We start from the raw sequence: 57671 nt of genomic DNA on the forward strand, positions 1-57671 counted from the left end.
CGCCCCTTGCGAGGACCCGCTTGTTGCCCCGCCGGCTCGCCATGCTGGCGATGACCCTGCTGACGTTCGCCGCCACGGCCGCGACCGCGGCCGAAGCGACCCCGGTGATCGCCGCCCGCGCCGAACTGCGCGACTGGAGCACTCCGCTCGAGGCGCTGGGGACCCTGCGTGCCGACGAGAGCGTGACGCTTTCGGCCACCCTCACCGAGGTCGTCGACGAGATCGATTTCAGCGACGGTCAGCGCGTCGAGGCCGGCCAGCTGCTGGTGCGCCTCGACGACAGCGAGGTCAGCGCCGATCTGCGCGCCGCCCAGGCCCAGCGCGCCGAGCGCAATAACGTGCTGCAGCGCTCGACTCAGCTGCAATCGCGCAATCTCGCCCCGCGCGCCGACGTCGAGGACAACCGCGCCCGGCTGCGCCAGATCGAGGCCCAGATCGAGGCGATCGAGGCACGCCTGGCCGATCACCGCATCCGCGCACCGTTCGCCGGCGTCGTCGGCTTTCGCAATATCAGCCCCGGCACGCTGGTCACGCCGGGCATGGCGCTGGTCACGCTCGACAAGCTCGACGTGGTCAAGCTCGACTTCGACGTGCCCGCGGTGCACCTCGCCGGACTGCGCCGGGGGCTCACGTTGCGTGCGCGCACCGAAAGCTACCCGGACAGCGTCTTCGATGGCGAGATCGACAGCATCGGCACGCGCATCGACCCGGTCAGCCGCAGCATCCCGGTGCGTGCCGTGCTGGCCAACCCCGACGGTCGCCTGCGCCCCGGCATGCTCATGGAAGTCGTCATCGACCGACGTCCGCGCCGGACCCTGACGATCCCCGAGGAGGCGCTGATCCCCCAGGGCGACAAGCAGTTCGTGATGCGCATCGACGACGACAACCGCGTCGAGCGTCACCCGGTCGGGCTCGGCGAACGCCGTGCCGGCGAAGTGGAGGTCCTCGAAGGCCTCAAGGCCGGCGATCTGGTAGTCAGTCACGGCACCCAGCGCGTGCGCGAAGGCGACACGGTCAGCCTGCTGGGCATCGACGACGGCGACACCGACATCGCCGAGCTGCTCGAGCGTAGCCGCACCGCCGCATCCGGGGATGCCGGCTGATGCGCCTGTCGGATATCTCGATCCAGCGCCCGGTGCTGGCCAGCGTGCTGGCGCTGCTGCTGATCGCCTTCGGCCTGCTGGCGCTGCAGCGTCTGCCGCTGCAGGAATATCCGGCCATCGACCCGCCGATCGTCAGCATCGACACGCGCTACCCCGGTGCCTCGGCCAGCGTGGTCGAAACCCGCGTCACCCAGGTGCTCGAGGACAGCATCGCCGGGATCGAGGGCATCCAGGTGATCGAGTCCTCCAGCGAGGACGGCGAGTCGGAGATCAACATCGAATTCGCCCTGTCGCGGGACATCGAGGCCGCCGCCAACGACGTCCGCGACCGCATCTCCGGCTCCGCCGACAACCTCCCCGACGAAGCCGACCCGCCCGAGGTCGAGAAGGCCGACTCGAGCGAGGAAGTGGTGCTGTGGCTGAGCCTGTCCGGCGAGCGCTATTCGATTGCCGAGCTCACCGACTACGCCAACCGCTACCTGGTCGACCGCTTCTCGGTGCAGCCCGGCGTGTCCCGGGTCCGGGTCAGCGGCGACCAGCAATACGCCATGCGCATCTGGCTCGACCGCAACGCCCTGGCGGCGCGCGACCTGACCGCGGGCGACGTCGAGGACGCGCTGCGCGCCGAGAACGTCGAGCTGCCGGCCGGCTCCATCGAATCCCAGGAGCGCCAGTTCATCGTTCGCCTGCCGCGCAACTTCGCCACCCCCGAGGATTTCCGCTCGCTGGTGCTCGTCCAGGGAGACGGCGGCTACCTGGTGCGGCTCGACGACGTCGCCCGGGTCGAGATCGGCGCCGTCGAGACGCGCACCCTCTACCGCGGCAACGGCACGCCGATGGTCGGGCTGGGCATGATGCGCCAGTCCACCGCCAACCTGCTGACGGTCTCGGAGGGCGTCACCGCCGAGCTCGAGCGCCTGCAGCCGACGCTGCCCGAAGGCATGACGCTGGCACTCAATGTCGACTCCTCGGTCTTCGTTGCCGATGCCATCGACCAGGTGGTCACGACGCTGTTCATCGCCATGACGCTGGTGGTCGCGGTGATCTTCCTGTTCCTCGGCAATATCCGCAGCACCCTGGTACCGGCTGTGACCGTGCCGGTCTCGGTGATCGCCACCTTCATCGCCCTGGCGCTGTTCGGCTTCACCCTCAATCTGCTGACCCTACTGGCGCTGGTGCTGGCGATCGGGCTGATCGTCGACGACGCCATCGTGGTGCTCGAGAACATCCACCGCCGCATGCGCGTGCATGGCGAGACGCCGCTGGTCGCCGCCTATCGTGGCACCCGCCAGATCGGCTTCGCGGTGATCGCCACCACACTGGTGCTGATCGCGGTGTTCGTGCCGCTGAGCTTCCTGCAGGGCGACATCGGCCGGCTGTTCTCGGAATTCGCCCTGACGCTGGCCGCCGCGGTGGCCTTTTCCAGCCTGCTGGCACTGTCGCTGGCGCCGATGCTGGCTTCCAAGATCCTCTCCAACGGGATGCACGAGAGCCGCCTGGCGCATGCCGTGCACGCCCTGCTCGATTTCAGCCAGCGGCTGTATCGCGCCTCGTTGCTGCGCGTTTTGAAACTGCGGCTGCTGATGGTCGCCCTGTTCGCCGCGCTGATCGGCGCCAGCGTGTGGCTGGCCGGACAGCTGCCCAACGAGTACACCCCCCGCGAGGATCGCGGCAATTTCTACATCCTGGTCAACGGCCCCGAGGGCGCCAGCTTCGACTACATGCTCGACTACATGAACGAGATCGAGGCGCGCCTGCTGCCGATGCGCGAGGCCGGCGAGATCGAGCGCGTGGTGGTACGCGCGCCGCGCGGCTACGGCAACCTCGAGACCTTCAACAGCGGCTTCGCGATCGTCAACCTGAGCGACTGGAGCCAGCGACGTGCCGCCTGGCCGATCATGGCCGAGGTCCGCGAGCGCCTGGCCGGACTGCCGGGCGTGAGCGCCACGCCGGTGATGCGCCAGGGCTTCGGCGGCGGCATCGAGAAGCCCGTGCAGTTCGTGCTCGGCGGCGGCACCTATGAGGAGCTCGCCGAGTGGCGCGACACCCTGTTCGCGCATATCCGCGACGACAACCCGGGACTGCGCGATCTCGACAGCGACTACGAGGAGACCCAGCCGCAGTTGCGCGTCACCATCGACTACGATCGCGCCGCCAGTCTCGGCGTGACCGTCAGCGAGATCGGCCGAACCCTGGAGACGCTGCTCGGCGGTCGCAACGTGACCCGCTACGTCGACGACGGCGAGGAGTACGAGGTGATCCTCGAGGGCCAGCGCGAGGCCCAGCGCAGCCCGCGCTCGCTGGACAACATCCAGGTGCGCTCGGCACGCAGCGGCGAGCTGATTCCGCTGGCCAGCCTGGTGCGCTTCAGCGACTTCGCCGGCGCGGGCACCCTGAATCGCTTCAACCGGATTCGCGCCATCACCCTCGAGGCCGACCTGGCCGACGGCTACCCGATGGGCGAGGCACTGGCCTACCTGGAACGCAGCGCCGACGACCTGCTGCCCGCCGAGGCCCAGACCGACGTCAAGGGACCCTCCCGCGACTATCGCGAATCCAGCGGCGCCACGACCTTCCTGCTGGTGCTGGGCACGCTGGTGGTGTTCCTGGTGCTGGCCGCCCAGTTCGAGAGCTTCATCCACCCGCTGGTGATCATGCTCAGCGTACCGCTGGCGATGTGCGGCGCGCTGCTCGGCCTGTGGCTGACCGGCCAGTCGCTGAACATCTACAGCCAGGTGGGGCTGGTGATGCTGGTCGGCCTGGCCGCCAAGAACGGCATCCTGATCGTCGAGTTCGCCAACCAGCTGCGCGACGAGGGGCTGGCGTTCCACGATGCGCTGGTCGAGGCCTCGGTGACCCGCCTGCGGCCGATCCTGATGACCGCGGTGACCACCATGGCCGGTGCGATACCGCTGATCGTATCGACCGGCGCGGGCGCCGAGACCCGCGCCGTGCTGGGCACGGTGATTCTCTGCGGGGTCGCCGCGGCGACGCTGTTCACGCTGTTCGTCGTCCCCGTGGCCTACGACCTGCTGGCCCGCCATACCGGCTCGCCGAAGGATGTGCAACGACGCCTGGAGCGCGAACTGCCCCAGACGCCGTGACCGGGACACGCGCCGGGAGTGCTACGCTGGGTATGTCCGTTCTCCGCGAGGAAACCGCCATGCTCGAACTGATTACCGCCCCGGCTGCGCACGTCGTCGCCCTGCGTGTCGGCGGCCGGCTCGACGCCCGCGAACTGCAAACCGCGATCGACGCCATCGAGGCCGCCAAGCGGGCCCACCCACGGGTCAGCCTGTACGCAGAACTCGATGCGCTGCGCTGGATGAGCGCCTCGGCGCTGCTGCGCGACCTGGGCTACGGGCTGACCCAGCTCGGGCAGCTGAGCCACTTCCATCGCGCCGCGGCGGTCTCCGACCACCGCTGGCTGCACCCGGTCGTCGCGGCCGAGAACCGGCTGTTCAGGCCGCTCGAGGTCCGGCTGTTCGCCAACGCCAGGAAGGCCGAGGCGATGGCGTGGGCGTGCGAACTGCCCGCGACCGACACCGGCGGCATGGGCGACCGGCGTCAGGCGGGTTAAGCGGCGCTCCGGATGGCCTCGATGAGTTCGGCCTTGGTCATCTGGCTGCGCCCGGGGATCCCCATCTCCTGGGCGCGCCGATAGAGCGCCTGACGCGACAGCTCGCTCAGCTGCGCCCCGTCAGGCTTACGCCCACGGCGCTTGGCGCTCGTCTGGCGACGCTCGCCCGCAGCGGCGCTTTTACGGCCAGCGCCTGGCTTGCCGGCCGGGGGCTGGGTCTTGTTCCCGCGCTTGGCCGTGGCGCGCTTGCTTGCTGCCTTCTTGTCATCCGCCCCCTTGTCTGAGCCCTTCTTGGCTGAACCCTCGTGCTGGCTCTGCTTGCGCGACCCGCCCTGGCGCCCCTTTGTGGTGTCGGACTGCTGCCGACTGGGGCCGCCCGTGGCGGGCGAGCGTCCTTCGGACAGGCTCTGCTTGAGGACCTGCATCAGGTCGATGACCTCGCCGCCCTCTTCGTCGTCGGCGTTCATCTCCGTATCGTCTGGCCAGATGACGTCCTCATCGCGTTCGAGCTTGTCGTCGACACGCTCGAGGATGCGCTGGGCATCGGCGTTTTCCAGCCAGCTGCGCTCGAACCGGTCGCTGGCACAGCGGTCGATCGACTCGACGATCCGGCGACGGGTGGCTTGCGCGGCGGGCTTGCGTTCGGGCAGGCCGATCGACTCGGGCGAGCGCAACTCGTCGTGATAACGCAGTGTCTCGGCCCGCAGGATGCCCCGTTCGGCGATGATCGCCACCAGGTACTGCTTGCCACGCATCACGAAGGTGGCGATCCCCGCCCGCGAAGCCGATTCCATGCTGTCCGCGAGCAATCGATAGGCACGGGTGGCGCCCTCCTCGGGCGTGAGGAAATAGGCCCGTTCGAAATAGATCGGGGCGATCTCGTCCAGTCCCACGAAGCGTTCTAGATCGATATCCTGCGATTTCTCGGGGGCCAGCGCCTCGAGTTCGTCATCCTCGACCAGCACATAGTCGTCACGCTCGACTTCATAGCCGCGTATCAACTCGCTGCCGGCGAGGATCCTGGTCTCCTTCTCGCAGTAATAGCGGCGCGCCAGCGGCGTGCCCTGGTCATCGACCATGCGCAGGCGCACCGACTTGCCGTGCTGCGCCGGATACAGCCCCACCGGCAGGTTGACCAGGCCGAAACTGATCGTTCCCGACCAGAACGGCCGAGGGCCGCGCACCGCCGATCCAGCCTTGTGCTGCTTGTCGGCATCGGTCTTCCTGGACCGCCGACGCGAATCAGCCATGGCCGACCTCCTTGAGGCTGGCTTCCAGCGCCCGGGTCAGGTCCCTGGACGGCTCGGGCCGGCGCAGCGGCGTGACCTTGACGTGCTTGCCGCGGCGCTTGTCGTCGATCATCTCCAGCACCCGCTGGCGATAGTCGTCGTGATACTCGCCCGGCTCGAAGGGCGCCTCGAGCGTATCGATCAGTTGCTGCGCCATGTGCAGCTCCTTGTCCTCGAGGGCATCTCCGGAAGGTGCCTGGAGGCTATCGGCCGGCACCACCTCGTCGGCGTGGCGCAGCGCGATCAGCATCGGATAGCCGCCATGCAGGCGCAGCGCGCCGTGATAGGTCTTGCGGCGCATGACCCAGCGCGCCAGGCCCTCGCGCTGGCTCTCCTCGAGCGCTTCGATCAAGGCGAAGTAGGCGTCCTCGTCACCATCGGGGCCCAGATAGTAGGGTCGGCTGTACCAGCGATGATCGATGCTGCGAGCCGGCAGAAAATGCTCGACGGCGATCTCCCGCGAGGATTCGGGCTCGAGTTCGGCGAGCTCGTCGCGATCGAGGACCACCAGACCGCCCTGCTCGGTCGGGTAGGCGCGCCGGCTCTCGGCGTAGGGCACCACCCGTTCGGCCACGGGGTCGACCATCACCTGGCGGACCGGAGCGCGATCCTTGCGGTGCAGCAGCCGAAAGTGCACGCTGCGATCGGCCACCGCGGCGTAGAGCCTGACCGGCACGCGCGCCTCGCCGAAGCGGAGCACGCCGCGCCACATGGCCCGGGCACCCATCGTCACCCCTCCTCCAGGCAATCGGAACAGACGATCTCCCGACTTGCGCGCAATTCGACCACGCACAGCGGACAGATCGGCTGGTCGCAACGCACGCAGTAATAGCCCGCCTCGACGTGAAAACGACGCAGGCAGGCCGGACACTCTTCGTCGCCTGCCTGCAGCCACCAGGGAGAGGCCGGGGTCGTGGAATCCTGGGTCACCGAGATGCCTCCGTAGCGCTTGTCGGATGTCTGCCGTCATTCACAAGGCTAGACGAGCCCGCACACCGTGCAACCCTCGGCGGAACCGGCAACCGGCAACCGGCGCTGGCGACGGGCAAGCCAGTCACGCACCACGCCGGCCATCGGCGGAGCCGAGCTTGCATTCGCTTACAAGCTGCTTTTGACTGGGCGGCGCATTCGACACTGGAGATATCGCCTCATGCCCGGCCCCTCGCTGCTGAGCCGCCTGCCTTTGCGCTACGCCCTTTATGTGGCAAGCATCGTCGGGCTCATCGCGTCCTTGCTGGCGAGCCTGCTGTCACCCGACTGGGGTTGGGCCGCGCTGGCATTCGCGCTGCTCGTTGCGCTGGGCAGCTACGATCTGCTGCAACGCCGCCACACGGTGAGCCGTCTCTATCCGATCCTGGCGCATCTTCGCTACGCCCTCGAGGCGGTCGGCCCGGAGATCCGCCAGTATCTCATCGAGGCCGATACCGACGAACGTCCCTACTCCCGCGAGCAGCGCTCGCTTGTCTATCAGCGCGCCAAGAACGTGGTCGACAAGAAAGCCTTCGGCTCGGTGCAGGATCTCTACGCCGAGGGCTACGAGTGGATCAGCCCTTCCCTGCAGCCGCACCACATCGCGTCACACGATTTCCGCGTGACCATCGGAGCGGTGCGCGCCAAGCCCTACTCGGCGAGCGTGTTCAACATCTCGGCGATGAGCTTCGGTTCGCTGTCGGCCAACGCCATCAGTGCGCTGAACGGCGGTGCCCGGCTCGGCGGCTTCTATCACGATACCGGCGAGGGGGCGATCTCCCCCTATCATCGTCGCGGGGGCGACCTGGTGTGGGAGATCGGCTCGGGCTACTTCGGTTGCCGCCATGAGGATGGCCGCTTCAGCGAACGGCGCTTCGTCGAGAACGCCACCCTCGAAGCGGTCAAGATGATCGAGATCAAGCTCTCGCAGGGCGCCAAGCCCGGGCACGGCGGTATATTGCCGGCCGCCAAGGTGACTCCGGAAATCGCCGCCACCCGCGGCGTGCCGATGCACCGGGACGTGATTTCGCCGGCTGGCCACAGCGCCTTCACCACACCGCGTGAGATGCTGGCCTTCATCGAACGGCTGCGCGAGCTGTCGGGCGACAAGCCGGTGGGCATCAAGCTGGCCATCGGCCACCCGTGGGAATGGTTCGGCCTGGTCAAGGCCATGCGTGAAAGCGGCACGCACCCCGACTTCATCGTCGTCGACGGCGGCGAAGGCGGCACCGGGGCCGCCCCGCTCGAGTTCATCAACCGTCTGGGCATGCCGCTGACCGAGGCCCTGCTGCTAGTCCACAACACCCTGGTCGGCGCCAACCTGCGCGAGCATATCCGTGTCGGCGCGGCCGGCAAGATCGTCAGCGCCTTCGATATCGCGCGCACCATCGCGCTGGGTGCCGACTGGTGCAATGCCGCGCGCGGCTACATGTTCGCGCTGGGCTGCATCCAGTCGATGTCCTGCCATACCGACCGCTGCCCCAGTGGCGTGGCGACCCAGGACCCGCGCCGCAGCAGCAAGCTCGATGTCGCCGACAAGACCCGACGCGTCCACCGGTTTCATGACAACACCCTCGCCGCACTGGCGGAGATGCTCGGTGCCGCGGGGCTCACCAGTACCGAAGAACTGGGTCCGGAACACGTGCTGCGCCGGGTCTCGCGCACCGAGATCCAGTCGTTGTCGATGCTCTATCCCTACCTGGAACCCGGCGAGCTGCTCGACGGTACGCCCGAGCACAGCGTCTTCCGGCGCTTCTGGCACGATGCCAGTCCCGACAGCTTCCATCCGCCGGCCGAGATCGCCGAACTGCGCCTGACCAAGCTGCGCTGAACGACGCCAGCGGGCCGGGGCTCGCTAGGCAAGGGCGCGTTCGAGCAGCCGTTGCGCGCGCGGCGACAGCGTGATCGTCAGCGCCAGCTCGTGACCGCGCGGCGACATCTTGTGCCAGGTCTTGCGCAGGATGCGAATCAGCTTGTCATCGTCGTGGCGGCTGGCGAAGTCCTCGAACTCGTGTTCGAGGAATACCAGGCAGGCGCTGTCCTCGAGCGCCTGGGCATCGGGGTCGCTGCGCAGCCGCTCCTTGCGGATCATCTGCGCGACGTGCTCGCAGCTCGCCTGGTCGTAGCCGCTCTCGCGCAGCACCGCAGCGGCGGTCTCGGCCTGGCGACGGCCCAGCTCGCGCCGCCAGGCGAGATAGCCCGGGCGGTCGCGGGGATAGTCGTCGCGCGGGATCTGCCAGCGCTGCAGATGCTGGGCGCGCACCGCCAGTTGCAGCGCCTCGGAGGCCTCGGGCGCGACGCGCGCCAGCCATTCGCTCATGCAGCGCGCATAGAAGAGCTCGTAGGGCAGCGATTCACCGGCCACCTCGATGCGTTTCGGGTCCTCGCCATGCAGCGAGTCCAGCCGGGCGGTGGCCCGGGCGAAGCGATCTCGGGATTCGGTCATGGTTTTCCCCTGGTTGGATTCGCCGATCCGCTGAGCGAAAAACGGCCCTTCGGCTACCATACGTCACCCCGGCACGGGGGTGCCATGCGCCACGACGTCGTGACGCTCAGCCGTAGACGCCCTGGCTGCGCAGGTAGTCCTCGTAGCTGCCGGTGAAGTCGGTGACGCCCTCGCCGCTCATGTCGAGGATGCGGGTGGCCAGCGACGAGACGAATTCACGGTCGTGGCTGACGAAAATCAGCGTGCCCGGATAATGCTCGAGAGCCAGGTTGAGCGCCTCGATCGATTCCATGTCGAGATGATTGGTGGGCTCGTCCATGACCAGCACGTTGGGTTTCTCGAGCGCCAGCTTGCCGAACAGCATGCGGCCCTGTTCACCGCCGGAGATCACCTTGACCGACTTGCCGATGTCGTCGTTGGAGAACAGCATGCGGCCCAGCGCCCCGCGGATCGCCTGCTCGCCGCCGTCGGTCCACTGCGCCATCCAGTCGTAGAGCGTGGCATCGAAGGCGAAGGCGTCGGCGTGGTCCTGGGCGAAGTAGCCCACCTCGGCGGCATCGGTCCACTTCACCGTGCCGCGCGTCGGCGCCAGCGAACCGGTCAGACAGCGCAGCAGCGTGGTCTTGCCGACGCCGTTGGGGCCGATGATTGCCACCCGTTCACCGGCCTCGACCTGCAGGCTCAGGCGCTCGAACAAGGGCGCCGCTGCATCGTAGGCCTTGGTCAGGTTCTCGACGCTCACCGCGCCGCGGTGGATCTTGCGATTCTGCTCGAAGCGTATGAACGGACTGACCCGGCTCGAAGGCTTGATCTCGTCGAGCTTGATCTTGTCGATCTTGCGCTGACGCGAGGTGGCCTGCTTGGCCTTGGACGCATTGGCGGAGAAACGGCTGACGAACTGCTGGAGCTCGGCAATCTCCGCCTTCTTCTTGGCGTTGTCGGCATGCAGGCGCTCGCGGGCCTGGGTCGCCGCGGTCATGTACTCGTCGTAATTGCCGGGAAACAGCTGGATCTCGCCGTAATCGAGATCCGCCATGTGGGTGCAGACGCTGTTGAGGAAGTGGCGGTCGTGGGAAATGATCACCATGGTGCTGCTGCGCGCAGTCAGCACGCCTTCCAGCCAGCGAATGGTATTGATGTCCAGGTGGTTGGTCGGCTCGTCGAGCAGCAGCACGTCGGGATCGGAGAACAGCGCCTGGGCCAGCAGCACGCGCAGCTTCCAGCCCGGCGACACGGCGCTCATCGGACCGAAATGCTGAATCTCGGGGATGCCCAGTCCGAGCAGCAGCTCGCCGGCACGCGCCTCGGCGGTGTAGCCGTCGAGTTCGGCGAACTGGGTTTCCAGGTCGGCGACGCGCATGCCGTCGGCCTCGCTCATCTCGGCCTGGGCGTAGATCGCCTCGCGTTCGGCGGCGACCTGCCAGAGTTCGGCGTTGCCCATGATCACCGTGTCGATCACCCGGTACTCTTCGTAGCCGAACTGGTCCTGACGCAACTTGCCCAGGCGGGTGCCGGGCTCGAGCATGACCTGGCCGCCCGAGGGCTCCAGCTCGCCGCCGAGGATCTTCATGAAGGTCGACTTGCCGCTACCGTTGGCGCCGATCAGGCCGTAGCGGTTGCCGTTGTTGAACTTGACCGAAACGTTTTCGAACAGGGGCTTGGCCCCGAACTGCATGGTGATGTTGGCTGTGGAGATCACTAAGGGGTCCAATCGAAGAGGGGCCGGAATAGAGAGGCCGACGCGGCAAAAGTGCGCGATTGTACCGATTTGCCACGATTTCTTCACCCGTAGCCAGTCGGCCTGGCACAAAAAAGGCACCCCGTCGGGTGCCCTTGAAGCGGCCATACAGCCTGCCACGGCCTACTCGACCGGCGTCAGCGGCCGCCAGTCCTTGCGATTGGCCAGGAACTCGGGGCGCGGACGATTGCCGCAGTACGGGTCGTGCAGGGTGTTCTCGACGCTGTTGTAGACGAAGAACAGATTGCTGCGCGGCCAGCACGACATGTTGATGTTCGAGCCGTGCAGGGTGTTGCATTCGAACATCACCAGCGAACCGGCGGGCCCCTTGGGCGCTTCGATATCGCCCTTGACCATCAGGTCGCGCAGGCTGGCATCATCCGGCACACCAATGTCCTGACTCTTCAGCGACTCCTTGTAGTTGTCCTCCGGGGTACGCCCGACACACGGCACGAAATATCTGTGCGAGCCGGGGACCAGCATCAACGGACCGTTGAACTCACCGTTGTCGGTAAGGATGATCGAACAGCTCACCGAGCGCATGCGCGGCATGCCGTCCTCGCTGTGCCAGGTCTCGAAGTCGGAATGCCAGTCGAAGCCCTTGCCCTTGAAGCCGGGCTTGTAATTGATGCGCGACTGGTGGATGTAGGCATCGCCGCCCAGGATCTGCTGGACCATGCTCAGCAGTCGCGGATCGCGGGTCATCCGACTGAAACGTTCGGATACTTCGTGAATGCCGAAGATCGAGCGAATCTCCTCCTTGCCGGGCTCGAGAACGGTGCCTTCCGACAGCTTGAGATCCTCGTCGCTCTCGTAATCGCGCAGTTCCTGCAGGAACGCGGCCATCTCGTCCTCGCCGAAGAAGCCTTCGAAGGACAGAAAGCCCTTGCGGTCGAACTCGTCGAGCTGCTCTTCGCTGAGCGGTCCCTTGCGTTGCTCGCCTTCGCTATGGACCACCGGGTCGATACGCTCGAACATCCCCAATTTGCGTTCCAGGCGGGTCGGGAACAGGTCTTGAGTCTCTTTCATCGCAAACTCCTCCATTAGTCTGCTGTGATGCGGCGCACTGCCGTCCGTCCTGTAAACGTAGTTGGGGAGGCAGGCCCCAGCAACGCCGCGTTGTTACTGCCTGTCGCCTTCCTGGCGACCCCAACGAGGTTACGCCTCCCTCGGGCGTGTGTATTTATCGTGGGTTAAATGAACGGGCAGTCGCCGCGTCTCACCGGTCTGGCGCCTCGGCCGCTTCGCTGCGCGGATCCCTGGGATAGAAGCGCGCCGGCAGTCGCTCGATATGCGTGAAGACCTTGGTGTCCTTGTAGGGCATCTTCATGTAACCCGACACCCCCAGCCCATTGATCTGCGGCACCGCCGCCAACATGGCATCGAGGCAGGCGCGGAACTCGGCCTCGCGCGCAGGATCGAGCAGCCGGTAATAGCTGTGGATCTTGAGGTGGGTGGGCAGCGCCTCGAAGATGATCAGCCCGGTGTGGTGGATGGCATTGAGCGCCTCGAGCTGGGCCATGATCGCCGCCGGCAGCTGCAGGAACTCCTCGGGGTCGGGGCCATCCTCGAAGTACGAGTGCACCCGGGTATGATCCTCGAGATCGGGCGCCGCGCTGACCTCGCAGGGCAGCGTCATTCCCGGCGCCGGCTCGAACGGCGCCTCGGGCGAATCACGGTCGATGTGCAGGGTGTCGCGGGCGTTGAACAGGCAGCTCTTGAACACTCCGCGGCGGTAGATCGCCCGCGCCAGCGAGACCATGTTGTTGACCGCCGCGACGAACGCCGTCTTGAGTTCGAGGTCGTGCAGGTTGAGCACGCTGTCGATGTACACGCCGTCGCTCTCCCAGCGCACCGCCAGTCCACCGACCACCGGGTAGCGACCGAGCCGGCTGACCGCGGCGAGAAACGCCTTCTCGGTCTCGCCCATGCCCTGCATGAAGTTCTTGTAGTAGCGGTCGAGCTGCACGTCGTTGACCGCGTTCAGGGTGTCGCTGGCGGCCTCCTCGCGCAGGAACGACTTGCGCGAGCTGTAGACCACGGTGTCGATCCCGCGGTTGCTGGGCCTGACCCACACCGGCACGTGCGCGGTCTCCGGCGGCTCGGCCAGGTCGAGCATCACCAGCCGCGAAAGGCGCGGCATCTCGCTGATGAAATGGTCGCCGGCGCGACGACGCCGTGCCGGGTCGGGGTCGAGCAGCGCCTCGAGCATCCGCGCGAACTCGACGGGCAGGCCCAGCGCGGTGGGCGGAATCGCCCGGTGGCCGAAGCGGCACGACTGCGCCGAGGCCAGCGCGTACAGCGTGGCCGCCGCGCCCTGCTCATCGAAGCGCGGCGACGACAGGCCGCCGTTCAACTGCTCGTCGCCGATGAAATAGACGTCGCCGAGCCGTGCATTGGTGTGCTGCAGGTCGGCGGACATCAGTTCCATGACGTTGGCGGTCACGAACTGATGGCCGGCGTCCAGCTGGGCGAATACCGACGAGCCCCAGTCGATCAGCGCGATGCGCTCGGTGGCCGGGTCGAAGACCAGGTTCGAGGGCTTGATGTCGCCATGCACGATCGGTCGCTCGTGCGGCCCGTTCTCGCGACGCAGATGCCGCAGGATGTCGGCCAGCTGGGCGGCGATGCGCACCACCAGCCGCGGCGACAGCCGACCGTGGCGGAGCGAATACTCCTCGAGGTTGACCCCCGGGGCGCGCTCCATGACCAGGATCGACTGGCGGTTGAGGCGCTGGTAAGCGATCAGCCGGGGCACGCGTGGATGATCGACCTGCTCGAGCATGAACGCCTCCTCCTCGAGGCGGTCCTGCAGGTGCTGCGGCAGGGTGATCCGCGAGAACTTGAAGACGTGCGCGGCGTCGTGACCAGCAGCCTGCGGCAGCACCCCGGCGAACACGAAACCGTAGGCGCCCTTGCCCACCAGTTCGATGGCGCGGTAGCCGAGCTGTTCGAGCTGACCGCGGCACAGCGCCACCCAGTCCTTGAGCTTGCGGGCATCGTCGTGGCTGAGCAGGTAGATCGACTGCTCTTCGGGAATGTAGAACTGCTCCAGGGTTTCCTTGGCCATGACGACGCTCCCGACGGCTCAGTGCATCTCGAGCAGCATCGATTGCGGATCCTCGAGATAGCCCTTCCACTGGTTGCAGAAGCGCGCGATGGTGCCGCCGTCGATGATCCGGTGATCGCCCGACCAGGTGACGGTCATGATCGCCCGCGAGACCACCTGCCCGGTCGCGTCGAAGCGCGGCAGCCACTGCGTGCGGCCCAGCGCGACGATCGCCACCTCCGGCAGGTTGATGATCGGCGCGGCGTAGGTGCCGCCCAGCGCGCCGATGTTGGAGATGCTGATCGTGCCGTCGGCGAGATCCGCCTGGCTGACCCGGCCCTCGCGGGCGGCCTCGGTCAGCCGCACCACCTCGCGGGCGGTCTCGATCAGGCTCAACTGCTCGACACGCTTGACGTTGGGTACCAGCAGGCCCGCCCGGCTGTCCACCGCCATGCCGATGTTGCAGTGCGGCTGATAGTGGATTTCGCTGACGGCGTCGTCGACCCGGCTGTTGAGCAGCGGGTGGCTCTGCAGCGCCAGGGCCAGCGCCTTCATGATCAGCGGCATCAGCGTGAGCCGCGTGCCGGCCGCCTCGGCCTGCGCCTTGAGCCGCTCGCGCAGCGCCAGCAGCTCGGTGACGTCGATCTCGTCGCCATAGCTGAAATGCGGAACCGTCGTCGCCGACTCGGTCATGCGCCTGGCCATCACCGCGCGCACGCCGCGGATCGGCTCGACCCGCGCCGCGCCCGGACCTGCCTCGGAGGCCTGCTCGGCCGAACCCTCGCCGTCGCCGTGCTTTTCGAAGGCCAGCACGTCCTCCTTGAGCACCCGGCCATGCTTGCCGGAGCCGGGGATCGCCGACAACGATACGCCGAGCTCGCGCACCAGCCGACGCACCGCGGGGCTCGCCGGGATGCGCCCATGCGGGCCGCCGGCGGACTGATTCGCCGCCGCGCCCCGCGGCGTTTCGCCGTCGGCTTCGTTCGGCCGCGCCGGTGTTTGGCGCTCGGCGGGTATCTCAACCGCCGGGGGCTGGCCGCTGTCATGCGCCGTTTCGTGCTCGGCATCACCTGCCGCGTCGTCATCGGCGCGCTCCAACGGCGTGTAGGCGAACAGCGGCGAATGCACCCGGGCATTTTCCTGCTGCCGGTAGTAGAGCCGCGTCACCCGCCCCGCTTCGGGGGCGGTGATCTCGACCAGCGCCTTGTCGGTCATCACCTCGACCACCGGCTGGTCCTCGGCGATGGTGTCGCCCTCGCCGACCAGCCACTTGACCAGCTCGCACTCGACGATGCCTTCGCCGATGTCCGGCAGTATGAAATCACTCATGGTTGTCTCCTGAAATCGCCCGGGTTGCCGGTCGATCCATCATGTCTAGAATTCGATGGCCTGCTTGATCGCTTCGAAGATCTTCAGGTGATCGGGCAGATACTCCTTCTCCAGCGTCAGCGGGAACGGCGTATCCAGGCCGGTCACCCGGGCGATCGGCGACTCCAGGTAGAGGAAGCAGCGGCTCTGCACGGTGGCGGCGATCTCGGCGGCGAAACCGCCGGTCAGCGGCGCCTCGTGGGTGATCACCAGCCGGCCGGTCTTGAGCACCGATTCGACCACCGTCTCGGCGTCCCACGGCAGGATGCTGCGCAGGTCGATGACCTCGCAGGAGATTCCCTCCTTGGCGGCGAGTTCGGCGGCCTTGCCGGCCACCTCCATCTGCGCCCCCCAGGCCAGCAGGGTGATGTCGTCGCCCTGCCGGGTGATTTCCGCCTTGCCCAGCGGCAGCTGGTAATCCTCCTCGGGAACCTCGCCGGTGGAGGCCCGGTAAAGCCGCTTGGGCTCGAAGAACAGCACCGGATCCGGGTCGCGGATCGCCGCCAGCAGCAGACCCTTGGCCTGGTGCGGATTGCGCGGCACGACGATCTTGAGCCCGGGCGTGTGGGCGAAGTAGGCCTCGGGCGACTGCGAATGGTAGAGCCCGCCGGAGATACCGCCGCCGTAGGGCGTGCGCAGAGTCAGGCCGCCGACGTTGAACAGATTGCCCGAGCGATAGCGAAACTTGGCGGTCTCGTTGACCAGTTGATCGAAGGCCGGAAAGATGTAGTCGGCGAACTGGATCTCGGCGACCGGCACCGAGCCCTGCGCGGCCAGGCCGTTGGCGAAACCGACGATGCCCTGCTCGACCAGCGGCGTATTGAAGCACCGGTCGCGGCCGTACTTGTCCTGCAGGTGACTGGTGGCGCGGAACACCCCGCCGAACACGCCCACGTCCTCGCCGAAGCAGATCACCCTGTCGTCGTCGGCCATCGCCATGTCCAGCGCCTGGTTGATGGCCTGCAGCATGTTCATGTCAGGCATCGCGAGTGCCTCCCTGCTCGGCTTCGAGGCTGGGCGCGCTCTTGGGGTAGGCCTCGGGATACTTGCGGATATGCGTCTTGAGCGCCTCGAGCTGGTCGGCGAGCGCCGGCGTCACCTGGTGGTAAACGTCGCTGACCAGGCTGTCCAGCGGCGGCGGCGGACGCTTCTCGGCGCGTTTCATGGCCTCGAGCACCTCGCGCCGACGGGTTTCCTGCTCCTGCTTCTCTTCGCCCTCGCTCCACCAGTCCTGGCCCTCGAGCCACAGCTTCATGCGCAGCACCGGATCCTTGTCGCGCCAGGCTTCCTCCTCCTTGCGGCTGCGATAGCCCGAGGGGTCGTCCGACGACGAGTGCGCGGCGAGGCGGTAGGTCATCGCCTCGATCAGCACCGGCTGGTTGTGCTCCACCGCCAGCTTGCGCGCCTCCCGGGTGGCCTGGTAGACGGCGAGAATGTCGTTGCCGTCGACCCGGATCACCTTCATGCGGTAGCCGAAGGCACGCGGTGCGATACCGTCGGCGGAGAACTGCTCGATCGCCGGCGTGGAGATCGCGTAGCCGTTGTTGCGGCACAGGAAGATCACCGGCACGCGATGCACCGAGGCCATGTTGAGCGCGGCGTGGAAGTCGCCCTCGGAAGCGGCACCCTCGCCGAACACGGTGATCGTGCAGTGGCCTTCGCCAGCCAGCTTCTGGCCGTAGGCGTAGCCGGTAGCCTGGGGAATCTGGGTCGCCAGCGGCGACGAGATGGTCAGGTAGTTGAGCTTTTTCGAGCCATAGTGCACCGGCATCTGCCGGCCGCGGCCGTAGTCGCGGTCGTTGCCGAACAGCTGGTTCATGAACTCGTCGACGCCAAAGCCGCGATAGGCCAGCGCGCCCTGCTCGCGGTACTGGGCCATGATCATGTCGCCATCGTCGAGCGCCGCGGTACTGCCGATCACCGTGGCTTCCTCGCCGGTGGACTGCATGTAGAAGCTCAGCCGACCCTGGCGCTGGGCGGCGAGCATGCGCTCGTCGAGCACACGGGTGAACAGCATGGCGCGGTAGATGCGCAGTGCCTTGTCCTTGTCGAGCGGTGGAAGCCTGGCATTCCTGTAGGGCGTGCCGTCCTGCTTGAGCAGCTTGAACACAGGGATGCGGAACTCGTCGCCGTTCATGAAGTCGGGCCGGTGAATGACGCGGGGCCTTGTTGTTGTGCTCATGTCGGTTTCCTTGTCGGCGCCCGGATCGCGGGCGCATGGATGGCGCGATCGACACCTGTGGCGTCGCGGCGGCCTTGTGGGCTGCCGGTCTCGCCGGATGGGCCCGGGAGCGAAGCCATGGCGGGCCCGCCTCCCGCCACTCTAATGCCAGCGACACCGCCGGGGGATCGGCGCTTGGTCGTAGACATCGGGCCGGCGGGCTGGCCGGTTGACGTTAACGTAAGATAGAGGATCGGCAACGCAACGTCAGCCATTGCGGCCTGCAACGTTAGTCGGGGGGCGGCGAGTTGGCTACGCCGTCCAGTTTTCTACACTGGTAAGGAAAGGACACGAACCCGCCTGGCCGCATCGCAACCGGTGCGCTGCGGGCCGGCATGAAAGGAGGCAGACCCGATGGCCATGAACGTGGCACACAAGCTGATCGACGCTCACCTCGTCGAGGGGAGGATGGCTCCGGGCGAGGCGATCGCGCTCGCCATCGACCAGACGCTGACCCAGGATGCGACCGGCACCATGGTGATGCTCGAACTCGAAGCGATGGGCCTCGAGCGCGTCAAGACCGAGCTTTCGGCGCAGTACGTCGACCACAACCTGATTCAGGAGGACAACAAGAACCCCGACGACCACCGTTTTCTGCAGAGTGCCGCTGCGCGACTGGGTGTGTGGTTCTCGCGGGCCGGCAACGGGGTCAGCCACCCCACTCACCAGCAGCACTTCGGCAAGCCCGGCAAGACCCTGCTGGGCTCCGACAGCCATACCCCGGCCGCCGGCTCGATGGGCATGCTGGCGATCGGCGCCGGCGGCATCGACGTGGCGATGGCCATGGCCGGCGAGCCCTTCCATCTCAAGATGCCCGAGATCTGGGGCGTCAGGCTGACCGGTGAGCTGCCCGACTGGGTCAGCGCCAAGGATGTGATCCTCGAGATGCTGCGCCGCCACGGTGTCGATGGCGGCATCGGGCGGATCATCGAATACCACGGCCCGGGGCTCGAGGGTCTGTCGGCGATGGATCGCCACGTGATCGCCAACATGGGCGCCGAGCTGGGAGCCACCACCAGCGTGTTCCCCGCCGATGACGCGGTGAAGCGCTTCCTCGAGGCGGTGGGTCGCGGCGACGACTACAGCCCGCTCGCCGCCGACGAGGGGGCGCGCTACGACATCGACGAGGAGATCGACCTGTCGCGGCTGGAGCCGCTGATCGCCAGGCCATCGAGCCCCGGGAACGTGGTGCCGGTACGCGAAATCGCCGGCGAGAGCCTCTCCCAGGCGTACATCGGTTCGTCGGCCAACCCGGGGTATCGCGACTTCGCGATCGCCGCCGAAATGCTCAGGGACCGCCAGGTCAGCGACTGGGTATCGTTCGACATCAACCCCACCTCGCGCTCGATTCTCGAGACCCTCGATCGCGACGGCCACGTGCTCAGCCTGCTGGGCGCCGGCGGCCGGCTGCACCAGGCCGGCTGCAACGGCTGCATCGGCATGGGCCAGGCCCCCGCCAACGACAGCAACAGCCTGCGCACCACGCCACGCAACTTCCCCGGCCGCTCGGGCACCCGCGAGGACCGGGTCTTCCTGTGCAGTCCCGAGACCGCGACCGCCTCGGCGCTCAACGGCGTGATCAGCGATCCGCGCGATCTCGACTTCGCCTACCCGCACGTCGGCGAGCCCGACGATCCCATCATCGACACCCGCAACCTGATGCCGCCGCTGGCGCCCGACGCGGCGCGCAGGGTCGAGCTGATCAAGGGACCCAACATCGCCTCGCTACCCGAATTCGAGGCGATCGGCGAGCGCCTGGAACTCCCGGTGCTGTTGAAGATGGACGATGACGTGTCGACCGACGAGATCATGCCCGCCGGCAACGAGGTACTGCCCTACCGCAGCAACATCCCGCGCATCGCCGAGTTCTGCTTTCGCGGCATCGACGCGGAGTACCCCCGAAAAGCCGAAGCCAGCGGCGATCACTGCGTCATCGGCGGACGCAACTACGGTCAGGGCTCGAGCCGCGAGCATGCCACCATCGCGCCGCGCTACAACGGCCTGCGCGTGGTCATCGCCAAGAGCTTCGCGCGCATCCACTGGCAGAACCTGATCAACTTCGGCGTGCTGCCGCTGCGCTTCGACGATCCCGCCGACCACGACGCCCTGGAGGCCGGTCAGACACTGATCTTCGAGGACCTGCGCGAGGTCCTGACCCAAGGCGATCGCGTCACCGCGAAGAGCGACAACGGCGGGATCACACTGCGTCACGACATGACGCCACGCCAGGTCGAGATGCTGCTCGAAGGCGGACTGGTGAACTGGATGAAGCGTCACCGCGAAGTCTGAGCGGGTCTCGGGGCCAGCAACAGCGGCGCGTCGATGGCGGTGAACGCCGAGGCCGAACGGATCAGCGCCTCGGCGCTCAGCCTGGCGACGCCGTAGACGTCGACCGGGATCGCGAAGCGTTGACGGATGCGCTGCACCAGCAGCGCGAAGTCGCCGTCGCCGGAGACCAGCACCAGCCGATCGACGCGCTCGGCGAGCTCGACGGCATCGAGGGTGATGCCGACATCCCAGTCGCCCTTGGCCGAGCCGTCACGGCGCTGGATGTAGGGCTTGAGCTTCACCTCGAAGCCGATGCCGCGCAGGATGTTCTGGAACTGGCGCTGCTTGTCGTCGCCGCGATCGACCGCGTAGGCATAGGCCGCGACTACCTCGCGCCCGGCGGCGGCCTGCGCCCAGAAGGCGTTGTAGTCGAAATGCCGGCCGAATACCTGGCGAGTGGTGTAGTAGACGTTCTGCACGTCGACCAGAATCGCCACGCGCTCCATGGCGTCGTCTCGTCGCTTGATGGCCGGCATCAGGAAGCGCCGACCGGCACCGGTCCCTCGTTCTCGTGCGTCCAGACGCGAAACGAGACCAGCGTGTTGGGCCCGAAGGTATTGGCGATCGGCACGTCGGCGGCGTCACGCCCCTGGGCGATCAACACCCGCCCGACGCGACGGTCGTTGTTGCGCGGATCGAAGGTATGCCAGGCACCGTCGAGATAGGCTTCGAACCAGGCGTGGAAATCCATCGTCGCGTGCGGCGGCGGTATGTCGATGTCGCTGAGATAGCCGGTGCAGTAACGCGCCGGAATATTCATCGCCCGGCACAGCGTCACCGCCAGGTGGGCGAAGTCGCGACACACCCCGGCGCGCTCGTTGTGGACGTCCCAGGCCGACTTGGTCGGCCGGGCATACTGGTAGCCGAAGGTGATGTGATCGTGCACGTAGTCGCAGATCGCCTGGACCCGCTCCCAGCCGGTCGGGCCACCGGCGAATCGCTGCCAGGCGAATTCCGAGAGCCGGTCGGTTTCGCAGTAGCGACTGCCGATCAGGTAGAGCAGCGTCTCGGCCGGCAGCTGCTCGACCGGCAGCTGGCGCGCCCCGCGCTGTTCCGGCTCGGGCTGTCCGGAATCGACGAGCACCGCGTCGGCACTGATCGTGGTGCGCCCGGCCGGTGCCACCAGCCGCACGCACCAGTTGCCGAACGAATCGCGATAGGGCTCGGTGTGCAGCGACGGGGTGGTGATCAGGTAATCCGGCGCCAGCAGATCGGAGGCCCGCGAATAGTGCACGTGGGTCATCAGGATCATCGGCACCGGTTGCGGACATTCATAGACGATTTCGTAACCAATGCGCAGATGCATGGCATTACCTCGGATCGTGGAGCGGATTGCTTCTCTGCAGCATAGTCTCTCTGCAGCATCGTCGCCGTGCCGCTCCGCGTTCCAGGCTACCGGCAGTCAGGCATCGTCCCAGACGCGCCGGGCGATTTCGACGACCCGCGCGAGCTTGGCCCACTGCTCCTCCTCGCTGAGCAGGTTGCCCTCCTCGGTGGAGGCGAAGCCGCACTGCGGGCTCAGGCACAACTGGTCGCGGGCGACGAAACGGCTCGCCTCGGCGATCCGCGCCTCGAGCGCCTCCCCGGATTCCAGCTCGCCACTCTTGGTGGTGACAAGCCCCAGCACCGCCTGCTTGTGGCCCTCGGGCAGAAAGCGCAGCGGCTCGAAACCACCGGCGCGCTCGGTGTCGTATTCGAGAAAATAGGCATCGACGTCGACCTTGCCGAACAACGTCTCGGCGACCGGCTCGTAGCCACCTTCGCTGATCCAGGTCGAGCGGAAGTTGCCGCGGCACACGTGCAGGCTGACGTGAAGATCGTCGGGGCGACCGGCCAGGGCGTGGTTGAGCACCTCGGCGTAGATCCGCTGCAGGTGGTCGGGGTCGTCGCCGCGCGCGCGGGCCGCCTCGAGCTCCTTGGCCGAACACAGGTAGGCCCACACGGTATCGTCGAGCTGCAGGTAACGGCAGCCCGCGGCGTAGAAGCCGCGAATGGCGTCGCGGTAGGTGTCGGCCAGGTCGGCAAAGAAGCCGTCGAGGCTCGGATAGACCCCGCTGTCGATGTTGCGCCGGCCGCCCCGGAAATGCAGCACGCTGGGGCTGGGTATGGTCATCTTGGCGGTCGCCGTGCGCGTCACCCCGTCGAGAAAACGGAAGTCGTCGAGCATCGGATGATCGTCGGCGAAGCCCAGCTTGTCGATGACGCGCACGCTGCGGGCCTTGGTGGCCACGCCCTGGAACTGGATACCCTGTTCGGCCTCGTAGCCCTCGACGCCGGTGAGACGATCGAGAAAGTCGAAGTGCCACCAGGCACGCCGGAACTCGCCGTCGGTCACCGCCTTGAGGCCGATCTGCTCCTGCCTGGCGACGATGCGACGGATCTCCTCGTCCTCGACGCCACGCAGCGCGGAAGCGTCGAGCACGCCGGCCTGATGGTCGCGACGCGCCTGCTTGAGCGGCTCGCTGCGCAGCAGACTGCCGACGGTGTCGGCACGAAAGGGGGCGCGGACCCGGGCCTCGTTGGAACTGAGCGACGCGTCAGAACGGTGCGACTCGTTGCGAGGTTGCATAAGTGCGGCTCCATGACTGAATGACGGACACACTATGCCGGGGTCGCCGTGAGTTGGCTAACGGATACCGCTCAGGTCTCGCATGAATGAAATTCATGCAGCGAGACGCGTGCGCTCAACCACCGCTCAATGCATCGTCTCGGGAAGCGGCGTTTCCTCCTTCTCGCCTTCCCACAGGGTGGTCTGGGTTATCGCATGATCGATCATCTTGCGGGCCACCTCGAAGCGACTCTGGCGCAACAGCTCGGCGGCCTCATCCGAGATGCGGATGCTCAACAGCGGCTCGCCCTCGCCTTCGTCGGCGGGGCGCAGCACGAACTCGCCATCGGCGAGTTCGACGATTTCCAAAACAGCGGTCTCTGACACGGTCACCTCGATTCATTGCGCCATGGCGCATCGCACCACGGCAACAAAAAACGACCACGGCATACGGCCATGGTCGTTGTTTTCCATCGTCAGCCTAACACTCACGGCACGCGCGCGTCACCATTCGACGCTGGTTTCGCGCAGTGCGGCGAGCTCGGCCTTGAAAGCGCCCAGGCACCAGCGCAGCTCCTCGGCCAGCGGCATCCGGTCGGCCGCCACGATCAGCGACTCGCTCGCTTCGCGCCGCGCCGCGCCCTCGACATCGTGAAGCGCATGCAGGCGCTGACAGAGCGTCGCAAGCCAGCTGTCCGGGTCGTCGCGCAGCACGCGCAGGCGACGCAGTTCGGCGACGTCCTCGCCCTGCTCGCCAAGCAGCTCCCGCCAGTCGTGACGGGCCAGCGCGGCGTGTTCGGTGAGCTCGCGCAGCGCCGCGTCGAGCGCCAGCTCGGCCAGCGCCAGCGCGCCCTCCTCGACGGCCATGCGCCGCGCCGCGGCATGCTCGTCTTCGCCGGGCGCGCAGGCGAGCAGCAACTCGGCCTGGTAGAGCAGCTGGTTGGTGCGTCCCCGCGGGGTCATTTGCGCTTGTCCTCGATCTGCCAGCGGCCATCATCAAACGTCGCCTTCCAGCCGGTGGCCTTGCCTGCCTCGTCGGTCATCACGTACTGGCTCTTGGTCTTGCGCGAGAAGCGGATCTGCGCCGGCCGGCCATCGGGGTCCTCGGCCGGGGCCTCGAGCAGGAAGTGGTACTTCTCGGGCAGCTCCCCGGCATGCGCCTGGAGTTCGGCGACCAGCGGCGCGCGGGTCTCGCGGTTCTTGGGAAACTGGCTGGCGGCCAGGAACAGCCCGCTGGCTCCGTCACGCAGCACGTAGTGATCGTCGACCTTCTGGCAGGCCAGCTCGGGCATCGGAATCGGATCCATCTTGGGTGGCGCCACCTCGCCGCTTCTGAGCAGCTTGCGGGTGTTCTTGCAGTTCTCGTTGGTGCAGCCGAAGTACTTGCCGAAGCGCCCGGACTTGAGCTGCATGTCGCTGCCGCACTTGTCGCACTCGATGGTCGGCCCTTCATAGCCCTTGAGCTTGAACTTGCCGGTCTCGATCTCGTGGCCGTCGCAATCGGGGCTGTTGCCGCAGATATGCAGCTTGCGGGTCTCGTCGATCAGGTAGCTGTCCATCGCCGTGCCGCACTTGGGGCAGCGATGCTTGGCGCGCAGCGCGTCGGTCTCGGCGTCCTCGCCCGCCTCGGCGGCGACCGCCTCCTCGCCGGGAATCAGGTCGATGGTGGTCTTGCAGCGCTCCTTGGGCGGCAGGTTGTAGCCCGAGCAGCCCAGGAACACGCCGGTCGAGGCGGTACGAATCTGCATCTTGCGCCCGCACTTGGGGCAGTCGATGTCGGTGGGCACCGGCTGGTTGGGGCGCATGCCGTCCTCGCCTTCGGCGCGCTCCAGCTTGGCCCTGAACTCGGCGTAGAACGCATCGAGCAGCGCCCGCCAGTTGCGCTCGCCTTCGGCGACCTCGTCGAGGCTGTCCTCCATGCGCGCGGTGAAGCCGTAGTCCATCAGATCGCTGAACGACTCGGCCAGCCGGTCGGTGACGATGTCGCCGAGCTTCTCGGCATAGAAGCGCCGGCTCTCGAGCTTGACATAGCCGCGATCCTGGATCGTCGAGATGATCGAGGCGTAGGTCGACGGCCGGCCGATGCCGCGCTTCTCCAGCTCCTTGACCAGGCTCGCCTCGGTGTAGCGCGCCGGCGGCTTGGTGAAGTGCTGCTGCGGATCGAGCCGTTCCAGGCGCATCGCGGTGCCCTCGGCCAGATCGGGCAGCGTCTGGTCTTCATCCTTCTTGCCGGTGGGCTTCATGACCCGGGTGTAGCCGTCGAACTTGAGCACGCGGCCCTTGGCGCGCAGCTCGAAACCCTGGGTCTCGACGGTCAGCGTGGTCGACAGATACTCGGCCGGGGTCATCTGACAGGCCACGAACTGACGCCAGATCAGCTCGTAGAGCCGTTCGGTGTCGCGCTCCATGCCGGCCAGGTCGGCGGCGGTACGCGTCACGTCGGAGGGGCGGATCGCCTCGTGGGCCTCCTGGGCGCCCTCCTTGCTCGAATAGCGCAGCGGCGCTTCGGGCAGGTAGCGCTTGCCGAACTGACCCTCGATGTAGTCGCGCACGTTGCCCACCGCTTCCTGGGAGAGGTTGGTGGAATCGGTACGCATGTAGGTGATGTAGCCCGCTTCGTAGAGACGCTGGGCCAGGGTCATGGTCTTCTTCACCGAGAATCCCAGCCGGCCGCTGGCGGCCTGCTGCAGGGTCGAGGTGATGAACGGTGCGTTGGGCTTGGAGCGGGTCGGCTTCTCCTCGCGGGCGGTGATCTCGAGATCGGCCTTGTGAAGCGCTGCGATGCGCTCGAGGGTCTCGGCCTCGGAGGTGGGCCGGAACGGCTTGCCATCCTGGCGCACCAGCTCGAAACGGACCGGCTCGGCCTTGTCCGCCCCGTTCCCCGGCACCAGATCGGCATGCACGTCCCAGAACTCCTCGGGGACAAAGGCCCGGATCTCGCGCTCGCGCTCGACGATCAGGCGCACCGCCACCGACTGCACGCGACCGGCGGACAGCCCGCGGGCGACCTTGCTCCACAGCAGCGGCGAGAGCATGAAACCGACCACCCGGTCGAGAAAACGCCGAGTCTGCTGCGCCTCGACCCGCGGCATGTTGAGACTGCCCGGCTCCTTGAAGGCCTCCTGGATGGCGTTCTTGGTGATCTCGTTGAACACCACCCGCTTGTAGCGCTCGGCGTCGCCGCCGATGGTCTCGCGCAGATGCCAGGCGATCGCCTCCCCCTCGCGGTCCAGGTCGGTGGCGAGATAGATGGTGTCGGCCTTCTTGGCCAGCTTGGCCAGTTCGTCGACGACCTTCTCCTTGCCCGGCAGGATCTCGTAGTTGGCCTGCCAGCCATGCTCCGGATCGATGCCCATGCGCCGCACCAGCTGATGCCAGGACTTCTGCTTCCTGTAGACGGCCTTCTCCTCGGGCGACATCTTGCGTGTCGCCGCGGCCTGCCGGGCCCGCTCCTTGGGATCGCTGGCATTCTTGCCGGAGCCGCTGGTCGGCAGGTCGCGGATATGGCCGACGCTCGACTTCACGATGAAATCGTTGCCGAGGTACTTGTTGATCGTCTTGGCCTTGGCTGGCGACTCAACGATGACCAGTGACTTGCCCATAGTGCTCCACTTTCTACGTGTCGAGTCCGCATGCATGACGCGGCGACGTGTGCGACGTACCGGACGCGAACGCCGGTGACAAAATGCGCTTACCCTACCCCAGCCATCCGCTTGGCGCCAGTCGCCGCATGACGGCTCGTTCGAGGCGGGCCCGGCGCGGGTTTTCATGACACTAGCCGCGCGGCCAGGCTTCGCGCAAGCCTGCTTCGGCGGCAGGCATGGTTGCGACCCGCCCCCGAGGGGGCATGCTTCGGACGGCTTTCACCCCGGGCGGCAACGTGCTGTACTATGATGTAGTAAAATGACTACATTTTATCGAAGGCACGCGCCGCCAGGGCCTTGTGAACACGCTTCAACGCAAAAAGCCTTGCATGGCGGTCGATCGTTGCCACCTTTATAGAGACAGTACCGAGCAGTAAGGAGCTTCTCATGCCGGACGCCTTGCACGGCCACGCCCCCCTTCGCCGCACCAAGATCGTCGCCACCCTGGGCCCCGCCAGCGATCGCGAGGGCGTGCTCGACGAACTCATCCGCGCCGGTGTCGACGTGGTACGCCTGAACTTTTCACACGGCTCGGCCGAGGATCATCGCCGCCGCCTCAGCGCGGTGCGCGAGGCCGCCGAGCGACACGGCCGCAGCGTCGCCGCGCTCGGCGACCTGCAGGGCCCGAAGATTCGCATCGCCCGGTTCGCCGACGGCCCGGTCACGCTCGAGGAGGGCCAGGCGTTCATCCTCGACGTGTCGCTCGGGCGCGATGCCGGCGACGCCTCCCAGGTCGGCTGCGACTACAAGACCCTGGCCGACGACGTCAGCGCCGGCGACGTGCTGCTGCTCGACGATGGCCGCCTCGAACTGGAGGTGGTCGAGGTCGAGCCGCCGCGGGTCCATACCAAGGTACGCGTCGGCGGCAAGCTGTCCAACAACAAGGGCATCAACAAGCAGGGCGGCGGCCTGTCGGCGGCGGCCCTCACCGACAAGGACCGCGAGGACCTGAAGACCGCCATCGATATCGGCGTCGACTATCTCGCCGTGTCGTTCCCGCGCTCGGCGGCCGACATGCAGCTGGCCCGCGAACTGCTCGGCGAGGCGGGTGCCGAGATCGGCCTGGTGGCCAAGATCGAACGCGCCGAGGCGGTCGCCGACCCCGCGGTGATGGACGACATCATCCGCGCCTCCGAGGCGGTGATGGTGGCACGCGGCGACCTGGGCGTGGAGATCGGCGACGCCCAGCTGATCGGCGTCCAGAAGCGCCTGATCCAGCGCGCGCGCAGCCTCAACAAGGCGGTCATCACCGCCACCCAGATGATGGAGTCGATGATCACCTCGCCGCTGCCGACCCGCGCCGAGGTGTTCGACGTCGCCAACGCGGTGCTCGACGGCACCGATGCGGTGATGCTCTCCGCCGAGACCGCCGCCGGCGATTATCCGGTCGAGACCGTCGAGGCGATGCAGCGCCTGTGCCTGGGCGCCGAGCGCGAGCGCAGCATCCAGGAGTCCAAGCACCGCATCCACGAGGACTTCACCCGGATCGACGAGACGGTGGCGCTGTCGGCGATGTACGCCGCCAACCATCTGGCCGGCGTTGCGGCGATCGCCTGCATGACCGCCACCGGCTACACGCCGTTGATCGCTTCGCGGATCCGCTCGGGGCTGCCGATCGTCGGGCTTGCCCACAGCCCCATCGCGCAGCGGCGCATGGCGCTGTATCGCGGCGTGGTCTCGCTGCCGTTCGATACCACCGACATCCCCGCCGAGGAACTCGACGCACGGGCGTTGCGGTTGATCCGCGACCGCGGCATCGCCGAGCCCGGCGATCATGTGATCCTGACTCGCGGCGATCACATGAATGCCCATGGCGGCACCAATTCGATGAAGATCCTCGACCTGGAAGCGCTCTCATGAGCGGCGCGGTCAGCGGCCCCGAACGCCCCCGGCGCCAGGCTCGTCGCACGCTGCCGGCACGCAAGCGCATCGCGCTGATCGCCCACGATGCCAAGAAGGCGGAGCTGCTCGAATGGGCGGGCCGCTGGCGCGAGACGCTCGCCGGCCACCAGCTGGTGGGCACCGGCACCACCGCCAAGCGCGTCGCGGCGGACCTGGGACTCACGGTCGAAGGGCTGATGAGCGGGCCTCTGGGCGGCGATCAGCAGATCGGCGCACGCATCGCCGAACGGCGTCTCGACCTGTTGATCTTCTTCTGGGACCCGTTCTCGCCGATGCCCCACGACCCCGACGTCAAGGCGCTGCTGCGCCTGGCCGCACTGTGGAACATCCCGGTCGCCTGCAACGCCGCCAGCGCCGACTTCATGATCAGCTCGGCCTACCTGGCGGAAGATTACGACATCGCCACGCCCGATGCCGATGACTGGCTGGCCGCGCGCTGAACCCTCGGCCACCCTGGACTCCGTGAAACGCCCTGCCCCGCGATGCGGGTCAGGGCGTTTTTCGATCGCTGCGGCCTGCCGGCCAGGCCCGCAGGCGTCAGCTGTCGCCGCTTTCCGGGGGCGTGTCGCTTCCCTGGGCGGGTGTCTTGCCGGTACCGTGCCGGGTAGCCTTCGCGCCACGCTTGCCCGTTCGCCTGGACGAGCCGTCGGTCGAGGCATCGGCCGCCGGCGCTTCGCCCGTCTTGCCGGTTGCCGAGCCACGCCCGGACGCATCGCCAGCGGCGACGGGCTTGGCTGAGGGCGCATCGGCGCCATCCTCGCCTTGCCCCTCGAGCGCCGGCTCGGGTGGCGTTTCCGGCTTGGCCCGTTCGAACAGGTTGCGCACCCGGCCGAGGCGTGCCCGGGTCCGTTCGGACAGTGGCGCACTGGCCTCGACGACATGCTCGATATGCGCAAGATGTGCGTCGATGGCCTGCGCATTCTGGCCTTCGAGCAGCCTCGGCAGCGCCTCCAGCGCCGCCAGCGAATCCAGCTTGAGAATGAAGAACTGTTCGCGGACCAGCGCCTTGAACGCGGTCAGATCGATATCCGGCTCGATCTGGGCACGCGTCTCCTTGAGTCGCTGAAAGTTGCGCTCGTCGGTGGACGGCGCGCCACCGAGCACGAAGATCAGCGCACGCATCACCGCATGGTGGCTGTCGCCCTCGGCGATCCTGCCGCGCAAGGCTTCCATGCGCTGGGCGATGAAGCGGCTGTGCTCGGGTTCGAGCCCGGGACGGCGGTTGGGCACCTCGCCCCGGTCGACGCCGAGCCCGGCCAGCGTCTGCAGCCAGGGCTGACCGTAGGTCTTCAGGAACAGCGCCTCGATGCCCCGGTCGCGCACGTCGCGAAAGGCGTTCAAGGCGTTGACGACCTGATCCGAGAACATGCCCTCGGCGACCCGGAACGGATTGTCGCCGCCGACCGGCGCACGATTGGCCTTGACGTAATCGGCCATCACCGGCAGCGGAACGCTGGCCGGGTTGCGATCCGAGAGCAGCTTGTAGCCCAGCCGGATGGGATGCATGCGGCGTATCCAGCGCGCCGCCTCGGGGGTCATGATCGCCTGCATCCAGGGCTGCGCGTAGCGCTGGTAGAGCCCCAGGTTGATCTCCGAGACCCGCGCCAGGGTGGCGAAGCGCCGCTCATCTTCATGAATCGGCTGGACAATGGCGTTGATGTCGTCGAGATCGCGCGGGGTGAACTCGAGCAGGTAATCGCCGTCGACGTGCTGCCGCTCGGGCTCGCTGGCGGGGCGTTCGTTGACCGTGGTCTCGTAGAGGCCGGGCGGCAGGATGTCGATATAGTCCATGTTCGCCGTGAACTCGGTATGTTCCTTGCGCGAGACGCTGCCCGAGACGAAGATCCCCAGATGACCGGTGGTGTCGTGGACGCAATAGACGATGGTCTGGCCGTTGGCCTGGATGTCGTCGACGCTGCCGTAGAGGTCGGTAATCCAGCCCAGCGCCTGTGGCGGCGGCGTGATGTCGTCGCCCTTCGAGCAGAACACCACGATCGGCGAGCGCACGTTGCGCAGGTCGATGCGCCGCCCGTCGCGGGTCTGCAGCTGGGCGCTGCTCAACCGGTTGCCGATGAACAGGTTGTCGACGATGTACTGGATCTCGGCGCCGTCGAGGACCACGTGCCCGCCCCACCAGCGCTCGAACTCCAGGTAGCGACGCGACTCGCTGTCGACGTTGGCGAACAGGTTGTACTGCTTGCTCCACAGCGTATTGGCCGGGTTCAGCTTCTCGAAGTTCTGCACCAGCCAGGCGCCATCGAAATTGCCCGCCCCCAGATCACTGGCGAAGGCGGTCAGCCAGCTACCGCCGAGCATGCCGCCGGAATAACGCATCGGCGCCTTGCCACGCTCGCCGGCCCAGTAGGACAGCGGCGCGCCGGCGATCAGGATCGGGCCGAAGCAATCGGGTTCCAGCGCCGCCGCCATCATCAATTGCCAACCGGCCTGGCAATTGCCGACGACCATCGGCTTCTCGTCGGTCTGCGGATGGCGTTCGATGATCCGGCGCAGGAAATGCGCCTCCGCCTCGACCACATCCTCCACCGTCTGACCGGGCACCGGAAACGGCAGAAAGCCGATGAAATAGCAGGGGTGGCCGGCACGCAGCGCCACGCCGATCTCGCTGTCGGGCTTGAAGCCGCCGATGCCCGGCCCATGACCGGCGCGCGGATCGACGACCACGAACGGTCGCATGTCCTCGTCGATGTCGATGCCGTCGGGCGGCAGCACGCGCATCAGCTCGTAATTGACCGGACGCGGCAGATCCCGACCGTCGAACAGCATCTCGGTCTCGAAACCCAGCACGCTGGGGCGGGTCTTTTCCATGTGCTCGAGGTACTGGTTTCCCCGCTGTCGCATGACGTCCAGATAGAGCACGCTGCGCTCGGCGGTGTCACGCCAGTAGTCGATGGCGGCGCGACCGATCCCCAGCGGATCCCAGAAGGTCGAGGCCGCCTGCGCCATGGAGGCATAAAGAGGCAACATGGTGAAAGCTCCCGTAATGGCTTTGCTGCACTGCAAGATAAGGGTAACGCCATATCGCCTGTCGTGCAGCCGACAATAGCACTCGATTGCGGGTTCATTTCGGATAATGGCGCGGCCGGGCGGCATCGGGCGGCGCCTGGAAGGCATACGCAAGCGAAAGCGCGGCATCTGCCGCGCGGCGGCCGTCAGCGCCTGACGGACCGCCATGCCGGCACCGGCCGCCGGCCCGCTTGAAACGCTGTCGCGACTTCAGGGCACCAGCGGCGGCTCGGGATCGTCGCGTCGCGTCGTGAGAGTTTCGTCCGGCGCCCCGGCCGGCGCTCCGTCGCCAGGCCCCCGCCTGGCTTCATGTTCCGGAAGCGAGGCGCTACGCTCGCGCTCGTTGCGTGCCTGCCAGGCCAGTGCCCCGGCCCCGGCCACGAGCCCGTACTTGAGGGCCTTGCCGAGCACGCCGCGCCCGTGGCGGCTGCTCAGCAACAGCCCGAGCGCACCGCCCATCAGCGCGCTGCGGCCATCGACGCGGCGCGCCTGGCTGTACCATTGGTCGACCAGGCGGGCCAGTTCGTCACTACGATGCTTGTCATCCATGCTGTCTTCTCCGAAGTGGGCTGACGTTTGCTCACCTTAACTACTAGCCGTCCCTGCGCCAGTTGCAAGTCCCGACGCGCATCGCCGGTTCGCCGCGCGCGCCGTCAGCCGCTCGCCCGGGCCGGCCGGCGCACGACTCAGTCGATCTCGACCAGCACTTCGCCCGGGGTGACGCGATCGCCACGCGCAACGTGAACGGCCTGCACGGTGCCGGCCACCCGGGCATGGACTTCGGTTTCCATCTTCATCGCCTCGGTGACCAGTACCGGCTGGCCGGCCTCGACAGTTTCGCCGACGGTGACCAGCACATCGACGATGTTGCCCGGCATCGAGGTGGTGACATGCCCCGGCGCACTGGCCTTGGCGCGCCCCGGCGTCGCGGCGCCGACATAATCGTCCTTGGCCTCGAAGACCACCTCCTCGGGCATGCCGTCGAGGGTCAGGTAGACCTGACGCTTGCCGCCGGTGTTGCGCCCCACGCCGGTGATCTGCACTTCGTAGGATTCGCCATGCACGTCGATCACGAATTCGGTCGGGACACCCTCGGTTGCCGGACGCCCCGCCGCGGCATCGGGCGCGGGCAACGGCTCGGGGCTGAGGGTGCCGTCGCGCCGTCCCTGCAGGAAATCGCGCCCCAGCTCAGGGAACATGGCGAAGGTCAGCACGTCCTCCTCGCCCTCGGCCAGCTCACCGATCTCGCGGCTCAGGCGCTCCATCTCGGGTGCCAGCAGATCGGCCGGCCGCCCCTCCTCGACCGGCTGGTTGCCGATCGCCCGGCGCCGGATCTCGGCGTCGACCTCGGCCGGGGGCTGGCCGTAGCCGCCCTGCAGGTAGCGCTTGACCTCGTTGGTGATGGCCTTGTAGCGCTCGCCGGTGAGCACGTTCATCACCGCCTGGGTGCCGACGATCTGGGAAGTCGGCGTGACCAGCGGCGGGTAGCCGAGATCGGCGCGCACCCGCGGGATCTCGGCGAACACCTCGCGAATCCGCGACAGCGCGTTCTGTTCCTTGAGCTGATTGGCCAGGTTGGACATCATCCCGCCCGGCACCTGGTTGATCTGCACCGAGACATCCTCGCGGGTGAACTCGCTCTCGAAGGCAGCGTATTTCTTGCGCACCTCGCGGAAGTAGTCGCCGACCTCCTTGAGCGCCTCGAGATCGAGCCCGGTGTCGTGACCGGTGCCGGCGAAAGCGGCGACCATCGCTTCGGTGGACGGGTGGCTGGTGCCACCGGCGAAGCCGGAATTGCAGGTATCGATGTGTCGGCAGCCCGCCTCGACGGCCTTGAGGTGGCACAGCGACGAAAGCCCCGAGGTGGCATGGGCGTGCAGATGGATGGGCACGCCCACCGCCTCGACCAGCGCCGCCACCAGCCGTTCGGTGGCGTAAGGGGTGAGCAGGCCCGCCATGTCCTTGATGGCGATCGAATCGGCCCCCATGTCGACCAGCCGCCGGGCCTGCTCGACGAACATTTCCAGAGTGTGCACCGGGCTGACCGTGTAGCACAGCGTGCCCTGGGCGTGCTTGCCGCTGGCCTTGACCGCGCGCATTGCGGTTTCCAGGTTGCGCAGGTCGTTGAGCGCGTCGAACACCCGGAAGATGTCGACGCCGTCATCGGCGGCCTTGGCGACGAAGCGCTCGACCACGTCGTCGGCGTAGTGCCGGTAGCCCAGCAGATTCTGACCGCGCAGCAGCATCTGCAGCGGCGTTTCGGGCAGCGCCGCCTTGAGCCGGCGCAGCCGCTCCCAGGGGTCCTCCTTGAGGAAACGCACGCAGGCATCGAAGGTCGCCCCGCCCCACACTTCCAGAGCGTGAAAGCCGATCGCATCGAGCTGGGGGCAGATCGGCAGCATGTCCTCGGTGCGCAGGCGAGTGGCGATCAGCGACTGATGGCCATCGCGCAGCACCACGTCGGTGATGTTGACGCGTTCGGGGTTCATCCAGGACTCCTTATAATCCGCTGTGGGCGGCAATCGCGGCGGCGATGGCCAGGGCGACCTCTTCGGGGTTGCGCTTCACCGAGTAGTTGAGCAGTTCCGGGTGCGCCGGTACGAAGCCGGTGTCGAACTCGCCGCGCCGGAAATCCGGGTGGCGCAGGATCTCCTGGTAGTAGGGCGCGGTGGTCTTGACCCCCTGCAGGCGCATGTCGTTGAGCGCGCGGATGCCGCGATTCAGCGTCTCTTCCCAGGTCAGCCCCCAGACGATCAGCTTGAGGCACATCGAGTCGAAGTACGGCGGGATGGTGTAGCCGGTATAGATCGCGGTATCGGTGCGCACCCCGGGGCCGCCCGGGGCGTAGTAGCGGGTGATGCGGCCGAACGACGGCAGGAAGTCGTTCTTGGGGTCCTCGGCGTTGATGCGAAACTGGATCGCGTAGCCGTGGTGGTGGATGTCCTCCTGGCGAAACGCCAGTTTCAGCCCGGCCGCGATGCGGATCTGCTCGCGGACGATGTCGACCCCGGTGATCGCCTCGCTGATGGTGTGCTCGACCTGAATCCGGGTATTCATCTCCATGAAGTAGATTTCGTTGCCCCTGACCAGGAACTCCACGGTCCCGGCGTTCTCGTAGCCCACCGCCTCGGCGGCGCGCACCGCCAGTTCACCGACATAGGCGCGCTGCTCCGGGGTCAGCTGGGGACTGGGAGCGATCTCGATCAGCTTCTGGTTGCGGCGCTGGATCGAGCAGTCGCGCTCGAACAGGTGGATGATGTTGCCGTGGCGGTCGGCGAGGACCTGCACCTCGATGTGGCGAGGCTCGACCACGCATTTTTCCATGAACACGTCGGCGCTGCCGAAGGCCTTGGTGGCCTCGGAGATCACCCGCTCCCAGGCCTGGCGCAGCTGAGCGGCGTCGTCACAGCGGCGAATGCCGCGACCGCCGCCCCCGGAAGTGGCCTTGAGCATCACCGGATAGCCGATCGACTCGGCCAGCGCCAGGGCCTCGTCGCAACTGGCCAGATTGCCCTCGGAGCCCGGGGTGACCGGCACGCCGGCCTCGCGCAACGCCGCACGCGCGGCGGTCTTGTCACCCATCCGTGCGATCACCGCCGCCGCCGGGCCGACGAAGGCGATCCCGGCCTCGGCACAGATTCGCGCCAGCTCGGCGTTCTCGGAGAGAAACCCGTAGCCGGGGTGGATGGCGTCGCAGCCGGTTTCGCGGGCCAGATCGACGAGACGTTGCGGGTCGAGGTAGCCGGCCAGCGGATCGTCGCCGACGAAATGGGCCTCGTCGGCGCGCTTGACGTGCAGCGCGAAGCGGTCGGGTTCGGTATAGACGGCGACCGAGCGGATGCCCATCTCGGCACAGGCGCGCACGATCCGCACCGCTATCTCGCCGCGATTGGCGATCAACAGTTTCCGGAACACAGGCGATCCTCTTGGGTTGCGTCCACGGTGGCCATGCGAAACACTAGTGAGTTGCCCGCACGCGGCATCGACCGTGTCTGGATGTGCCTTTACGCTACCCGGCAGGGTACCAATAGAAAAATTGATATTTTTTTGCCAACCTATAAGGGACGGCTTATACCTCTAACGCGGAAACTGTCATGTCGCGCCCCCATCTGCTCAATCGCCTGACCTTTCGCCAGCTTCAGGTCTTCCAGGCCGTGCATCGCCAGCAGTCCTATTCGCGTGCCGCCGAGCAACTGGGCCTGACCCAACCGGCGGTCAGCGCGCAGATCCGGCAGCTCGAGCAGGCCCTGGAACAGCCGCTGTTCAAGTACGCCGGCAAGACGCTGCACGTGCTGCCGGCCGCCGACGCCCTGGCAGCCACGGTGCAGTCGATCTTCGGCCAGGTATCGAGCCTGCAGATGGAACTCTCCGAGCTGGCCGGCACCATCCGCGGCGAACTCAATCTGACCGCGGTCTCCACCGCGCAATATGTCGTGCCGCACATCCTGGCGCGGTTTCGCGCCCGCTACCCCGAAGTACAGATTCGCCTGCGGGTGTGCAACCGCGGCCAGGCCCTGGAGCGCCTCGCCGAACGCCGCGACGACCTGGTCATCATGGGCATGGTGCCGGACGATGCCAACCTCGCCTTCATGCCGATTCTCGACAACGAGATGATTCCCGTGGTCTGGCCCGGCCATCCGCTGCTCACCGACGACAGGCCGACCTTCGAGGATTTCGCGCGTCACTACGTGCTGATGCGCGAACCCGGCTCGGGTACCCGCACCGCCTTCGAGGAGTATGCCGCCCGCGAGCGGGTCTCGCTGGCGCACACCATCGAGCTGGGCACCAACGAGGCGATCAAGCAGGGCGTCATGGCGCACCTCGGGGTAGCCGTCCTGCCCCGCCTGGCGGTGCAGCTGGAGCTGGCCTCGGGCCTGCTGGCCTCGCCCGCGCTGCCGGGTTTCCCGCTCAAGCGCTCGTGGTGCGCCGTCTATCCCAAGGATCGCTACCCGACTCCGGTGACCGAACTGTTCATGCGCTTTCTGCGCGAATTGCTGCCCGAGCTCAACGCGCATTTCAAGGCCCCGCTCGAGCCGATGCCCGGTCACTCGGTGGTCTGCCTGCCACTGCCCGCCACCCATGGCAGTTGATGTGCCGGCACGCGGGTGAATGTGATAAATTGGGTCCATAGACGCGCCGAGCATGGCAGCCCACATCGCCGAACAGGCCGATCAGAGAGTCAGGTCCGATATGAGTGACAAGCCTTCGCAGCCCGTATCCAGCGGCGAGAAGTACCGCAACGAACGCGGCATGTCCGTGATCAAGGACGGCATGAAGCAGCGCAAGCAGGCCGAGGAGAGTGCGGCCACCGGGCGCAAGCCACCCTGGTTGCGCATCCAGATGCCGGGCGGCGAGCGTTTCGACGCGGTCAAGCGCAACGTCAATGAACATCGCCTGAGCACCGTCTGCGCCGAGTCGCACTGTCCCAACATGGGCGAATGCTGGAGCAACGGGACCGCCACCATCATGTTGATGGGCTCGGTATGCACTCGCGCCTGCCGCTTCTGCGCCGTGGATACCGGCAACCCGCGAGGCTGGCTGGACCACGAGGAGCCCGAGAACACCGCCAAGTCGGTGGAACTGATGGGCCTGCGCTACATCGTCCTGACCTCGGTCGACCGCGACGATCTCGACGATGGCGGCGCCGCCCACTATGCGGCCTGCATCCGCGCCATCAAGACGCGCACCCCCGAGGTCGTGGTCGAAGCGCTGACGCCGGATTTCGACGCCAGAGAGTCGGATGTGGAAGCCGTGGTGGATTCGGGGCTGGAGGTCTTCGCCCAGAACGTCGAAACCGTGGAGCGACTGACCTCGCGGGTTCGCGATCCCCGGGCCGGCTATCGCAAGACCCTGGACGTGCTGGCCCACGCCAAGCGCCATCGCCCGGACGTGCTGACCAAGACCAGCCTGATGCTGGGGCTGGGCGAAACCGACGACGAGATCCTCGCCACCTTCGACGACCTCAAGGCCATCGGCGTGGATATCGTGACGCTCGGCCAGTACCTGCGCCCCACCAAGAACCACCTGCCGGTGGAGCGCTGGGTCACGCCGGACGAATTCGAGCGCTATCGCCAGTTGGGCCTGGAAAAAGGCTTCATGGAAGTGGCGGCCGGCCCGCTGGTTCGTTCCAGCTACCGGGCCGATCGCGTTTTCGAGAAGAACAACCTGGGGCTCGCCGCGCCCGCCGCCGTGCCGGGCCAGGAGCCCGACCCCGATATCATTCCGGCGATCAATGTCGGCTAGGCCCGAGCGCTCCCGGGCGCCTGCCGCACACCAGCGGGCGGGCGATCAGCCCCCGCCCCTAGACCACCGATTCACTGCTTGATAGCCCCTGCGCCAGGCAGTGCGCCGGCAACTCGCCGGGTGCCGCCGCCTCGGTGTCCCGGCCCAGCAACCGCGCGAGATGCGCGACCAGCGCCTGCGCCACGCTCGCCAGGCAGGGCCCTTCGACGAAATCGGCGACCCGAACCATCTGCATCCCGGCATAGCCACAGGGGTTGATGCGCTGGAAAGGCGACAGGTCGCCCGTCACGTTCAGCGCCACCCCATGGAAGCTGGCTCCGCGCCGAATGCGCAGCCCCAGCGAGGCGATCTTGGCCTCACCGACATACACCCCCGGCGCGTCGGGGCGCGCATGCGCCTCGACCCCCTCGTCGCCCAGCACGCCGATCACCGCCTGCTCCAGGGCGGTGACCAGATCGCGCACGCCGATCCTGGCGCGCCGTACATCGAGCAGGGGGTAGACGACCAGTTGCCCGGGGCCGTGATAGGTGATCTGGCCACCCCGGTCGGTCTGCACCACCGGAATCTCGCCGGGTAGCAACAGGTGCTCCGGCTTGCCCGCCTGGCCCTGGGTGAAGACCGGTTCATGCTCCACGACCCACAACTGATCCTGGGTGTCGCCATCGCGCGTATCGGTCAACTCGCGCATCGCCTGCCATACCGGCAGATAAGGCCGGCGACCCAGCTGGAACACCCTGATCGGCGCTGTCGAGGCTTCGTCCATCGGCGTCAGAGCACCATGTGCACGCGACCGGTCGCCTTGAGCGAGGCGAACAGCGCCTGCAGCTGCTCGTGACCGGTGGCGGTGATGGTCACCCGTACGGAGCGGAACTTGCCGTTGCGGCTGTCCACGGCATTGACGGTGCGCCGGTCGAGGCCCGGCGCGTGCGTCTCGATCACTTCCACCACGGTAGCTTCGAAATCCGGCGCGGCGTCGCCGACGATCTTGATCGGATAATCGCAGGGAAACTCGACCCTGGGGGCGTCGGGCGCCGCTGCCTCGGGCGAGGCCGGCTGGGGGTCAGGGACACGCAGGTCCCGGAGAGACTTGTCGGTCATGGCGTTGACTCGATGAAGGGCGTTATCGAGTATTCTACTCAACCTGTTCGCGGCGACCAAGGACGGGACGCCGGTAGCGCGCCCCGTCCCGCTCCCATCAGTCGAACAGGCCGGTGAAGAACCGCAGGACGGTATCCCAGATACGCTTGAAGAAACCGCCCTCCTCGACCGTCTGCAACGCCACCAGCGGCTGCTCCATCAGCGTTTCGTCGCCCAGCTTGACGTTCAGGGTGCCGAGCTGCTGGCCGGCCTGTACCGGGGCCTCGAGCGTCTCGGGCAGGTTGAGCTGCGCGGTCATGTCGTCGCGGCGCCCCTTGGGCACGGTCAGATAGATATCCTCGGAGACACCGATCTTCAGTTGATCCTGTGCGCCGCCCCAGATGCGCGACTGGTTGAGAACCGCGCCACGCTGATAGAGGCGGAAGGTATCGAAGAAGCGAAAGCCGTAACTCAACAGTTTCTGGGTTTCCTGCGCACGCGCCGCATCGGAATTGGTGCCCATGACCACCGAGATCAGCCGCATGTCGTTCTGCTTGGCCGAGGCCACCAGGCAGTAACCGGCCTCTTCGGTGTGCCCGGTCTTGAGACCGTCGACCGAGGCGTCGCGCCACAGCAGGCGATTGCGGTTGGGCTGCCGGATGTCATTGTAGGTGAAGTACTTCTCCGAGTAGACCTCGTAATGGTCGGGGTAGTCCTGAATGATGTGCTTGGCGATCTTGGCCAGATCCCGCGCCGAGGAATAGTGATCGGGGTTCGGCAACCCGGTGGCATTGACGAAGTGACTGTTCTGGAGCCCGAGGCGCTGTGCCTGCTGGTTCATCAGGTCGGCGAACGACGTCTCGGAGCCGGCGACGTGCTCTGCCAGCGCAACGCTGGCATCGTTGCCCGACTGGATGACCACGCCATGCAGCAGATCGTTGACGCTGACCTGGGTGCCTTCGCGGATGAACATCCGCGAGCCGCCGGTACGCCAGGCATTTTCACTGACCGTCACCATGTCCTGATCGTCGATGTTGCCGTCGTCGATCTCCTTCTCGACGATATAGGCGGTCATCATCTTGGTCAGGCTGGCCGGCGGCAGCCGCTTGTCGGCCTCGTGCTCGACCAGCACCTCGCCGCTGTTGGCATCGACCAGGATCCACGACGAGGCATCGAGGTCGGGCGCCGAGGGAATCATCGGTTCCGGCAGTGTCTGCTGCAGGGCCGAGTCGGGCTTGGGCGCTTGTTCCTGGGCCTGGACCGGCTGAACCGCGATGCAGAACACGGTGACGGCGGTAGTCAGCCAGTGCCAGGACGGTGACGTTAAAGCGGGCAATCTCATGACAGCGTTTCTCGTAGCTTGAATCGATGGATGGTGAGGGTAAAGCTGTGTCAGCGGCCGGCGCTCACCGAAAAGGCTTGCGCATAACCCGCCTCGCGCAGTTCGCTGCGCAAGGCCTCGAGCGCCGGCCGGCTGGAGACCGGACCGACCTGGACCCGATACAGGCGATCGTCGCTGGCGATACGCACCGGCCGCGCCAGTTGCTGCTGCAATCGCGCCTTGAGCCGCTCGGCGTTGCTCGCCGAACCCAGCGCCGCCACCTGTAGATAGGTCGGCGGCGAGTCCGCCGCCTCGTTGCCGGCGGACTCGCGTCCTTCGACCGGGGCTGGCGCCGTCCCGGCCGGTGCCTCGGCGATGTCGCCGCCTCCGTGCGCCGCTGCCTGCGGCGCCCGAGGTTCATCGCGCCCGGTACCCGCCGGCGTCTCGTCGCTCGCCAAGGCCTTGGCGCCAGCCCCATCCTGACGATGTTCGGCCTGCCAGGCAACGGGATCGATCGCCTCGACGCGCACGCGCCCGGTTCCGTTGCGCAGAATATCCAGTCGTGCCGCCGCCGCATAGGAAAGATCGATCAAGCGATCGCCATGGAACGGGCCGCGGTCGTTGACCTTGACGATCACCGAGCGGTCGTTGGCGAGGTTGGTGACCCGGGCATAGGTCGGCAAGGGCAGCGAGCGATGCGCCGCCGACATCTTGTACATGTCATAGGTTTCGCCGCTGGCCGTGTCATAGCCCTGAAACTTCTTGCCGTACCAGGAGGCGCGGCCTTCCGCTTCATACCCGCGGGCATCGTCCATCACGTGGTAGGTCGTGCCCCAGACCTGGTAGCTCGAGCGGTTGCCGCTGGCCGCCCGCGGCTCGACCCGGGGGACCGCATCGGGCACGTTGGCGACGTCGGGCGGTTCGTCGGGATAGGCATCGTGCTCGAGCGCGTAGCGTCCCGAGCCGGTATCCGGACGCGAGCCACCGCCGGCACAACCCGCAAGGACCATGCAGCTGGCGAGCAGCAGCAGCCATCCCCACTTCATGCCCCCTCCCCGCGCGCCGAGCGAATCCGTTCGGCCAACGTGCTCACCGCCATCGCATAGAGGTGACTATGGTTGTAACGCGTGATCACGTAGAAATTCTCGTAGCCCAGTCGGTAGCGGATATCGCCCTCGCCAACCTCCAGGGCCAGCGGAATGACCCGTCCCTCGTCGACGTCTGGCGTCGCGCCCTGCGGCTCGATGCCCCTCTCGGCCAGTTCGTCGATAGCGACATAGGGGCGACGGGTCCGGTTGAACTCGATGCCCGCGGGCGCCGTCGCCGGCCCCTGCGCCTCCACGTAGAGCGGCGCGCCGCGCTGCCAGCCGTGACGCGCGAAATAGTTGCCGACGCTGCCGATGGCATCGACGGGGTTGTGCCATAGATCGCGCTTGCCATCCGCATCGAAGTCGACGGCGTAGGCCTGATAGCTGGTGGGGATGAATTGCGGATAGCCCATCGCGCCGGCGTAGGAGCCCTGCAGGCTGGCGGGATCGACGCCCTGCTCGTTGCTGATCTCGAGAAAGGCGGCCAGCTCGCCGCGGAAGAAGTTCCCCCGCGAGGGATGATGGAAGGCCAGCGTCGCCAGCGAATCGAGTACTCGATGAGAGCCGGTATAGCGCCCGTAGAAGGTCTCGACGCCGATGATCGCGGCGATGATCTCGGCGGGCACGCCGTATTCCGCCTCGGCGCGCGCGAAGGCGTCGCGGTGCGCCGCGATGAACTCGACGCCGCCCTGGATACGTTCGGGCTTGACGAAGATGTCGCGGTACTCGTCCCAGCGCAGATGCCGCTCGGCCGCGCCGGCCATGGCGTCGAGCACCGGCTGCCGGAACTCGGCGCGGGACAGCGTGGCGGTCAGCCACGTCCTGGACAGGCCGCGCGCGGCGAGCTCGTCGACCAGCGCCTGCACGCGAGGATGGCTGTCCGGTGCGAAGTCTTCGGCGGCCGCCGGCTGGCCAAGGCTCCATAGACAACCGCCGAGAACGGCGATCGTCGCCTTGAGAGACCCGCGTTTGCGACGCTGACGAAGGGCGATGCTCATCGTCCCGTTACTCCTGTTGCGTATGGCGTTTGCCGGCCCGGCCATGGCCTGCGACACCGTGTCCCGCCGCCTTTCAACGGGGCAGCAGCCGTCGGTGGCTGTGGATCGACATGAGAATACCGAAACCGGCCATCAACGTCACGCTGGAGGTCCCGCCGAAACTGACCAGCGGCAGCGGCACGCCGACGATCGGCAGAATACCGCTGACCATGCCGATATTGACGAACACGTAGATGAAGAAGGTCAGGATGATACTGCCGGCGACCAGCCGACCATAGGTGTCATGGGCGCCATTGGCCATCAGCAGGCCGCGCCCGACGATCAGCAGGTAGAGCGTCAGGACCAGCAGCATGCCGACCAGCCCGAACTCCTCGCCGAGCACCGCGACGATGAAATCGGTATGCCGTTCGGGGAGGAATTCCAGCTGCGACTGGGTTCCCAACGTCCAGCCCTTGCCGGTCAGCCCGCCGCTGCCGATCGCGGTAGTCGACTGGATGATGTTCCAGCCCGCCCCCAGCGGATCGCTCTCGGGATTGAGAAAGGTCAGCACTCGTTGGCGCTGATAGGCATGCATGTTGATCCACAGCAGGGGCAGCGCCGCGCCGACCAGCACCACCAGGCAACCGATCAGCCGCCAGGAGAGCCCCGCCAGCAACACCACGAAGAGCCCGGCGCAGGCCACCAGCAGCGAGGTCCCCAGATCCGGCTGCTTGGCGATCAGCATCACCGGCACGGCCATGATCAGCGCGCAGACCAGGATATCGCGCAACCGTGGCGGCAGCACCTGGCGCTGCAGATAGGCGGCGACCATCATCGGCATCGCCAGTTTCATCAGCTCGGAAGGCTGGAAACGCACCACCCCGGGAATCTCCAGCCAGCGCTGCGCACCCATCCCGATATCCCCCATCACCTCGACGGCCACGAGCATCGCCAGTCCGCCGCCATACAACACCGGCGACCAGCGACATAGGGTCTTGGGCGACAACTGGGCAAGCACGACCATCGCTACCAGCGCGATGCCAAAACGGCTGGCCTGGGCGATGACCACCGACATGCGCTGGCCGCTGGCGCTGTAGAGCACCACCAGCCCGGCCACCAGAAGCACCAGCAGGAGCCCGCTCAGCCAGGGGTCGATATGGATGCGCGACCAGAGGGTGCGGCGACGGCGAACGCTGGCACGCCGCGGGTAGTGAAGCATGGCGCTATCGTGACGGTTCATGGTCTTCTCGCTGTACGATCTCGTCTTCGGCCTCGTCGAGCGCCTCGCTGTCGGGCAGCAACCAGGCGTCGACCAGTTGTCGGGCCAGCGGCGCCGCATGCGAGCTGCCGCCACCGGCGTTCTCGATGACCACCGCCACGGCGATCCGCGGCTCGTCGATCGGCGCGAAGGCGGTGAACAGGGCGTGATCGTGGAGCCGCTCCTCGAGCTCGTCGGCGTTGTAGCGCTCATCGTTGTCGAGGGTGAACACCTGGGCGGTCCCCGACTTGCCGGCCATGCGGTATTCGAGCCCCTGCCCGGCGCGACGCGCCGTGCCCTCGTGGCCGGTCATGACGTCTTCGAGCGCCCGATTGACCAGATTCCACCAGTCGTCGTTGGCCAACTCGATGTCTTCCTTGGCGGGCGGTGGCGTGACGATCTCGTCGCCGACCTTGCGGGCCAGGTGTGGCGTCACCCACTCTCCGCGATTGGCGAGTACCGACATGGCGGTCGCCATCTGCAGCGGCGTGGCCAGCCAGTAGCCCTGGCCGATGCCCACCGAAAGGGTCTCGCCGGGAAACCATACCTGGTTGCGGCGCTCGCGCTTCCACTCCCGTGACGGCATCAGGCCCTGGGAAGCGCCATGCACGTCGTAGCTGGTCTGCTCGCCGAAACCGAAGCGGTGCATGAAGCTGGACAGCGCGTCGATACCCAGCAGATGCGCCAGATTGAAGAAGTAGGTGTCGTTGGAAACCTCGATGGCGCGATGCATGTCGACCCGGCCATGTCCCCAGCGCAGCCAGTTGTGATAGCGCCGCGAGTGCTCGGGCAGCTTGTAGTAACCGGGATCGTAGATGGTCTTCTGCGGCGTGATCTCGCCGTTGGCCAGGCCCGCCAGCGCCATGAAGGGCTTGACCGTCGAGGCCGGCGGGTACTGCCCGCGAATCGCCCGGTTGTAGAGCGGCAGATCGAGGTCCTCGCGCAGCGCGCGATAGTCGTCGTAGCTGATGCCGGTGACGAACAGATTGGAGTTGAAGCCCGGCGACGAAGCCATGGCAAGAATCTCGCCGGTCGGCGGGTCGATGGCAACGATCGAGCCACGCCGGCCGTCGAGCAGGTCGTAGGCCAGTTGCTGCAGGCGCTCATCGATGGTCAGGACGATGTCCTTGCCGGGCTCGGGATCGCTGCGCCCGAGCTCCCTGAGCACCCGCCCCCGGGCGTTGGTCTCGACCTGACGCAGCCCGGCGTCGCCGTGCAGCTGCGCTTCGTACTGTTTCTCGACGCCGGTCTTGCCGATGAAGTGCGTGCCGGCATAGTCGCCGCCGTCGAGATCGGCGAGCTCTTCGACGTTGATCCGCCCGACGTAGCCGAGCACGTGCGACATCAGCATCGGGTCGGGATAGTAGCGCAGCAACTGACCCTCGACCTCGACCCCGGGCAAGCGATAGCGATTGACCGCCAGCCGCGCGATCTGGCGCTCGTCGAGTTCACTCATCAGCAGCGCCGGCTGGTAAGGACGCTGGCGCTGGTAGGCCCGCTTGCGAAAGACCGCCGCCTCCTCGTCGGGCAGTTCGAGGATGTCCACCAGCAGATCGAGCGTTACATCCAGGTCGTCGACCCGTTCGGGCACGATGGTCAGATTGTAGGTGGGGCGATTTTCGGCCAGCAACCGGCCGTTGCGGTCGTAGATCAGCCCCCGGGTCGGCGGCAACGGCTCGACACGCACGCGATTGCTTTCCGAACGGGTGGTGAAGACCTCGTGCTGGACTATCTGCAGGTAGACCAGGCGCGCCACCAGGCAGCCCGACAGCAGGATCACCAGCGCCACCGCCAGCAACGAACGGTTGCGGAAGATGCGCACTTCCTGTTCTGGGTTCTTCAGCGCGGCACGTGATTTACGCATGCGACATCAACGAAGCGAGGGCGGCATGGAACAGTGAGTCGGGCTCGTGGCGTGGGTGCTGCATTGCATCCTTCAGTCGGCGGTGATGGCGTTCAACGGTGGTAGGGGTGGCCGACCAGCAGCGTCCAGGCACGGTAGAGCTGCTCGGCGACGATCAACCGCACCATCGGGTGCGGCAGGGTCAGGGGCGACAGTGACCAGCGCTGGTCGGCGGCCGCCGAGAGTTCCGGCTCGAGTCCCTCGGGGCCGCCCACCAGCAGCGCCACGTCGCGTCCCGAGTGGCGCCAGCGATCGGCCTCGACGGCGAGCCGCTCGGTCGACCAGGCCCGGCCGGTCACTTCCAGCGCCACGCACAGCTCGCCGTTCAGGCGCTCGCGCATGCGCTGGCCTTCGAGCGCCACGGCGCGCGCCACGGTGGCATTCTTGCCGCGAGCGCCCGGGGCTATCTCGATCACCTCGAGGGAAAAATCCCGCGGCATGCGCTTGCGATATTCGCCGACGCCCCGCTCCACCCAATCGGGCATCCTGGTGCCGACGGCCAGCAGCTTCAGCTTCACGCCTGCCCCCCGCGCACCTCCTCCTCGCTGTCGGCGGGCAGATCGGCCCAAAGCCGCTCGAGATCGTAAAGCCGCCGCGTCTCGGGCTGCATGACGTGGACCACCAGATCGCCCAGGTCGATCAGCACCCATTCGGCGCCGTTCTGCCCCTCGACGCCGAGTGGCCGCACCCCCGCGTCCTTGGCCCGCTCGACCACGTTGTTGGCCAGCGCCGCCACATGGCGTGACGACGTACCGCTGGCGACCAGCATGACGTCGGTGACACTGGTCAGCGCCGCGACGTCGAGTTCGGCAATATCCTGGCCCTTGAGTTCCTCGAGGGCATCCACCGCCAATGTCTTTAGTGCGTCGATCTGCATAGCTCCTCTAACGAAACAGTCTTGTCGGACCGCCATTCTACCCCGACGGTTCCGACGAGCGGTAAACAACTACCGGTAAAGATTGCCTGAGCGAATATAGTCCTCCACCGCGTCAGGCAACAGATAGCGCACGCTGCGGCCCTCGGCCAGGCGCGTCCGCAGCCCGGTGGCGGATATCGCCATGCGGCTGGGCAGTTGCAGGTGCAGCACGCCGCCCGCCGGGCGACGAAACAGCGCCTCGGCATCCGCCGCGTCGCGACCGGCGACGAGCCGTGCCAGGGGCCCGGGAAGCGTGCCCCGATGGCCGGGGCGATCGATCACCACCACATGCGCCAGCTCGAACACTTGCTGCGGCTCGTGCCATTCGTGCAGCTTCAGGAAGGCATCCATTCCCACGCTCATCACCAGCCGCGCCCGCTCGCCGTAGTCGCGACGCAGCGAAGCCAGTGTCGCGCCGCTGAAGGAGGGCCCGCCGCGCCCCAGCTCGCGGGCATCGGCGACCAGCCCCGGGGTATCGCCGATGCCGGCCTCGAGCATCGCCAGGCGCTGCTCGGCCGAGACCCCCGGCGCCTCGCGATGCGGTGGCACATGGGCGGGCACCATGTGGACTCGATCCAGCGCCAGCGCCTCGCGCAGCTCGACGGCACTGCGCAGATGCCCCAGGTGCACCGGGTCGAACGTCCCCCCAAACATGGCGATCCGCGGCGCGTCATCGCCCTGGTCATGCTCACTCACGAATCTGACCGTCACCCAGCACGACGTACTTGCGGGTCGTGAGGCCCTCGAGGCCCACCGGACCGCGAGCGTGCAGCTTGTTGGTGGAGATGCCGATCTCGGCCCCCAGGCCATACTCGAAGCCATCGGCAAAGCGCGTCGAGGCGTTGACAATCACCGAACTGGAATCGACCTCGGCGAGAAACCGCCGGCACAGCGTATAGGACTCGCTGACGATGGCGTCGGTGTGGTGGGAGCCGTAACGCTCGATATGCGCGATGGCGGCATCGATGCCATCGACCACCCGGATCGCCAGTACCGGAGCCAGATACTCCGTCGACCAGTCGGCCTCCTCGGCGACTCCGACCCCCGGGGCCAGTTCACGGGTCCGTTCGCAGCCGCGCAGTTCGACGCCGTGCCCGGCATAGGCCGCGACCAGCCCGGGCAGCAGCTCGCCGGCCACCGGCGCATCGATCAGCAGCGTCTCCATGGTATTGCAGGTACCATAGCGCTGCGTCTTGGCATTGACGGCGATGGCCAGTGCCTTGTCGCGATCGGCACTGGCATCGATGTACACATGGCACACCCCGTCGAGATGCTTGATCACCGGCACCTGCGCGTCGCGCGCCACCCGCTCGATCAGCGACTTGCCGCCACGCGGAATGATCACGTCGACATACTCGGGCATGGCGATCAACGCCCCCACCGCAGCGCGATCGGTGGTCGCCACCACCTGTACCGCGCTTTCCGGCAGCCCGGCATCGGCAAGCCCGGCGACGATGCATTCGGCGATCGCCGCGTTGCTCTCGCGGGCCTCGGAGCCGCCGCGCAGGATGCAGGCATTGCCCGACTTGAGGCACAGACTGGCTGCCTCGAGCGTGACGTTGGGTCGCGATTCGTAGATGATTCCGATCACTCCCAGCGGTACGCGCATCTGGCCGACCTGGATACCGCTCGGTCGGGTGCGCAGGTCGTCGATCGCCCCGACCGGGTCGGGTAGCGCGGCGACCTGGTGCAACCCTTCGATCATCGCCTCGAGCCGGGCGTCGCTGAGCGCCAGCCGATCGAGCAGCGCCGCGTCCAGCCCCGATTCCCGCGCGCGTTCGAGATCGCGTGCATTGGCGGCCAGCAGCGTCTCGCGACATGCCGCGACATGCCGCGCCATGGCCGCGAGCGCGGCGTTCTTGGCAGCACTGGTGGCGCGACGCAACTCGCTGCTGGTGCGGCGCGCCTCGCGACCCAGCTGCTGCATGTAGGGTGCGACATCGGTCGTCGCGAACTGTCGTGACATGCCCGGAAGTCTCCATCGGCGCACCGCACGCGACCCATGGCCGGCACGATGGGCACAGTGTTGGCGAAAAAGTCAGATACGAGTCGTCGCCGGGGGGGCGGGTATCGTACAGTGTCCGCTATTCGGATAGGAGAACAATAGTAAGCCACCATGGAACGCAAGTTCAAAGAAGGCCCCTACCGGCTGATCGTCTGGCTTACTGCCCTGCCGATCCTCGCACTGGCGCTGGTCTCGCCGGGCGAGTCGGCACCGTTGGTGCTGATTGTCGGGGCCTTGTCGCTGGTGATCGTCACCCATGTCCGGCCGGGCGGCATACGCCTCGCCAATGCCTGGCTACCCGCCTTGCTGGCGCTGGTGCTGACGCTGGTCCTGCAACTCGATCCGCAGCACTTCCTGCTGTGGCTATGGGCCTGGGCGGCGGTGCTGGCCTTGCCGCAACCGCTGTGGCTGCTGGCGCTCAATGTCGTCCTCGCGACGCTCACCTACTTCAACAACCGCGCGGTGTTTCCCCTCGAACAGGGTGTACTCGCCGGGCTGTTGCTGGCCACCGTGGGGCTGCTGGCCATCGCGCGCAACCTGCGCCGGCAGGTCAGCTGGCGCAGCCAGCGCCACTACGCGGACCGTATCCCGGACGTCATGCTCTGGTCGCGGCACCAGCTCGAGCTAGACCTGCCCGAGGAGATCGCCCGCTGCCAGCGAGAGAAGACCCATGGCATGCTGGTCCTGCTGCGTAGCCAGAAGCCCCGCCCATCGTCGCTGTCGCGCCTGCTGGTCGATCATGCGCGCGGCTACGAAAGCTGCTACCAGCTCGACCGCCACGTTCTCGCCGCCCTGCTGATCAGCCACGACGCCACGGAGGGGCGCCAGCGACGCGAATCCCTGGCGGCGGTGCTGCCAGGCACCTGCCAGGCGCGCTTCGTCACCCTGGTGCCGGGGCTCGAGCTGTCCGGACAGCTACGCGCCCTGCCGCGTCAATCGCGCCCGTTGATCGTTCTCGAGGAGTCCGCCTGAATGGCCTACGACGATCGCTCGCGCCTGGCCGACTGGCTCTTCCGCCTGGTCTATGTCAGCGGCGTGGCGCTGATGGGCAGCCACGCCCTGTGGCAATACATGATGGGCCACTACGGCGACATCCTGCTGCCGGCGACACTCACCCTCCTGCTCGGCGGGGCGCTGTTCGTACGCTGGGTCAACCCCGAGTTCCGCCGCCTGTCCATCTATCTGATGCTGATCAGCTGCTATCTGATCATCGCCACCGACCTGGTGCACCAGAAAGCCGTGGTGTCGCTGTTCTGGCTGGGCATGCCGCCGGTACTGACGATGCTGGTACTGCCGCTCGCCCCGGGGCTGCTGCTGAGCCTGTTCCTGACCCCGGTGTGGCTTGCCGTCGCCACTCCGGGTCTGGCCCTGGGCCCGGCGGCGCTGGCGTACCTGGCGCTGGTGGGCATGGCCGCGCTGCCCGGCTGGGTGGGCCACCGCCGCGCCCAGCAGCAGGATCGCTCGGTGCGTCGGGACCGCGATTGCGAGGCGCTGTCGCGCGAGACCCTCGAACGCCGGCTGGGCGCCGAGGTCGAGCGCGCCCGGGCACTCAAGCGCCCCTTCGCGACCCTGGTCATTCACCTTCCGCAACTGGAGATGGCCGACGAACAGTTCGGCCGCCCGCTGTTGCACGTCCTGCTCGATCGCATCTGCCAGACGATCCAGGCCAACTCCCGCCAGCACGATCTGCTGGGGCGCGAGCAGGCCTCGCTGTTCTGGCTGCTGCTGCCCGATACCGGCGAGGCCGGCGCGTTGATCGTTCGCGAACGCCTGCTGCACGCGCTGAATCGCGAGGTGATCGCCGAGACCGGCACCCTGCAGGCGCGGATTCGGGTGTGTCGCCTACACGCCGGTGAAACCCGCCAGCATTTCGAACAGCGCCTGCTGAGCACCGGACTCAAGCTGATGGAGCCCGTCCCTTGAGCATGACCGACTGGATGACCGCCTTCGTGCCCTCGCCCAGCTGGCTTTTCCTGATCGTCGCCGCCATTTCCCTGGTCGAATCGCTGGCCGTCGTCGGCCTGCTGGTTCCCGGCGTGGTCCTGATCACCGCCGCGGCTTCCCTGGCCGGCCACCATGAGCTGCCGATCCTCGGCCTGCTGGGCGCCGCTTTCATCGGCGCGGTCGTCGGCGACGGCCTGAGCTTCCTGTTCGGCTACTACCAGCGTCAGCGCATTCCGCACATACGTCCGTTTCGTAGCCACCCCGAGTGGCTGGCCCGCGGCGCGCGCTTCTTCCAGCGCTACGGCGTGCTGTCGGTGCTGATCGGCCGCTTCGTCGGTCCGGTGCGTCCGATCATCCCGCTGGTCGCGGGGATGCTGCATATGCGCCCGGCGACGTTCTTGTGGACCAACCTCGGCTCGGCACTGCTCTGGGCACCGGTCTACGTGCTGCCCGGCTACCTGCTGGGCCGCACCTGGCAGCAATTGTTCGACCTGCCCAGCGGCAGCCAACGCTGGCTGGTGCTGCTGGCGGTAATGATCGTCGTGCTGACGCTCGTCTTCTCGCTGCTGCGCAGCCAGCTCACCCGTCAGGGACGCGTCTACCGGCTGCTCGCCGGGCTGGCGCGCCGGCATCCGCGGCTGCGCCGTCTTTGGCTGGCACTGCGCTCGACACGCCCCGAAGCCGAACTTCCGCTGGCCTCGCTGGCGCTGTTGCTGGTCAGCCTGGCGGCACTGTCGGGATGGACGCTATGGGTGCTCAACCAGGACGGCCCGCTGGCCATGGACCGGCAACTCCAGGCCCTGCTGCTGAACCTGCCGCTCATGCCGCTGATCCATGTCGCCGAATGGATGGCCAAGGCCGGCGATGCGCTGGGCGTGCTCGCCCTGGTGGCGCCCTGGGCCGTCTGGCTGACGCGACGCCGGGCCTACGCCGTACTCCTGCACATGACCGCTGCCCTGGGCGGCATCGCCCTGGCCAACACGCTGTTCAAGCAGATGGCCGGGCGCGTACGACCCGACATTCCCGATTACCTCAGCGGCTCGTTTTCCTATCCCAGCGCGCATACCTCGACCGCCGTGGTGCTGTATGGGCTGACCGCAGCGTTCGTCGCCGATGCGCTACCCGCGCGGCATCGGGCACCGGTCTACTGGCTGGCGATCCTGATCTGCATCCCCATGGCGCTGTCGCGACTGGTGATCGGCGTGCACTGGCTCAGCGATCTGGTCGGCGGCGCCCTGCTCGGCCTGGTGGCCTGTGCGCTGGTACGCCTCAGCTATCATCGCTTCGCCCGCCATGCCCCACCGCCGGCGCCCTGGCTCGCCCTGTCGCTGGCCTCGTTGACGCTGCTGGCGGGTCGCATTCTGTGGCTGCCCCATGCCTGAGCGAACGATCGCGATTGGCCGGGAAATTCCTTTCCAGACTCCCGTCAATGCCGGGGGCCGGCGGCAAGGCGAAGCAAGGGTCCTTTGCCATGGAGGGCAAAGGTAGCGCCCAGGGACGGGTTCACGGCGCCCTTGCGCAGGCTTGTCGCCGGCAAGGGCAATATCGGGGGCGGCAAAACCTGCGAGTTGCGAAAGGAACGCCTAGCCCAGCGCCAGCCAGAGCCCGACCCCCACCATCAGGGTTCCGGCGATGCGATTGAGCAACCTGACGCTGCCGCCCTTGGCCAGCAGGTGGCTGGCGGTGCGCCCACCGGTGGCGTAGAGCAGCAGGCAGCACAGCTCGAGTGTGAGGATCATCCCCACCAGCGCCGCCAACTGGGGGACCAGCGGCAGCTCGGCATCGAGGAACGGGGGCAACAGGGCGATGAAGAACGCCCAGCCCTTGGGGTTGGCGACCGCCGTGACGAACCCCTGGGAAAGCAGCTGCCAGCGCGAGATGTCCCGCGCCCCGGTCGGCTCGCTGGGGATCGCCATGCGCCCGCGCGAGCGCCACATCATCACGCCCAGATACACCAGGTAGGCCCCGCCCAGCCACTTGAAGGCGGCGAAGACCAGCGGCTGGCGCAGCATCAGCGTCGCCACGCCGGCCCCCGCCGCCACGGCCACCAGGCCGACCCCGACCAGCTCGCCGGCCATCATCCACAGCGCGCGACGCACGCCGACGGTCATTCCCAGCACCATCGACAGGGTCATGCACATCCCGGGAGTCAGCGAGACCATGAAGAAGGTGGGGATGAATACCGACAGCAACGACAGGTTGACGATCACTGTGGCTCCCCCCAGCGCGGCATCAGCCGGTGCTCGATGCCCAGTTGATTGAGAATCCGCGCGACGACGAAGTCGATCAGCGACTCGACGCTGGTCGGACGATGATAGAAACCCGGCGCCGCGGGCAGGATCACCGCACCGAGCCGGGTCAGTGCCAGCATGTGCTCGAGATGGATGGCCGAAAACGGCGTCTCGCGGGGCACCAGGATCAACCGGCGACGCTCCTTGAGCGCGACATCGGCGGCCCGCTCGATCAGGTTGTTGCTGGCGCCGGTGGCCACCGCCGACAGCGTACCGGTCGAGCACGGGCAGATCACCATCGATGCCGACGCCCCCGACCCCGAGGCCACCGGGGCCATCCAGTCCTCGCGTCCGAAGCAGCGGATCTGCCCCTCGGCGGCACCACTGCGGTCGATCAGCGCCTCGGCGAGCCGCGCCGGCTGAGCCGGCAGGCGCTCGTCGGTCTCGGTGGCGATCACCATGTGCGCCGCCTTGGAAACCATCACCCAGACTTCGTGCTCGGCGGCCACCAGACACTCGATCAGGCGCAGCCCGTATTGCGCCCCCGAAGCCCCGGTCAGCGCGACGCTCACCGGGGGCTTGAACGCCGAATCAGCCATGTCGCGCCTCCAGGGCCGTCAGCAGCTTGTCGTGGATGCCGCCGAAGCCGCCGTTGGACATCACCACGATGCGATCGCCACGCCGCGCCGTGTCGACCAGCGTGGCGACCAGCGCATCGATGTCGTCGACCCGCTGCGCCGGCACCGGGCTGGTCTCGAGCAGTTCGTCCAGCGACCAGTCGAGTTCGGGCGGCTGATACCACCACACCCCATCGGCCTCGGCGACGCTCTCGGCCAGGCGCGAGCGCAGCGTGCCCAGGCGCATGGTGTTCGAGCGCGGTTCGATCACCGCCAGCAGACGCCCCAGCGGCGTCGCGGCACGCAACCCCTGGAGCGTGGTGGCGATCGCCGTGGGATGGTGGGCGAAGTCGTCGATGACCTGGATACCGGCGATCTCGCCACGCACTTCCTGGCGCCGGCGCGGCGACTGAAAGCGCGCCAGGGCGGCGCAACCACGCGCCAGGTCGACGCCACAGGTCGCCGCGGCGGCGAGCGCGGCGAGCGCATTGCGGGCGTTGTGCACGCCGGTCAGGGACCAGTCGACCACGGCGTCCTCGCCATCGTGCACGACCCGGAAGCGGCTGGCATCGTCACGTTCCAGCGCCAGGCGCCAGGCGCTCTCCTCGGCACCGCCGAAGCGCTCCAGCGGCGTCCAGCAGCCCATCTCGACGACACGCTCGAGTGCCGGTTCGCCGTCGGCGACCAGCAACCGGCCGTCGCCGGGAACGGTACGCACCAGATGATGAAACTGGCGCTCGATGGCCGCCAGATCGGCAAATATGTCCGCGTGATCGAACTCGAGATTGTTGAGCACCGCGACATCGGGGCGGTAATGCACGAACTTGGAACGCTTGTCGAAAAACGCCGTGTCGTATTCGTCGGCCTCGATCACGAACGGCGCCCCGGGCCCGCCGAGACGCGCCGATACGCCGAAGTTGCGCGGCACACCGCCGATCAGGAATCCCGGCGTCGCCCCCGCGGACTCGAGCAGCCAGGCCAGCAGGCTGGCGGTGGTGGTCTTGCCGTGTGTGCCGGCCACCGCCAGCACGCGCCGCCCGGGCAACACGTGCTCGGCCAGCCACTGCGGTCCCGAGACGTAGCTCAGCCGGGCGTTGAGCAGCGCCTCGACCTCGGGGTTGCCGCGCGACAAGGCGTTGCCGACGATCACCTGATCGGGGCGCGGCTCGAGGTTGGCCGCGCCGTAGCCGTCCATCAGCGCGATACCCGCGGCCTCGAGCTGAGTGCTCATCGGCGGATAGACATTGGCATCGGAACCGCTGACGGTATGGCCCAGTTCACGGGCGAGCAGCGCCAGGCTACCCATGAAGGTGCCGCAGATGCCGAGGATGTGCACGTGCATGACGGGGTCTCCAGCCCGGAAGTGTGGCTGGCGGCGACTCGCCTCAGCGAACCGCTCACCGGCGCGTGAGCCTAGCATGACGCCAATGGCGCTGCCATACGCACCCCGCCCGGGCGGCGCTGTCGTGCAGCAGCGGCCGCTTTCGGCTATGATGCACAGCCATCCCATCCCGCGTAATTCCCCGATAAAAGCAGGAGCAAAGGAAGCCCCTATGGCCCAGCACAACGCCTTCTACGCCCAGTCAGGCGGGGTAACCGCCGTGATCAATGCCAGCGCCTGCGGCGTGATCGAGACGTGCCGTCGCCACAGCGACCGGATCGGCAAGGTCTACGCCGGGCACAGCGGCATCATCGGCGCGTTGACCGAGGATCTGATCGACGTTAACCAGGAAAGCGACGAAGCCATCGCCGCTCTGCGCCACACGCCGGGCGGCGCATTCGGCTCGTGCCGCTACAAGCTCAAGGACATCGAGAGTCACCGCGCCCAGTACGAGCGCCTGATCGAGGTGTTCAAGGCCCACAACATCCGCTACTTCTTCTACAACGGCGGCGGCGACAGCGCCGACACCTGCCTCAAGGTCTCGCAGCTTTCCGAGAAGATGGGCTACCCGCTGACCGCCATTCATGTGCCAAAGACGGTGGACAACGACCTGCCGATCACCGACAACTCGCCGGGCTTCGGCAGCGTCGCCAAGTACATCGCCACTTCCACCCGCGAGGCGGCGCTGGACATCGCCTCGATGTGCGCCACCTCGACCAAGGTCTTCGTGCTCGAGGTGATGGGGCGCCATGCCGGCTGGATCGCTGCCGCCGGCGCGCTGGCCGGCAACGGCGAAGGCGAACCGCCGCACCTGGTGATCTTCCCCGAGATCCCCTTCGAACGCGCCAAGGTGATGGCACGCGTCGAACAGGCGGTGAAGGATTACGGCTACTGCGTGATCGTGGTTTCCGAGGGGGCCCGCTACGCCGATGGCACCTTCCTAGCCGACGCCGGCAATACCGACGCCTTCGGCCACCGCCAGCTGGGCGGCGTGGCGCCGACGCTGGCCGGCATGGTCAAGCAGGACCTGGGCTACAAGTATCACTGGGCGGTCGCCGACTACCTGCAACGCGCCGCCCGCCACCTGGCCTCGCGGACCGACGTCGAGCAGGCCTACGCGGTGGGACAGAAGGCCGTGGAGCTCGCCCTCGACGGCAAGAACGCGATGATGCCGGCGATCAAGCGCCTCAGCGACTCGCCTTACGAGTGGCGCATCGAAGCCGCGCCGCTGGCCGAGGTCGCCAACAAGGAGAAGTACATGCCGCGCGACTTCATTCGCGAGGATGGCTTCGGCATCACCGCCGCCTGCCGGCGCTACCTTTCGCCGTTGATCCAGGGCGAGGATTTTCCGCCGTTCGAGAACGGCCTGCCCATGGTCGCCTCGTTGAAACTCGCCAAGGTCGAACGCAAGCTGCCTGAATTCACGCTGTAAGGCTTGTCGTAGCCCGTAGCCCGTAGCCCGTAGCCCGTAGCCCGTAGCCCGTAGCTTACGAGCCTCGGGCTTCGAGCCGCGAACCCCAAAAGCTCACCAGCGCTTGTCGTAGCTCGTAGCTCGTAGCTCGTAGCTCGTGGCTCGTGGCTCGTGGCTCGTGGCTCGTGGCTCGTGGCTCGTGGCTCGTGGCTCGTGGCTCGTGGCTCGTGGCCAATCATTTCAACAGCCAGGAAAGCACCAGCAGCAACAGCAGCAGCCCGGCAATGCCCTGCCAGAGGCTGGCCGGCGCGCCGCCCCTCAAGTGCTCGCCATCGCGACGCTTGCGCGGCTCGCGCAGCGCCAGCAGGAATTCGGACAACCGCCGGAAGCGCAGCGCGCGCTGCGGGTCCAGGGCGCGGCACAAGGCGTCATCGAGTTCCGCCGGAACCGCCGGGTTACGGGTCCGCGCGCTGCGATAGCGCATCTGCTCGAGCCCGGTATGGCTTCGCAGCTCATCGGGCGACTGGTCGTAGGGCAAGGCATCGGTCAACAGCCAGTAGACGGTCGAGGCCAGCGCGTACTGGTCGCTGCGCCGACCGACCTCGTTGCCCAGCGCGTATTCCGGTGCGCTGTGGGCGTTGAGGCCCACTTCGCGAGCCAGCTCGCGCGCCTTTTCATTCTCCCCGTCACGCCGGAAACAGGCGCTGAAATCGCTCAGCACCACCTGACCGTGGGGATCGATGAGGATATTGTCGGGATGGATCTGCTGGTGCAGCACGTCGCGGCGGTGCAGTGCCTGGACCGCCTTGGCCAGCTGGCGGGCAATATCCAGCCGCTGGGCCAGGCTGGCCTGGGGATGGCGCTGCAGCCAGTCGCCGAGCGATTCGCCGTGCATATCCGCCATCAGGTAATAGAGGTAGCGGCGCGGCCGGGGCAACTCGATCAGCTTGGCGATGAACGGCGAGTTGATGTGCTCGGCGACCCACTGCTGCAGCAGGAAATGCTCGAGATAGGCGTTGCGGCTGGAAAGCTCGGGACTTGGCGCACGCAGCACCATCTCGGCGCGGCTGCGGTCATCGCGTACCCGGTAGACACGCGCCTTGGCGTTACGCGACAGGACTTCCAGCACCTCGAGGCCGTCGAGACGTTCGCCGACCGCCAGTTCCGCGGGCACCGGCAGGTTGCCGTGATGCGTCTCGACCGGATCCGATTCGGCCTCGGGCAGGCGGTCGATGCGCACCAGCTGAAAGCAGAACTGCTCGGCGCCGTAGCCACGCTCGCCGGCCCGCGCCCGGGCGGCTTCGGCCAGACGCTCACAGGCGGCATCGAGATTGCTGACATCGGCGCGGATCTGCTGCACGAAGTCGGAGGGCATCAGGGTCCCGCGTACCGCCCGGGTGGTGAACAGGAAAAGATCGCCCTGCTTGAGCGGTATCTGGGAGTAATCGATATCCAGGTTGCCGTCGAGCCCCAGGGCCCGCGACGGGTAGCGATAGCCGCCCAGATCGGTGACGTGATCGCGGGTGAGCTGTTCGAATTCGGCGCCGCGCAGACGAAACACCAGCGTATCGCCCATATGGAAGAGATGCGCGTCGCGGCCGCGCAGCACCATCAGCGACATCGAGCTGACGTAGCTGCCGCCCTCGATGTAGCTGCTCTGACTGTAGCTCCAGCTGTTCAGGGCCCGCAGCACGCGGGTCGCCGAGGTCTTGACGTCCCAGTGCAGCGGCGTGGAATAGTAGTCGGCGAGAAAGCCGCGCACGCTGAGATCACCGGCCTGCTTGGCGATGGCGTTGCGCCATATCGAGTCGCTGATCAGCGCGCAGGTGCCCTTGGTCCGCAGCATCTCGCCCTCGGTGACCAGGACCGACATCGAACTGCGATGACGCCGCCGCTCCGGGGCGACGAAGGCCTGACCATAACTCAGGGACAGCGCTTGTTCCGCCAAGTGTCGTTCTCCTTGCAGGTGGCCGCGGCGTGCCCATCATACACTGAGAGAGGGTCGCCTTCGCCTCGTCCCTTCGATGGATTGGTAATCCCCCGGGGCAGTTCGTATAATCCGCCCCATTTGGGCCCTAGCCTTCAAGCCG

48 protein-coding genes are annotated in these 57671 nt (G+C 67.2%); 13 read left to right on the plus strand and 35 right to left on the minus strand.

Annotated features, from left to right (window positions below; translation table 11 throughout):
* Window positions 1-41 precede the first annotated feature (41 nt).
* From HR9077_RS00850 to HR9077_RS00860, 3 genes are read left to right on the plus strand one after another with little or no spacing between them, the layout of a single operon-like run.
* Window positions 42-1103: an efflux RND transporter periplasmic adaptor subunit gene (locus HR9077_RS00850; protein ID WP_136064409.1), complete on the plus strand. Its 1062-nt coding sequence runs from the start codon at window positions 42-44 to the stop codon at window positions 1101-1103.
* Window positions 1103-4207 (plus strand): efflux RND transporter permease subunit, encoded by a 3105-nt coding sequence (locus tag HR9077_RS00855; protein WP_136064167.1) that lies wholly within the window; start codon window positions 1103-1105, stop codon window positions 4205-4207. Before HR9077_RS00850 ends, HR9077_RS00855 begins: the two co-directional genes overlap by 1 nt.
* A gap of 59 nt (window positions 4208-4266) precedes the next feature.
* Window positions 4267-4683, plus strand: coding sequence for a SpoIIAA family protein (locus HR9077_RS00860; RefSeq protein ID WP_136064170.1), 417 nt, complete (start codon window positions 4267-4269; stop codon window positions 4681-4683).
* Here HR9077_RS00860 and ku (HR9077_RS00865) read toward each other — a convergent pair.
* The 3 genes from ku (HR9077_RS00865) to HR9077_RS00875 are packed head-to-tail and all read right to left on the minus strand — an operon-like array spanning window position 4680 to window position 6902.
* On the minus strand, window positions 4680-5933 hold the full coding sequence (gene ku, locus HR9077_RS00865; protein ID WP_136064411.1) for a non-homologous end joining protein Ku: 1254 nt from the start codon (window positions 5931-5933) through the stop codon (window positions 4680-4682). The two genes, HR9077_RS00860 and ku (HR9077_RS00865), sit on opposite strands and share 4 nt — an antisense overlap.
* A complete protein-coding gene (gene ku / locus HR9077_RS00870) occupies window positions 5926-6699 on the minus strand; it encodes a non-homologous end joining protein Ku (RefSeq protein WP_136064172.1) in 774 nt (257 codons plus the stop codon). The genes ku (HR9077_RS00865) and ku (HR9077_RS00870) overlap by 8 nt, the downstream gene beginning before the upstream one ends.
* A gap of 2 nt (window positions 6700-6701) precedes the next feature.
* Window positions 6702-6902, minus strand: coding sequence for a hypothetical protein (locus HR9077_RS00875; protein ID WP_136064174.1), 201 nt, complete (start codon window positions 6900-6902; stop codon window positions 6702-6704).
* Between the two features lie 220 nt (window positions 6903-7122).
* On the opposite strand from HR9077_RS00875, the gene HR9077_RS00880 reads away from it, so the two are divergent.
* Window positions 7123-8772, plus strand: a complete 1650-nt coding sequence (locus HR9077_RS00880; RefSeq protein WP_136064175.1) for an FMN-binding glutamate synthase family protein — start codon at window positions 7123-7125, stop codon at window positions 8770-8772.
* Between the two features lie 24 nt (window positions 8773-8796).
* Here HR9077_RS00880 and HR9077_RS00885 read toward each other — a convergent pair whose 3' ends face one another.
* The 7 genes from HR9077_RS00885 to HR9077_RS00915 all read right to left on the minus strand — a co-directional run bounded on the left by HR9077_RS00885 (window position 8797) and on the right by HR9077_RS00915 (window position 17724).
* Window positions 8797-9387 carry a DUF4202 domain-containing protein gene (locus tag HR9077_RS00885; RefSeq protein WP_136064177.1) on the minus strand — a complete coding sequence of 197 codons (591 nt, stop codon included), beginning with the start codon at window positions 9385-9387 and terminating at the stop codon, window positions 8797-8799.
* A gap of 106 nt (window positions 9388-9493) precedes the next feature.
* The gene (locus HR9077_RS00890; RefSeq protein ID WP_136064179.1) at window positions 9494-11086 is read right to left on the minus strand and encodes an ABC-F family ATPase; all 1593 of its coding nucleotides are present in this window, start codon (window positions 11084-11086) and stop codon (window positions 9494-9496) included.
* Window positions 11087-11248: 162 nt separating this feature from the next.
* Complete coding sequence (thpD, locus tag HR9077_RS00895) at window positions 11249-12154, minus strand: ectoine hydroxylase (RefSeq protein WP_136064181.1); 906 nt, start codon at window positions 12152-12154, stop codon at window positions 11249-11251.
* 190 nt (window positions 12155-12344) lie between these two features.
* The gene (locus HR9077_RS00900; protein ID WP_136064183.1) at window positions 12345-14195 is read right to left on the minus strand and encodes a protein kinase domain-containing protein; all 1851 of its coding nucleotides are present in this window, start codon (window positions 14193-14195) and stop codon (window positions 12345-12347) included.
* A gap of 18 nt (window positions 14196-14213) precedes the next feature.
* Window positions 14214-15503 (minus strand): 2-oxo acid dehydrogenase subunit E2, encoded by a 1290-nt coding sequence (locus HR9077_RS00905; RefSeq protein ID WP_136064185.1) that lies wholly within the window; start codon window positions 15501-15503, stop codon window positions 14214-14216.
* A gap of 45 nt (window positions 15504-15548) precedes the next feature.
* Window positions 15549-16526 carry an alpha-ketoacid dehydrogenase subunit beta gene (locus HR9077_RS00910; RefSeq protein WP_136064187.1) on the minus strand — a complete coding sequence of 326 codons (978 nt, stop codon included), beginning with the start codon at window positions 16524-16526 and terminating at the stop codon, window positions 15549-15551.
* Window positions 16519-17724 carry a thiamine pyrophosphate-dependent dehydrogenase E1 component subunit alpha gene (locus HR9077_RS00915; protein ID WP_136064189.1) on the minus strand — a complete coding sequence of 402 codons (1206 nt, stop codon included), beginning with the start codon at window positions 17722-17724 and terminating at the stop codon, window positions 16519-16521. The genes HR9077_RS00910 and HR9077_RS00915 overlap by 8 nt, the downstream gene beginning before the upstream one ends.
* 393 nt (window positions 17725-18117) lie before the next feature.
* On the opposite strand from HR9077_RS00915, the gene HR9077_RS00920 reads away from it, so the two are divergent.
* Window positions 18118-20052: an aconitate hydratase gene (locus tag HR9077_RS00920; protein ID WP_136064191.1), complete on the plus strand. Its 1935-nt coding sequence runs from the start codon at window positions 18118-18120 to the stop codon at window positions 20050-20052.
* On the opposite strand, the gene HR9077_RS00925 is transcribed toward HR9077_RS00920, so the two are convergent.
* From HR9077_RS00925 to topA, 6 genes are all read right to left on the minus strand, one after another.
* Window positions 20037-20537, minus strand: coding sequence for a LabA-like NYN domain-containing protein (locus HR9077_RS00925; protein ID WP_136064413.1), 501 nt, complete (start codon window positions 20535-20537; stop codon window positions 20037-20039). The two genes, HR9077_RS00920 and HR9077_RS00925, sit on opposite strands and share 16 nt — an antisense overlap.
* A gap of 29 nt (window positions 20538-20566) precedes the next feature.
* Window positions 20567-21397 (minus strand): transglutaminase-like domain-containing protein, encoded by an 831-nt coding sequence (locus HR9077_RS00930; RefSeq protein WP_136064193.1) that lies wholly within the window; start codon window positions 21395-21397, stop codon window positions 20567-20569.
* Between the two features lie 96 nt (window positions 21398-21493).
* Window positions 21494-22660 (minus strand): cobalamin-independent methionine synthase II family protein, encoded by a 1167-nt coding sequence (locus tag HR9077_RS00935; RefSeq protein ID WP_136064195.1) that lies wholly within the window; start codon window positions 22658-22660, stop codon window positions 21494-21496.
* 126 nt (window positions 22661-22786) lie between these two features.
* On the minus strand, window positions 22787-23026 hold the full coding sequence (locus HR9077_RS00940) for a hypothetical protein (RefSeq protein ID WP_136064197.1): 240 nt from the start codon (window positions 23024-23026) through the stop codon (window positions 22787-22789).
* 117 nt (window positions 23027-23143) lie between these two features.
* Complete coding sequence (locus HR9077_RS00945) at window positions 23144-23602, minus strand: DUF6586 family protein (RefSeq protein ID WP_136064199.1); 459 nt, start codon at window positions 23600-23602, stop codon at window positions 23144-23146.
* Window positions 23599-26241 (minus strand): type I DNA topoisomerase, encoded by a 2643-nt coding sequence (gene topA, locus HR9077_RS00950; RefSeq protein ID WP_136064201.1) that lies wholly within the window; start codon window positions 26239-26241, stop codon window positions 23599-23601. The genes HR9077_RS00945 and topA overlap by 4 nt, the downstream gene beginning before the upstream one ends.
* 429 nt (window positions 26242-26670) lie before the next feature.
* Here topA and pyk point away from each other — a divergent pair, with 429 nt between their 5' ends.
* Both pyk and HR9077_RS00960 read left to right on the plus strand, forming a co-directional pair.
* Window positions 26671-28143 (plus strand): pyruvate kinase, encoded by a 1473-nt coding sequence (gene pyk / locus HR9077_RS00955; RefSeq protein WP_136064203.1) that lies wholly within the window; start codon window positions 26671-26673, stop codon window positions 28141-28143.
* On the plus strand, window positions 28140-28625 hold the full coding sequence (locus HR9077_RS00960; protein ID WP_136064205.1) for a methylglyoxal synthase: 486 nt from the start codon (window positions 28140-28142) through the stop codon (window positions 28623-28625). The genes pyk and HR9077_RS00960 overlap by 4 nt, the downstream gene beginning before the upstream one ends.
* Window positions 28626-28722: 97 nt before the next feature.
* Here HR9077_RS00960 and HR9077_RS00965 read toward each other — a convergent pair whose 3' ends face one another.
* The 4 genes from HR9077_RS00965 to HR9077_RS00980 all read right to left on the minus strand — a co-directional run bounded on the left by HR9077_RS00965 (window position 28723) and on the right by HR9077_RS00980 (window position 35124).
* On the minus strand, window positions 28723-31170 hold the full coding sequence (locus HR9077_RS00965) for a DUF3141 domain-containing protein (protein ID WP_136064207.1): 2448 nt from the start codon (window positions 31168-31170) through the stop codon (window positions 28723-28725).
* Window positions 31171-31419: 249 nt separating this feature from the next.
* Window positions 31420-31758 carry a DUF533 domain-containing protein gene (locus HR9077_RS00970; protein WP_136064209.1) on the minus strand — a complete coding sequence of 113 codons (339 nt, stop codon included), beginning with the start codon at window positions 31756-31758 and terminating at the stop codon, window positions 31420-31422.
* 137 nt (window positions 31759-31895) lie between these two features.
* A complete protein-coding gene (gene oadA / locus HR9077_RS00975) occupies window positions 31896-33698 on the minus strand; it encodes a sodium-extruding oxaloacetate decarboxylase subunit alpha (protein WP_136064211.1) in 1803 nt (600 codons plus the stop codon).
* Between the two features lie 10 nt (window positions 33699-33708).
* Window positions 33709-35124, minus strand: a complete 1416-nt coding sequence (locus HR9077_RS00980; RefSeq protein WP_136064213.1) for an acetyl-CoA carboxylase biotin carboxylase subunit — start codon at window positions 35122-35124, stop codon at window positions 33709-33711.
* Between the two features lie 179 nt (window positions 35125-35303).
* On the opposite strand from HR9077_RS00980, the gene HR9077_RS00985 reads away from it, so the two are divergent.
* Window positions 35304-36299, plus strand: coding sequence for a LysR family transcriptional regulator (locus HR9077_RS00985; RefSeq protein ID WP_136064215.1), 996 nt, complete (start codon window positions 35304-35306; stop codon window positions 36297-36299).
* A 100-nt stretch (window positions 36300-36399) separates the two neighbouring features.
* Window positions 36400-37452, plus strand: a complete 1053-nt coding sequence (lipA, locus tag HR9077_RS00990; protein ID WP_136064217.1) for a lipoyl synthase — start codon at window positions 36400-36402, stop codon at window positions 37450-37452.
* A 58-nt stretch (window positions 37453-37510) separates the two neighbouring features.
* On the opposite strand, the gene lipB is transcribed toward lipA, so the two are convergent.
* From lipB to HR9077_RS01045, 11 genes are all read right to left on the minus strand, one after another.
* Window positions 37511-38215 (minus strand): lipoyl(octanoyl) transferase LipB, encoded by a 705-nt coding sequence (lipB, locus tag HR9077_RS00995; RefSeq protein WP_136064219.1) that lies wholly within the window; start codon window positions 38213-38215, stop codon window positions 37511-37513.
* A 5-nt stretch (window positions 38216-38220) separates the two neighbouring features.
* Window positions 38221-38550 (minus strand): HP0495 family protein, encoded by a 330-nt coding sequence (locus HR9077_RS01000; protein WP_136064221.1) that lies wholly within the window; start codon window positions 38548-38550, stop codon window positions 38221-38223.
* Between the two features lie 97 nt (window positions 38551-38647).
* Complete coding sequence (locus HR9077_RS01005; RefSeq protein ID WP_136064223.1) at window positions 38648-39871, minus strand: D-alanyl-D-alanine carboxypeptidase family protein; 1224 nt, start codon at window positions 39869-39871, stop codon at window positions 38648-38650.
* A 50-nt stretch (window positions 39872-39921) separates the two neighbouring features.
* Window positions 39922-40896, minus strand: a complete 975-nt coding sequence (locus HR9077_RS01010) for a septal ring lytic transglycosylase RlpA family protein (protein ID WP_136064225.1) — start codon at window positions 40894-40896, stop codon at window positions 39922-39924.
* Entirely contained in the window at window positions 40893-41936 is a 1044-nt protein-coding gene (gene mltB, locus HR9077_RS01015) for a lytic murein transglycosylase B (RefSeq protein ID WP_136064227.1), read from the minus strand. The genes HR9077_RS01010 and mltB overlap by 4 nt, the downstream gene beginning before the upstream one ends.
* A 73-nt stretch (window positions 41937-42009) precedes the next feature.
* Window positions 42010-43155: a rod shape-determining protein RodA gene (rodA, locus tag HR9077_RS01020; RefSeq protein ID WP_136064228.1), complete on the minus strand. Its 1146-nt coding sequence runs from the start codon at window positions 43153-43155 to the stop codon at window positions 42010-42012.
* On the minus strand, window positions 43139-45037 hold the full coding sequence (gene mrdA, locus HR9077_RS01025) for a penicillin-binding protein 2 (protein WP_136064230.1): 1899 nt from the start codon (window positions 45035-45037) through the stop codon (window positions 43139-43141). The genes rodA and mrdA overlap by 17 nt, the downstream gene beginning before the upstream one ends.
* A 92-nt stretch (window positions 45038-45129) precedes the next feature.
* Window positions 45130-45594: a 23S rRNA (pseudouridine(1915)-N(3))-methyltransferase RlmH gene (rlmH, locus tag HR9077_RS01030; RefSeq protein ID WP_136064231.1), complete on the minus strand. Its 465-nt coding sequence runs from the start codon at window positions 45592-45594 to the stop codon at window positions 45130-45132.
* Window positions 45591-45953, minus strand: a complete 363-nt coding sequence (gene rsfS / locus HR9077_RS01035; RefSeq protein WP_136064232.1) for a ribosome silencing factor — start codon at window positions 45951-45953, stop codon at window positions 45591-45593. The genes rlmH and rsfS overlap by 4 nt, the downstream gene beginning before the upstream one ends.
* 69 nt (window positions 45954-46022) lie before the next feature.
* Entirely contained in the window at window positions 46023-46646 is a 624-nt protein-coding gene (gene nadD / locus HR9077_RS01040) for a nicotinate-nucleotide adenylyltransferase (RefSeq protein WP_136064414.1), read from the minus strand.
* A 34-nt stretch (window positions 46647-46680) separates the two neighbouring features.
* Window positions 46681-47958, minus strand: a complete 1278-nt coding sequence (locus tag HR9077_RS01045) for a glutamate-5-semialdehyde dehydrogenase (protein WP_136064234.1) — start codon at window positions 47956-47958, stop codon at window positions 46681-46683.
* 150 nt (window positions 47959-48108) lie between these two features.
* Here HR9077_RS01045 and HR9077_RS01050 point away from each other — a divergent pair, with 150 nt between their 5' ends.
* From HR9077_RS01050 to HR9077_RS01060, 3 genes are read left to right on the plus strand one after another with little or no spacing between them, the layout of a single operon-like run.
* The gene (locus HR9077_RS01050; protein WP_136064236.1) at window positions 48109-48969 is read left to right on the plus strand and encodes a hypothetical protein; all 861 of its coding nucleotides are present in this window, start codon (window positions 48109-48111) and stop codon (window positions 48967-48969) included.
* On the plus strand, window positions 48970-49920 hold the full coding sequence (locus HR9077_RS01055) for a diguanylate cyclase domain-containing protein (RefSeq protein WP_136064238.1): 951 nt from the start codon (window positions 48970-48972) through the stop codon (window positions 49918-49920).
* Window positions 49921-49922: 2 nt separating this feature from the next.
* Entirely contained in the window at window positions 49923-51323 is a 1401-nt protein-coding gene (locus HR9077_RS01060) for a VTT domain-containing protein (protein ID WP_136064416.1), read from the plus strand.
* Window positions 51324-51524: 201 nt separating this feature from the next.
* Here HR9077_RS01060 and HR9077_RS01065 read toward each other — a convergent pair whose 3' ends face one another.
* From HR9077_RS01065 to mpl, 3 genes are read right to left on the minus strand one after another with little or no spacing between them, the layout of a single operon-like run.
* Window positions 51525-52148, minus strand: coding sequence for a LysE family translocator (locus tag HR9077_RS01065; protein ID WP_210725825.1), 624 nt, complete (start codon window positions 52146-52148; stop codon window positions 51525-51527).
* Window positions 52148-52771, minus strand: a complete 624-nt coding sequence (locus HR9077_RS01070) for a flavin prenyltransferase UbiX (RefSeq protein ID WP_136064240.1) — start codon at window positions 52769-52771, stop codon at window positions 52148-52150. Before HR9077_RS01070 ends, HR9077_RS01065 begins: the two co-directional genes overlap by 1 nt.
* Window positions 52764-54131 carry a UDP-N-acetylmuramate:L-alanyl-gamma-D-glutamyl-meso-diaminopimelate ligase gene (gene mpl, locus HR9077_RS01075; RefSeq protein ID WP_136064242.1) on the minus strand — a complete coding sequence of 456 codons (1368 nt, stop codon included), beginning with the start codon at window positions 54129-54131 and terminating at the stop codon, window positions 52764-52766. The genes HR9077_RS01070 and mpl overlap by 8 nt, the downstream gene beginning before the upstream one ends.
* A 211-nt stretch (window positions 54132-54342) precedes the next feature.
* Here mpl and HR9077_RS01080 point away from each other — a divergent pair, with 211 nt between their 5' ends.
* Window positions 54343-55602 carry a 6-phosphofructokinase gene (locus tag HR9077_RS01080; RefSeq protein WP_136064244.1) on the plus strand — a complete coding sequence of 420 codons (1260 nt, stop codon included), beginning with the start codon at window positions 54343-54345 and terminating at the stop codon, window positions 55600-55602.
* A gap of 214 nt (window positions 55603-55816) precedes the next feature.
* Here the strand turns inward: HR9077_RS01080 and HR9077_RS01090 are convergent, their stop codons facing one another.
* Window positions 55817-57529 (minus strand): bifunctional protein-serine/threonine kinase/phosphatase, encoded by a 1713-nt coding sequence (locus tag HR9077_RS01090; protein WP_136064248.1) that lies wholly within the window; start codon window positions 57527-57529, stop codon window positions 55817-55819.
* Between the last annotated feature and the right edge of the window lie 142 nt (window positions 57530-57671).

It is taken from the genome of Modicisalibacter radicis (assembly GCF_900961225.1).
Classification (GTDB): Bacteria; Pseudomonadota; Gammaproteobacteria; order Pseudomonadales; family Halomonadaceae; genus Modicisalibacter.

Excerpts from the sequence above, each read along its gene's own strand:
- HR9077_RS00850 (WP_136064409.1), top strand. The coding sequence starts at position 42 with ATGCTGGCGATGACCCTGCTGACGTTCGCCGCCACGGCCGCGACCGCG.
- HR9077_RS00855 (WP_136064167.1), top strand. The coding sequence starts at position 1,103 with ATGCGCCTGTCGGATATCTCGATCCAGCGCCCGGTGCTGGCCAGCGTG.
- HR9077_RS00860 (WP_136064170.1), top strand. The coding sequence starts at position 4,267 with ATGCTCGAACTGATTACCGCCCCGGCTGCGCACGTCGTCGCCCTGCGT.
- ku (WP_136064411.1), bottom strand. The coding sequence starts at position 5,933 with ATGGCTGATTCGCGTCGGCGGTCCAGGAAGACCGATGCCGACAAGCAG.
- ku (WP_136064172.1), bottom strand. The coding sequence starts at position 6,699 with ATGGGTGCCCGGGCCATGTGGCGCGGCGTGCTCCGCTTCGGCGAGGCG.
- HR9077_RS00880 (WP_136064175.1), top strand. The coding sequence starts at position 7,123 with ATGCCCGGCCCCTCGCTGCTGAGCCGCCTGCCTTTGCGCTACGCCCTT.
- HR9077_RS00885 (WP_136064177.1), bottom strand. The coding sequence starts at position 9,387 with ATGACCGAATCCCGAGATCGCTTCGCCCGGGCCACCGCCCGGCTGGAC.
- thpD (WP_136064181.1), bottom strand. The coding sequence starts at position 12,154 with ATGAAAGAGACTCAAGACCTGTTCCCGACCCGCCTGGAACGCAAATTG.
- HR9077_RS00900 (WP_136064183.1), bottom strand. The coding sequence starts at position 14,195 with ATGGCCAAGGAAACCCTGGAGCAGTTCTACATTCCCGAAGAGCAGTCG.
- HR9077_RS00905 (WP_136064185.1), bottom strand. The coding sequence starts at position 15,503 with ATGAGTGATTTCATACTGCCGGACATCGGCGAAGGCATCGTCGAGTGC.
- HR9077_RS00910 (WP_136064187.1), bottom strand. The coding sequence starts at position 16,526 with ATGCCTGACATGAACATGCTGCAGGCCATCAACCAGGCGCTGGACATG.
- HR9077_RS00915 (WP_136064189.1), bottom strand. The coding sequence starts at position 17,724 with ATGAGCACAACAACAAGGCCCCGCGTCATTCACCGGCCCGACTTCATG.
- HR9077_RS00920 (WP_136064191.1), top strand. The coding sequence starts at position 18,118 with ATGGCCATGAACGTGGCACACAAGCTGATCGACGCTCACCTCGTCGAG.
- HR9077_RS00925 (WP_136064413.1), bottom strand. The coding sequence starts at position 20,537 with ATGGAGCGCGTGGCGATTCTGGTCGACGTGCAGAACGTCTACTACACC.
- HR9077_RS00930 (WP_136064193.1), bottom strand. The coding sequence starts at position 21,397 with ATGCATCTGCGCATTGGTTACGAAATCGTCTATGAATGTCCGCAACCG.
- HR9077_RS00935 (WP_136064195.1), bottom strand. The coding sequence starts at position 22,660 with ATGCAACCTCGCAACGAGTCGCACCGTTCTGACGCGTCGCTCAGTTCC.
- HR9077_RS00945 (WP_136064199.1), bottom strand. The coding sequence starts at position 23,602 with ATGACCCCGCGGGGACGCACCAACCAGCTGCTCTACCAGGCCGAGTTG.
- topA (WP_136064201.1), bottom strand. The coding sequence starts at position 26,241 with ATGGGCAAGTCACTGGTCATCGTTGAGTCGCCAGCCAAGGCCAAGACG.
- pyk (WP_136064203.1), top strand. The coding sequence starts at position 26,671 with ATGCCGGACGCCTTGCACGGCCACGCCCCCCTTCGCCGCACCAAGATC.
- HR9077_RS00960 (WP_136064205.1), top strand. The coding sequence starts at position 28,140 with ATGAGCGGCGCGGTCAGCGGCCCCGAACGCCCCCGGCGCCAGGCTCGT.
- HR9077_RS00965 (WP_136064207.1), bottom strand. The coding sequence starts at position 31,170 with ATGTTGCCTCTTTATGCCTCCATGGCGCAGGCGGCCTCGACCTTCTGG.
- HR9077_RS00970 (WP_136064209.1), bottom strand. The coding sequence starts at position 31,758 with ATGGATGACAAGCATCGTAGTGACGAACTGGCCCGCCTGGTCGACCAA.
- oadA (WP_136064211.1), bottom strand. The coding sequence starts at position 33,698 with ATGAACCCCGAACGCGTCAACATCACCGACGTGGTGCTGCGCGATGGC.
- HR9077_RS00985 (WP_136064215.1), top strand. The coding sequence starts at position 35,304 with ATGTCGCGCCCCCATCTGCTCAATCGCCTGACCTTTCGCCAGCTTCAG.
- lipA (WP_136064217.1), top strand. The coding sequence starts at position 36,400 with ATGAGTGACAAGCCTTCGCAGCCCGTATCCAGCGGCGAGAAGTACCGC.
- lipB (WP_136064219.1), bottom strand. The coding sequence starts at position 38,215 with ATGGACGAAGCCTCGACAGCGCCGATCAGGGTGTTCCAGCTGGGTCGC.
- HR9077_RS01000 (WP_136064221.1), bottom strand. The coding sequence starts at position 38,550 with ATGACCGACAAGTCTCTCCGGGACCTGCGTGTCCCTGACCCCCAGCCG.
- HR9077_RS01005 (WP_136064223.1), bottom strand. The coding sequence starts at position 39,871 with ATGAGATTGCCCGCTTTAACGTCACCGTCCTGGCACTGGCTGACTACC.
- HR9077_RS01010 (WP_136064225.1), bottom strand. The coding sequence starts at position 40,896 with ATGAAGTGGGGATGGCTGCTGCTGCTCGCCAGCTGCATGGTCCTTGCG.
- mltB (WP_136064227.1), bottom strand. The coding sequence starts at position 41,936 with ATGAGCATCGCCCTTCGTCAGCGTCGCAAACGCGGGTCTCTCAAGGCG.
- rodA (WP_136064228.1), bottom strand. The coding sequence starts at position 43,155 with ATGAACCGTCACGATAGCGCCATGCTTCACTACCCGCGGCGTGCCAGC.
- mrdA (WP_136064230.1), bottom strand. The coding sequence starts at position 45,037 with ATGCGTAAATCACGTGCCGCGCTGAAGAACCCAGAACAGGAAGTGCGC.
- rsfS (WP_136064232.1), bottom strand. The coding sequence starts at position 45,953 with ATGCAGATCGACGCACTAAAGACATTGGCGGTGGATGCCCTCGAGGAA.
- nadD (WP_136064414.1), bottom strand. The coding sequence starts at position 46,646 with ATGTTTGGGGGGACGTTCGACCCGGTGCACCTGGGGCATCTGCGCAGT.
- HR9077_RS01045 (WP_136064234.1), bottom strand. The coding sequence starts at position 47,958 with ATGTCACGACAGTTCGCGACGACCGATGTCGCACCCTACATGCAGCAG.
- HR9077_RS01050 (WP_136064236.1), top strand. The coding sequence starts at position 48,109 with ATGGAACGCAAGTTCAAAGAAGGCCCCTACCGGCTGATCGTCTGGCTT.
- HR9077_RS01055 (WP_136064238.1), top strand. The coding sequence starts at position 48,970 with ATGGCCTACGACGATCGCTCGCGCCTGGCCGACTGGCTCTTCCGCCTG.
- HR9077_RS01060 (WP_136064416.1), top strand. The coding sequence starts at position 49,923 with ATGACCGACTGGATGACCGCCTTCGTGCCCTCGCCCAGCTGGCTTTTC.
- HR9077_RS01070 (WP_136064240.1), bottom strand. The coding sequence starts at position 52,771 with ATGGCTGATTCGGCGTTCAAGCCCCCGGTGAGCGTCGCGCTGACCGGG.
- mpl (WP_136064242.1), bottom strand. The coding sequence starts at position 54,131 with ATGCACGTGCACATCCTCGGCATCTGCGGCACCTTCATGGGTAGCCTG.
- HR9077_RS01080 (WP_136064244.1), top strand. The coding sequence starts at position 54,343 with ATGGCCCAGCACAACGCCTTCTACGCCCAGTCAGGCGGGGTAACCGCC.